Here is a 57,671-nt window from a genome sequence, read left to right on the forward strand (position 1 = left end):
GCAGCTGGCGACCGGGCGTCGCTTTGATCCCGTCGTGCCAGCGGCACCAGGCGCCGCACAGGATCTTCGTGACTTTCCAGCGGTGTTTCCCCAACTACCCAGCCGCCTCGACGTGTTGTTGGGTACTGCGGTCGAAAAGCACCCGCAAGAAGAAGATGCGTTTCTGCTCAATGTCTGGGCGCCAACTGGTGCTAGCGATCGGCCGGTTCTGTTTTTCATCCATGGTGGCGGCTTCATGTCGGGGGGCGGCGTTTTGCCGTGGTACGCCGGTCAACGCCTCGCCCTTGAAGGCGACATGGTCGTCGTGACGATGAATTATCGGCTAGGGCCCCTGGCCCATCTCATGATCGACTCGAGTGATGATGACGCCAACCGCGCCGTTGGTGATCTGCTCCAAGCGTTGACTTGGGTGCGGGAGAACATCGCGTCATTCGGCGGCGACCCCAAGAATATTACCGTTGCGGGGCAATCGGCGGGCGCGTTCTACAGTCAACTCCTCGCGGTGCTGCCGGAGTCTCGAGGCGCGATCCGACGACTGATCCTGATGAGCTGCCCGGGATTTGCGGCGTCGAGCCGACGCCGTACGGAGTCTCTCAGCACCGACATCATCCGTGATCTGAAAGATGAGGATCCGCGAACTGCGCCGATCGGGCACCTGCTGGCAAGCCACCTACGGGTGATCAAAAAGCGCGTCGAATTCGGGGTGGTCGGCGCGGGGCTGATGCCGACGGTTGATTGGCGGGTGCCTGGTTGGCTGGGCAGTCCGGCAAGAATTGCCAGTGCGATTGGTGTGTCAGATCTGCTGGTCACCTTGACCAGTGATGAGACCGCTGCGTACTTCTTCAATGCGCCCGAGCGAGACATCACCGATGAACAGGTGCGTCAATTGGGGTCCGGGCGATGCGTCGCCTATGACACGCCTTATAGCCAACTCATCGCTGTCACGACAGACTCCGTCTTCGGCGACCATGCGAGAGCCCTTGTTGCGGAGTCGCGCGAGCGAGGGATACGTGCTGACCTTCGAGAGTTCACGCTGCCCAGCAGAGTCGACGGGCTTGGTAGTTGCCACGGCCTCGACATGCCGTTCCTGTTTGGGAATCGCGCGGCGTGGGCCGGTGCGCAGATGCTCGACGGGATTGACGACGATCTCTTCGAAGCCGAAAGCGCCAAACTACGTTGCGAGGTGGCCGATTTCGTGCACCGAAGCTGAACCGTCATTGTCAATCGCCGAGCTTGTATACCGATCGACCGACGATGTGGGCAGTTCCCCCAACGGCGATGACCTGAGCTCGACTCCAGACCAACCGAGACCGACCACGCACGAGAGCGGAGATGCAGTGACCTCAACAACCGACACCTCGGTTTTCGCCAATCAGAAAACCAATGGTCCAGTAGAGCCGATCGAGTCGACAATCCAGCACGAGGACTACAGCACGAACTACCTCAAAGCCGGTTCTGGACCAGCGATCGTACTGCTGCACGGCTCAGGCCCCGGCGTATCCGCGCGAGCGAACTGGGCGCTCACCATGAAATCCGAGCTGGCTCAGCACTTCACGTTGATCGCGCCGGACATCGTCGGCTTCGGCGCAACCGAACAGCAACCCGAGATCGACTTCACGCACGACAACCGCGTCGAGCACGTCGCGTCTTTCTTGACCGCACTCGACCTCGCGCCGACGCGCCTCGTCGGCAACTCGATGGGCGGCGCCATTTCTCTCGGGATCGCCGCCAGGTACCCCGAACTCGTGAAGCGGATGGTCCTCATGGGTTCGGCCGGAGTGTCCTTTCCAGTCACCTCTGAGGTCGACCAGCTCTATGGCTATACCCCCAGCGAAGACAACATGCGCAGGATCTTCGAGCTGATGGCGTATGACCGATCTCTCATCACGCCTGAACTGGTAAAGGCACGCTACGAGGCGACTCTGGCGCCCGAGGTGGCGAGCAGATGGGCGCAGCTGTTTCCCGCACCTCGGCAGCGGCACATAGACGACTGCTCACTGCCGTTTGCGACCTTGGCGGGTATCAGCACGCCGACGTTGTTGATCCATGGGGTGTTTGATCGGGTGGTTCCGGTGGCGGCGACGTCGTTGCATTTGGTGGAGGTGCTGCCGAATGCCGATCTGGTCGTTTTGGGTCGGTGTGGGCATTGGGCACAGGTGGAGCGTGCCGAGGCGTTCCGCAACGAAGTGGCCCGGTTTTTCTCGCAGGAGGACTGATCACGATGATGGACGTCGATCTGACGTTGGAGCCGTATGTCAGCCGGGCCGAGCAGTTGTTCGCCGGTACGGAGATCGTTGAACGAACAACGGGCGGGGACGTGCTGACATGTTATGGCGATGTCATTGCCAGGGCTCGTCGGCTTGCCGCTGCGCTGCATGGCCTCGGGATCAATCCCGGTGATCGTGTGGCGACGCTGTGCTGGAACACCGTTGCGCACCTGGAATGTTACCTAGGCGTACCGACGGGTGGTTTCGTCTTGCACACGTTGAACTTTCGGCTGCCGGTCGCCGATCTGCGCTATGTCATCGGCCATGCCGATGATCAGGTGGTGATCGTCGACACCGATCAATTGGGGTTGCTCGATGAAGCGCTCGAAGGACTTTCCGGTGTTCGGCATGTGGTGGTGACCGGCCCGGTTCCGGTCGAGATTGGCGCCAACATCGTGCGCCGCGAGGTGCACTCCTACGCTGATCTGGTCGCCGGGGCGGACGATGACTATCAGTGGCCGCAACTGGTCGAGAAGCAGCCCGCGGGTTTGTGTTACACCTCGGCGACGACGGGCCGACCGAAAGGTGTTGTCTACAGCCATCGTTCGCAGGTATTGCATGCCACAACGATGTGTACTGCTGACGCGCTGGCGATTTCAGAGCGTGATGTCATATTGCCGATGACACCGTTCTTTCATGCCAATGCCTGGGGTCTGCCCTATGCAGCGCCCATGACCGGGGCACGGCTGGTCCTTGCCGGTGCCGGCCCGACGCCGGCCGACATCGCCGATCTGATCGAAGCTCACGGCGTTACCGTGGCCGCGGGCGTGCCGACGGTGTGGACCGGTGTGCTGGAAGCCCAGCGCGAGCGCGAACGCGACTTCACCAGCTTGAACCGAATCATGTCGGGGGGCTCGGCGATACCCGCAGCGCTCGCCGACGAGTTCGAAACTCGCTACGGCACTGTGTTTATTCAGGCATACGGGATGACCGAGGCGTCGCCGTGCACACATATCTGCCGACTTCCCGCGGCGATGAAAGATAGATCGAGAGACGAGCAACTCGCCGTTCGTTCGACACAGGGACGGGTGCTGCCCGGCCTGCAGATGCGGCTGGTCAATGATGCCGGCAAGGTCGTGCCGCCAGGCGCAGGGATCGGCGAGATCCAACTGCGGGGGCCGTGGATCGCCGATGAGTACTACCGCGACGAACTCAACAGCAAGGCGTTTCAAGATGGTTGGTACTCATCGGGCGACTTGGCAACGGTTGACCGTGACGGATTCGTCGCGCTGGTTGACCGAAAGAAGGATCTGATCAAGTCGGGCGGTGAGTGGATCAGCTCAGTCGAACTGGAAAATGCCCTGATGGGCCACGAAGCGGTGGCCGAGGCGGCAGTTGTCGCAGTGCCGCACGAGCGCTGGGTCGAACGACCACTCGCCTTCGTCGCAACGCGACCGGGTGCACATGTGACCGCTGACGAACTGAGAGACCGTCTGCGTGAACGGTTCCCAGCATTCTGGTTGCCCGATGCCGTGCGATTTGTCGATGAGATCCCGAAGACCGGCGCCGGCAAATTCGCCAAGCGGGTATTGCGAGAGCTGCTGCAGGCCGAGCGGGCCGATACCGATGGCGATCCGGTAGCCGCGCAGGAAGAGCAGCGACGGGGAAGCCCGGTATGAGCGCGCCGCGACAGAAGCTGCTTGTAGCTCGGGTCAGCCACGAAGCACAAGACGTAGTTTCCATCGAATTGCGCGAGCCACAGGGCGCCGAACTACCTCCCTGGCAGCCCGGCGCACACATTGACATGCACCTGCCTTCCGGGCTGGTCCGCCAGTACTCGTTGTGCTCTGATCCAGAAGATCGGACGCACTATAAGGTTGCGGTCCTACGCGCAACCGACAGCCGCGGCGGCTCGTCCGAGGTTCACAACACCGACCTCGAGGGCCGCATCCTCGAGATCAGTGGCCCCCGAAACCATTTCGCGCTCTGTGAAGCGGAGAACTATCTGCTCGTCGCCGGCGGCATCGGCGTTACGCCCATCCTGGCAATGGTGAGGGAACTGACGAAGCAAGGGCTGCGGTGGTCGATGATCTATGGCGGTCGCACCAGAACGAGCATGGCCTTCACGGCCGAGCTGGCCGAGCTCGATGGCGCTATCGACATCGTTCCGCACGACGAGCGAGGGCTGCCCGACCTTGACGCGGCGATCAGCGTTTGCCCGCCAGGTACCGCCGTGTACTGTTGCGGTCCCGAACCCATGCTGCAGGCTGTGCAGGCGTTGTGTGCCCAACACCTTCCGGCGGGGGCGTTACATGTCGAGCGGTTTACCGCTGCCGCGACCGCCAGTCGAGCACCGGCCACCCAGGATCACGAGTTCGAAGTCGAGCTCGCCCGCTCAGGAGAGGTACTGACCGTACCCGCAGACCGTACAGTGCTCGACGCCGTACTCGACGTGTTGCCGGGAACGCCGTACTCCTGTCGCGAAGGCTACTGCGGTACCTGTGAAACAGCCGTGCTGGAGGGCGTTCCAGAGCACCGCGACGACGTCTTGACCGAGGACGAGCAAGCAAACAATGACATCATGATGATCTGTGTCAGCCGTTCGAAGTCGCAGCGGCTCGTGCTGGATCTGTAACGAACTACGCTACGCAATACCAAATTCTTTGATCTTGCGGTAGATGGTTGCGCGTGACATCCCCAGCGCCTCGGCGGCATCGGTTTTGCTGCCCCTGTTCTCCTGCAGGCTGCGCACGATGGCGTCGCGTTCGAGCGCTTCGAGCTGGGTGAGCCTGCGCCGGGCCAGCGATCGGCACTCGGCAGGCAGCTTGTCCACCCCGATGGTTCCCGAGCGCTGTCGGGCAACTGTCTCGGCGAGGACTCTTCGGAGCTGTCCGACATTGCCCGGCCACGGCAGCTTGGCCAACTGCCGCATCGACTCCGGTCCGAGCCGTACGTCGGCGCCACGAGTCAGTTCCCGCAATAGCTGGGGCACGAGCTCGTCGAGATCCTCGATGCGGTGCCGCAGCGCGGGGACGGTGACGGTGTGGGTGAAGAATGGCAGCACCAGCATGTCCACCTGCGGGGATCGTGTCTCTGCGCCCATGGTGGCGGCGATCCACCCGTGCCCGGCCCGGGCCTGCAAGACGGCGGCGAGGGGCTCGAGTGCATCTTGGGGTAGTGCATCGACATTGGCGATCACGACGGCGAAGTCATCGCTGTCGCTCTCGGCCTCCACCTCGGCGATGAAATCCTCAGTGGTGCAGAACATCTCCCGACGTAGCACCCGAACGGCGCGTTCGGGACTCACATGCTGGGCGACCGCCTGGCCGAGCCTGGTGCGTCCTGATCCGCGTTCTCCCTCGATCACAACCCAGTCGCGGTCGCGATAGCACCTCTCCACTTGCTGACAGCTGCGCCGCCACGAACTGCTGCGGCCCGCGAGGCGCGGGATCGACTCGAGGGTGACGCCCCCGGCGGCGGCATGTTGGGCGGCGAGCTGCACGTGTATGTGAAACACTACGCTGCCGCCACGGTCGTGGGTCGAAATTTGTTCTGCGGCAGAAAGTTTCGCGGTGTTACCGCTCGGGAGGGTGGCGATGGCCGTGGCGCGCAGCGTGCTTTGCGTCATCTCTGCGGCGTGGTCGAGCAACGCGGCCTGGTCGCCGGCATCGAGCACCTGCCGCAGATACGGGTTCATCAGGACGACGTCGCCTCCGATGGCCAATACGCCTCCGGGGTAGCGGCGGCTCTGCGTGAGATAGGCGTCCAGCAGCGCGGTCTCACTTTCGTTCTTCAGCGTGCTGAGGCGGTCTTCGATCTGGCTTCCGGCGCTCTTGGCCAGCACGAACAGCAGGGGGTCGGATTGGCTCGCCCAGCAGGTCAGGTCGATGACACCGAGTACCCGCCGCGTGATCGGATCACGGATCGGAGAGCCCGCGCAGGCCAGTCTGCCCAACGTGCCGACATAGTGTTCGCTGCCCCTGATGAACGTCGGCCTGCCCGTCTCCACCGTGGTGCCAATCCCATTGGTACCGGCGAACTCCTCCGCATAGCTGTACCCGCGCGCCAGCCGCACCTCGTCGAGCGCGCTCAGGATCGTCGAATCTGCGGCGACGCGCTCGAGTACCAGCCCGTCCGCCGAGGTCAGGATGACGCTCACCGCTTGAGATGCCAGATCGGTGGCAATCCGGCGCAGCACGGGCGCCGCCGCGTGAACCAACGGTGTGTCCGTGTCTGGCTCGCGCACAAACGGCAGCTCCACCCGGTCGGGATGCACATGCAATGCCTTCGACCGCCGCCATGAATTCAGCACGCTGGCCGCAACACGGTCGCTGTCGAGTACCCCCGCGGTGAGGAACTGCTCACGGGCCTGTCGCATGCCCACTGCGGTTTCGGTGTCTTCCGCCATCTGGCTGTCACCTCGGTCCTGAACGGCTCTTCCGCAGGGTAAGCCCTCGCCGGGTGCCGTGCGTCTCAAATTGAGACGACGGGGCGACGCAGAGTCGCGTGTGACCTGCGTCTCAGACTGAGACGGTCACGTGTCCCGTCACAGGGTTGCATCTGTGTGCATCGTTCGCCGGCCGCCAGCTGACCGGCTCGTACACAGGAGGCGCACTTTGAGTAGGCAAAGCCTGACCAAGGCTCACGCGAAGATCACCGAACTGTCCTGGGACCCGACATTCGCGACGCCGGCGACCCGGTTCGGCACCGACTACACCTTCGAGAAAGCCCCGAAGAAGGATCCGCTCAAGCAGATCATGCGGTCCTACTTCCCGATGGAGGAGGAGAAGGACAACCGCGTCTACGGCGCCATGGACGGCGCCATCCGCGGCAACATGTTCCGCCAGGTGCAGCAGCGCTGGCTGGAATGGCAGAAGCTCTTCTTGTCGATCATCCCGTTCCCCGAGATCTCGGCCGCGCGCGCGATGCCGATGGCAATCGACGCCGTGCCGAATCCGGAGATCCACAACGGGCTCGCCGTCCAGATGATCGACGAGGTACGTCATTCGACCATCCAGATGAACCTCAAGAAGCTGTACATGAACAACTACATCGACCCGGCCGGCTTCGACATCACCGAGAAGGCATTCGCCAACAACTACGCCGGCACCATCGGTCGGCAGTTCGGCGAGGGGTTCATCACCGGCGACGCGATCACCGCGGCCAACATCTACCTGACCGTGGTCGCCGAAACCGCTTTCACGAATACGCTTTTCGTGGCCATGCCCGACGAGGCCGCGGCCAACGGGGATTACCTGCTGCCGACGGTGTTCCATTCGGTGCAGTCCGACGAGTCGCGCCACATCTCCAACGGCTACTCGATCCTGCTGATGGCACTGGCCGACGAGCGCAACCGGCCATTGCTGGAACGCGACCTGCGCTACGCGTGGTGGAACAACCACTGTGTGGTCGACGCCGCGATCGGCACCTTCATCGAGTACGGCACCAAGGACCGGCGCAAGGACCGGGAGAGCTACGCCGAAATGTGGCGCCGCTGGATCTACGACGACTACTACCGCAGCTACCTGCTGCCGCTGGAGAAGTACGGCCTGACCATCCCGCACGATCTGGTCGAGGAAGCCTGGAAGCGCATCGTTGACAAGCACTACGTGCACGAGGTGGCACGGTTCTTCGCCACCGGCTGGCCGGTCAACTACTGGCGTATCGACGCGATGACCGACAAGGACTTCGAGTGGTTCGAGGAGAAGTACCCCGGCTGGTACAACAAGTTCGGGCGCTGGTGGGAGGACTACAACCGGCTCGCCTACCCCGGCCGCAACAAGCCCATCGCCTTTGAAGAGGTCGGCTACCAGTACCCGCACCGCTGCTGGACCTGCATGGTGCCCGCGCTGATCCGCGAGGACATGGTCGTGGACAAGGTCGACGGCCAGTGGCGCACGTACTGCTCGGAGACCTGCCACTGGACCGACGCGGTCGCGTTCCGCGGCGAGTACGAGGGGCGACCGACCCCGAATATGGGCCGGCTCACCGGATTCCGGGAGTGGGAGACCCTGCACCACGGCAAGGATCTCGCCGACATCGTCTCGGATCTCGGTTATGTGCGTGACGACGGCAAGACGCTGATCGGCCAGCCGCATCTCGATCTCGATGATCCGAAGAAGATGTGGACCCTCGACGACGTCAGGGGCAACACGTTCAACAGCCCAAACGTGCTGCTGAACGAGATGTCGGACGCCGAACGTGAGGCGCACGTCACCGCGTACCGCGCAGGCGCCGTCCCCGCCTGACGTGCACCCGGTGGGTGGCGCCTTCCCCCCAGCGCCATCCACCGGTCACCAACGCCGAACCCCGAGGAGTTTCCGTGGCTGACACGCACCGCATCAACTTCGAGCCGGTTGACATCGAGATGGATGTCGGCGAGGACGAGAACATCCTGGACGCCGCGTTCCGGCAAGGCATCCATTTGATGCACGGCTGCCGCGAAGGCCGTTGCTCGGCTTGCAAGTCCTACGTCCTCGACGGCGATATCCAGATGGAGAACTACTCGACCTTCGCCTGCAACGACGCCGAGGTCGAAGAGGGCTACGTGCTGCTGTGCCGGTCGCATGCCTTCAGCGACTGCACGATCGAGCTGCTCAATTTCGACGAGGACGAACTGCTCGGCGGCGTGCCGATCCAGGAGGTACGAACCCGGGTGGTCGCATTGCAGCCGATGACGCGCGACATCGTGTCACTGAAGCTGACGGCGGTCGAACCGCAGACGTTCGAGTTCAAGCCCGGCCAGTACGCCGACATCCACATCCCCGGAGCCGATGAGCATAGGTCGTTCTCGATGGCGACCACGCAGTCCACGCCGGGCCAGGTGGAGTTCCTGATCAAGAAGTACCCGGGTGGCAAGTTCGCGGCGTTGCTGGACAACGGGATTGAGGTCGGCGACGAGATCTCGCTGACAGGGCCGTACGGCTCGTTCACCCTCAAGGAGGGCCACGTCTTACCCGTGGTGTGTATCGGTGGCGGAGCCGGGATGGCGCCGATTCTGGCGCTGCTGCGCCACATGAGCGAAACCGCCAATCCGCGCCCGGTCCGCTTCTACTACGGTGCCCGCACGGCGGCCGACCTCTTCTATCTCGACGAGATTGCCGAGATCGGCAAGGGCCTGGTCGATTTCGGCTTCATCGCCTGTCTGTCGGAGTCGATGGACGGCCCGGTTGCCGATTCGGTCCGCGTCGAGGAGGGCAACGTCACCGACGTCGTCACCAGAAACGAGCCCGGGATCGGCAAGACCGAGGTGTACATGTGCGGTCCGCCGCCCATGGTTGACGCGGCACTGGCCCTGCTCGACTCCCACAACGTTCCCAACGACCAGATCTTCTACGACAAGTTCACCAGCCCGGCCTTCGACTGAAACCGTTGCAGCCCAACAGAAAGAGAAACGCCGATGTCCGCACCCGCCAAGCAGCGCAGCTTCCCCAAGATCGAGTTCACCGACTCGGAGGCCGGTGCGCTGGAGTTCCCCAGCAGCAAGAGCCGCAAATTCAGCTACTACAAGCCGGCGAAACTGCGGTCGACGATGTACGAGGACGTCACCGTCGACGTGCAGCCCGACCCGGATCGCCATCTGGCCCAGGGCTGGATCTACGGCTTCGGCGACGGGCCCGGCGGCTACCCGCAAGACTGGACAGCCGCCAAATCCTCGAACTGGCACGCGTTCCTCGACCCGAACGAGGAGTGGGACCAGACCATCTACCGCAATAATTCCGCGGTGGTGCGTCAGGTCGACCTGTGCCTGCAGAATGCCAAGCGCGCCCGCGTCTATGACGGCTGGAATTCGGCATGGCTGAAGTTCCTCGAACACAACCTGGGTGCCTGGATGCACGCCGAAAACGGTCTGGCCCTGCACGTGTTCACCTCCATCCAGCGGTCCGGTCCGACGAACATGATCAACACCGCAGTTGCCGTCAACGCCGCCCATAAGATGCGCTTCGCTCAGGATCTGGCGTTGTTCAACCTCGACCTGTCCGAGGAGGCCGAAGGCTTCGACGGCAGTGCGCACATCGGGGTCTGGCAGTCCGCGGCCGAGTGGCAGCCGACCCGTGAGGTTGTCGAGCGGTTGACCGCCGTCGGTGACTGGTGCGAGCTGCTGTTCGCCACCAATATCGTCTTCGAACAGCTGGTGGGCTCATTGTTCCGCAGTGAGTTGGTGATGCAGATATCGGCCCGCAACGGCGACTACATCACTCCGACGATCGTTGGTACCGGTGAGCACGACTATGACCGCGATCTGGCATACACGCGAAACCTTTTCCGGCTCTTGACCCGTGACGAACAGCACGGCGAATCGAACAAGGAACTCTTCTCGACGTGGCTGGCCACCTGGGTCCCGCGGTGCCTGGACGCCGCCCGCGCGCTGCAGCCCCTGTGGTCACAGCCGGCTGAGAAGACCGTCACCTTCGCGTCCAGCCTCGGTGCCGCCGAGGGCAAGTTCATATCCCTGCTCGAATCGATCGAGCTCGACACTCCCAAGGAGCTGACGAAGTGACCATGCAATTCGGATCCGCCACCGAGTTTTCGAACAAGTGCGGTGTGACGCTGATGAACACGCCGATCGGACGCGTCGTCGCAGACGTGATGGGGGCGAAGGAAGGCGTCGAGCTCACCGAGTACCCGTCGATGATCCGGGTGGACGGTGAGCGAGTGCTCAACTTCGACTACGGCGAACTGACCGAAGCCCTCGGCGAGGGGTTCGACGGCTCGATTTTCGAGGAGATCAGCTCCACCCACTACGGGCGCATGGTGCACCTGGACGACAAGACCATGCTGTTCGCCAGTCCCGAGGACGCCGCCGAGTACATCGGCTTCGACCTCACCGCGAAATAACCTGAGTAGCAAGGATTCTCGATGTATACCAAAGACGGCAACTCCTATTTCATCGTCGACGGGCATGTACACATCTGGGACGGCCGCGCGTCGAACCACAAGAACGTGCACGGAAAGCAGTTCATCGACTGCTTCTACGACTACCACCGCAACTTGAGCCCCGAAGAGGAGCTGTGGGACTACGACACCTACACCTACTACGGCGGCGAGCGGTTGATGCGCGACCTGTTCGTCGAGGGCTATGTCGACCACGCCATCTTCCAGGCGACCCTGCTCAATGACTTCTACGTCAACGGTTTCGGCCAGACCGCGGAGGCGTTCGGGCTGGCGCAGCAACACCCGGACAAGCTGACCTACAACCACGCCTACGATCCACGCAACGGCGAGGCCGGCCTGGTTCAGCTGCGTCGCGACGCCGAGCGGATGGGTCTGCAAGGCGTCAAGCTCTACACCGCCGAATGGCACGGCGACTCACGCGGTTACAAGCTCGATGACCCGTGGTCCCGACGCTATCTCGAGGAGTGCATCGAGCTGGGAATCCGAAACATCCACGTGCACAAGGGCCCGACGATCCGGCCGCTGGACCGCGACGCGTTCGACGTCGCTGACGTCGACAAGGTCGCAACGGACTACTTGGAGTTGAACTTCATCGTCGAGCACGTCGGCCTGCCACGGCTTGAGGACTTCTGCTGGATCGCCACCCAGGAATCCAATGTCTACGGCGGATTGGCCGTGGCGATACCGTTCATCCACACGCGGCCACGATATTTCGCGCAGGTCATCGGTGAGTTGCTCTACTGGATCGGCGAGGACAAGATCCTGTTCGCCAGCGACTACGCGTTGTGGACGCCGAAGTGGTTGGTGGAGCGCTTCGTCGACTTCCAGATCCCCGAGGACATGACGGAGTACGCGCCGATCACCGTCGACCAGAAGCGCAAGATTCTCGGCCTCAACGCTGCCGCCCTCTACGACATCGACGTCCCCGCCGAACTGCAGCTGGACGAGCCGGCCGGGCAGCGTGGTGTCGAGGTGGCGGCGGGCGCGAAAGAAGTGGTGCCGCTGTGACTCTGACAGCCGTTTCCGTGCGGGCCGAGATCATGGCCGCACTGGACACCGTCACCGACCCCGAGCTGGACCAGCCGATCACGGAACTGGGCTTCGTGCGGTCGGTGGCCGTCGACGACGTCGGTGTGACCATTCACCTGCGACTGCCCACCGCATTCTGTTCGCCCAACTTCGCTTACCTGATGGCCTCGGACGCCCAGGACGCACTGCGGACGGTCGACGGGATCGGCGAGGTTCGGGTGATGCTCGACGACCACCACGACAGCGACAAGATCAACGCGGGGCTGGCAACAAACGCAGGCTATGTCGGGACATTCGGGTCGGAGGCCGACGACAGCCTCGACGAACTGCGGTTGACCTTCCTACGCAAGGCGCACACCGCGGCGATGGAACGGTGCGTCTCGGCGTTGATGCGGCAGACCGGCCTGGCCCCCGACAACCTTTACCGGCTTACGCTGCGTGACCTGCCCGAGGGCCGGGACAAGGCCGCGCTGCTGCGGCGGAGGTTCGCGCTCGGGCTGAGCGTGTGCCCCAACGGGCGGGTCGTGGTCGACGACGAGGGCCATCCGCTGCCGGTCGAGGCGGTGCCGATACGGCTGCGCTTCGCCAGGTCGGTCCGGATCTCGATGGAGGGCAACGCGCACTTCTGCCGTGGCTTGCTCGCCACCCGCTACAGCGACGGCGACCATGCCACAACCGAATTCACCAACACCAGAACGAGGAGCCCACGATGAAGGCCGTGCAGGTCGTCGGATACCACACCAAGCTGCAGCTCACCGACATCCCCGAACCCAAGGTCGAAGGACCCCTCGACGTCGTCGTCCGGATCGGCGGTGCCGGCGTTTGCCGGACCGACATCCACATTCTGGAAGGGCAGTGGGAGCAGAAGAGCGGCGTCGCTCTGCCCTACACGATCGGCCACGAGAACGCCGGATGGGTGCATGCCATCGGGGCTGCCGTGACCAATGTCGCGGTGGGGGACAAGGTGATTCTGCATCCGCTCATCACTTGCGGACTCTGCCGGGCATGCAGGTTCGGTGACGACGTGCACTGCGAGAACAGCCAGTTCCCCGGCATCGACACCAACGGCGGCTACGCGGAATACCTGCGCACGACCGCGCGCAGCGTCGTGAGGATCGACGATTCTCTCGAGCCGGCCGATGTCGCCGCGCTCGCGGACGCGGGCCTGACTGCATACCATGCGGCGGCCAAGGTTGCGCGCGTGACCCGCCCCGGCGATGTCTGCGTGGTGATCGGTGCCGGTGGTCTCGGTCACATCGGAATCCAAGTACTGAAGGCGATTTCGGCGGTGACGGTGGTCGTCGTTGACCGCAACGCCGACGCGGTGAACCTGGCCGAGGACATCGGTGCCGACAAAGGCATCGTCGCCGACGGCAGCCACGTACAACAGGTGCTCGACCTCACTGAAGGGCATGGTGCCGAGGCGGTCCTCGACTTCGTCGGCGAGGGTGGCGCCACCAACGAAGGTGTGGCCATGCTGCGCCGGGCCGGCAACTACTTCGTCGTCGGCTACGGGGAGAACATCGACGTCCCGACCATCGACATCATCTCCACCGAAATCAACTTCATCGGCAATCTCGTCGGCTCGTACAACGACCTGCAGGAGCTGATGGTGCTGGCGGCGCAGGGCAAGGTCGCGCTGCATACCAATAAATACCCGCTCGATGAATTCCAAAGAGCGATCGACGATCTCGATGCGGGCCGTGTGCGTGGCCGCGCGATCTTGGTCCCCTGAATCGGAAAGGAGCCACACCATGGCAAAGGAGCTGCGGTACAGCGCGGACGCGCGCACACGGTTGGAGCAGGGCGTCAACGCACTGGCCGACGCCGTGAAGGTGACACTGGGCCCCAAGGGCCGCAACGCCGTCCTGGAGAAGCTGACGGGACCTCCGACGATCACCAACGACGGTGTGACGATCGCCCGCGAAATCCAGCTGTCGGATCCGTTCGCCAACATGGGCGCTCAGCTCGTCAAGGAAGTCGCGATGAAGACCAACGGCGTCGTCGGCGACGGCACCACAACCGCTACCGTGCTTGCACAGGCGATGGTTCGAGAAGGGTTGCGTGCCGTCGACGCGGGGGCCAACCCGATGCGGGTCCGTCGCGGCATCGAACGCACCGTCCCCGTCGTCCTGCAGTCCCTGGCTGAGCACTCCGTTGCCCTCAGTGGGCGCGGCGATCTGCTGCGGATAGCGACGCTGGCAGCCAGCGACGACGAAACGATAGGCGAGATCATCGCCAGGGCCGTCGAGCATGTCGGCGAGGCCGGGGTGGTCACCACCGAGGAGAGCGAGGTGCTCGGGCTGACCGTCGACGTGGTCGACGGGATCGAGTTCGACCACGGCTACATCTCGGCGTACATGGTCACCAATCCCGAACGCATGGAAGCCGTGGTGGACAACCCGGTGATCCTGTTGACCAACAAGAAGATCACTGCGGTGCAGGAGATCATGCCGAGCATCGAGGTGGCCAAGCGCGCCGATCGGCCGCTGGTGGTACTCGCCGAGGACGTCGACGGCCCGGCGCTGCAGCTGCTGGTGGGCGGCAACATGCACAAGACCATGCTGTCGGTCGTGGTGCGTGCACCGGGCTTCGGTCACCGCCGCATCGCCGAGCTCGAGGACCTGGCGGTGGCATTGGGCGGCCATGTGATCGCCAAGGACACCGGTATCGAGCTGTCCGAGGTGACACTCGAGCATCTGGGATCCTGCGACCGCATCACCGTGACCGAGGACCAGACGACGATGGTCGGTGCGCGGGGTGAGCAGCGGCTGGTAAATGCTCGAGTGGCCCAGCTCGAGGCGCAGCGCGAACGGGCCCGTGTCGACGCCGACCGCGACAGTCTGGATCTGCGCATCGCCCGCCTCACGGGTCGGGTCGCGGTAATTCGCGTCGGCGGAGCGACCAGCGTGGAGCTCAAGGAACGCATGTTGCGGGTCGAGGATGCGCTGGCCGCGACGCGGGCGGCACTGGAGGCCGGGATCGTCTCGGGCGGCGGCACCGCACTGGCCCAGGCGCACCGTGCGCTTGCAGACCTGCAGCTGCCGGGCGACGAGGCGATCGGCACTCAGGTGGTGCGCCGTGCGCTGGCCGAGCCGCTGCGGTGGATCGCCCTGAACGCTGGCTTCGAGGCGGATGACGTCGTACAGATTGTGGAAGATCTGCCGCTCGGCCACGGATTCAACGCTCTTACAGGCGAATACGGTGACATGTTCGACGAAGGCGTGATCGACCCGCTGAAGGTGACCCGCGCCGCCCTGGAGAGCGCCGCATCCATCGCCGCGCTGCTGATCACCACCGAGACCGCAGTCGTCGAGCAGGTCGCCGGCCACCCCGGCGCCATCATCGCCCCCGGTTTCGGCGACCTCGCGGAGGGCATGGTCCGCCCATCGAACATCTACTGAAAGGCCCTCTGCTGATGATTTTCATCGTGGTGAAATTCGACGTCGCCCGTCGCCATCGCGAAGGGTGGATTTCCCTTACGAGGGAGTTCACCGACGCGACGCGGACCGAACCGGGAAACCTCTGGTTCGAGTGGTCACGCAGCATTGACAATCCGTCGGAATACGTTCTGGTGGAAGCATTTCGGGATCAGCAGGCCGGCGTCGAGCATGTCAACTCCCGGCACTTCCGCGACGGGCTGGCGGCAATGCGGCCGGCGTTGACCCGCACGCCGCAGATCATCCACACCGAGATCGATGCTGACGGCTGGTCGGCGATGGGTGAACTGCAGATCGATCAGGGGGTCCCGCAACGGTGACTGTGACGACCGGTAGGCCGCAGACGTCGCTGGATGAGCGCCAACCCATGCGGAAGAACGCCATGGGACTACGTCAACGTCGAGTCACGAGCAATAGGGTCGAGTCGATCGACCTATTCGACCGTGAGTTACTGAAATTCGTGCTCAACTGGGCGCCGTACGGAGGCCCCCCGGACGACGAGGTTCTGCCCAGGTTCGGAATCCACAGTGATCAACTCTGCCGGCGGGTGCAGGAAATCGTTCATGCCGGTCTCGCGCGAAATGTCCACATCCGTGACCGAATTCTGCTGATCCGAGCGTTGGCGACATCTCAGCCCAGTTCGTGAGTTGCCACGCTGCGCGGCAGCACACCGCAGGTTCTCAGGTGATGGTGAAGCCGCCGTCGACGGCGAGCGTCTGTCCGGTTATGTAGCTGCTGGCCGAACTGGCCAGAAACACGACGGCGGCGGCGATTTCATCGGGGACTCCGATTCTGCCGAGCGGTATTCGCCCGAGTTGCTGGTCTAGGTAGCCCGGCTTGTACTGGTCGGTCATCTCCGATACGAAGAACCCCGGTGCGAGCGCGTTGACGCGGATACCGCGCCTGCCGCTCCACTGCTGGGCGAGATCTCGGGTGAGCCCCACCAAGCCGGCCTTGCTTGCCGAGTACGCGGCCTGGGGAAGTCCCGCTGTGGTCAGGCCGAGCACACTGGAGACATTGATGATGCTGCTGCCGGGATCCATCACCTTGGCGCACGCCTGTGCCATCCAGTAGCAGCCGCCGAGATTCACCGCGATGACTTGCTCAAACTGTTCCACGGTTTCTCGAAGCGCTGGTACGGCGGTACCGATCCCGGCATTGTTGACGAGCACATCGACCCGGCCGAATTCCGCCATCGCGGTGTCGACCAGTTGTTGACAGTCGGCTTGCTGCGCGACATCGGTTGCGACGGCGAGCGCCTTACCGCCTGCGAGCTCCACCAGATTGGCCGTTTCACGCAGCTTATCGGCACGTCGCGCACCCAGCACCACGTCGGCGCCAGCCTCAGCCAAACCACGAGCGAACGCAATTCCCAGTCCGGACGAGGCACCCGTGACGATCGCCACCTGTCCATCGAGGTTGAACCCGTCCAGAATGTTGGGCATCGGTGTCTCCTCCAACTTCGACTAATGCTAATTAGCCGGGGAATCTAGTTATGGCATTGGATGTTGACGAAACACGGGTTCGCCTGGCTACTTAATGATAGCCGGATGACGCGGTGCCGCTGTCAGGTACCCCTGCCGAACAGTGGTGCGGGACTGCAACCCGACGCCCGGCACATAGGTCGCCGGCGAATTCGACGGAGCGGGGGATCAGGTTGCGCCAACCAACCGAAGTGCGAATTCGACGTATTGCCAGGCGATCTCATTCTCACTGAGCTCACCATCCTCGCGGAACCACGTCGCTACGCCCATTCCCAGATCGAGAATCGCATAGGAGGCCAAGCGGGGTGAGGTCACATGGAATTGGCCTGCGGCCACCCCGTCGTTGATCAGGGTGCGGAACTTCAGCTCGTACTCCGCTCGCTGGGCCAACACGGTAGAACGATGCGGTTCCATCAGACTTCGGATCTCCCGGTTGCCAACGAACGCCTCGAGCCGGTTTCGGGCGTGGTATCGGACGTGCGCCTCGACGGCCCTGCGTAGCCGCTCGGTCGTATCCTTCGTGCCGGCAATGGCCCGGGCATGCTCGGCAAGCAAGGCCTCCATCGTCTCTGTCATGATCCGAAGGAGGAGTTCCTGTTTGGACGTCACGTGCTTGTAGAGGCTTGGCCCTCGGATGCCGACCGCCGAGCCGATGTCGGTCATGGTCGTCGCCTCGTAGCCGTGCTGTGTGAACAGCTCTAAGGCGGCGCGGCGGATCTCGCCCGTGCGGGAGGTGGCGACCTCACTCATATCTCACTCCCTCGTCCGTGGCTAGGTCATGATAGCCGGACCGCCCTTCGGCGGCCGTCATGTGCAATTGACATCGTAGAGCCGCATGGAGTTTCATCAGGCTAATCACCATTAGCCGATTGGAGCTTCATGACGATCGATCTGGAACCGGAACCGCACGTCGCCGACCTTGCGCGTCGGACGGCAGACTTCGTGAGGGAAGTCGTCATTCCGGTCGAGGAAGCCACGCGTGGGGTGGCCCCGAGCGAGTCGGCGCGACGCGAACTGCAACAGGCCGCTAAGGACGCCGCGGTTTTCGCGCCGCACGTCAGCCCAGAATTCGGTGGCCGCGGCCTCGACATGAGATCGCGTGCTGCAGTATTCGAGGAGGCGGGTTATTCGTTGCTCGGACCACTGGCTCTCAACATCGCCGCCCCTGACGAGGGCAACATGCATCTGCTTGAGATCGTCGCGACGCCAGAGCAAAAGCAGCGCTATCTGGCGCCTTTGGCGGCAGGCGAGATCCGGTCGTGCTTCGCGATGACCGAGCCGGCGCCAGGCGCGGGATCCGATCCCTCGGCACTTCGCACCCGGGCCACCAGAACCGACGGAGGTTGGCGACTCGACGGACGAAAGTGGTTCATAACCGGTGCCGACGGAGCAGGTTTCGCCATCTGCATGGCCCGCACGTCAGGGGAGCCCGGCGACCCCGGCGGCGCGACGATGTTCCTCGTCGACGGCGACAATCCCGGCATGAAACTGGTCCGGCACATCGACACCCTGGACGAAAGCCTGTACGGCGGGCACCTCGAAGTGCTGTTTGAGAACTGCCTCGTGCCGGATGAAGCCGTGCTTGGCGAGGTCGACCAAGGCTTTCGTTACGCACAGGTCCGGCTCGGTCCGGCGCGGATGACGCACTGTATGCGCTGGCTGGGCATCGCCCGACGCGCTCAGGACATCGCGCTCGGAAGAGCCGCTGAAAGAGAGCTCTTCGGCTCAAGGCTCGGAGATCTGGGCATGGTGCAGCAGATGCTCTCCGACAACGAGATCGACATCGCCGCATCCCGCGGTCTCATCCTGCAGGCATGCTGGGAGCTGGACAACGGACAGCAGGCGTCGCAGGCGACTTCCATCGCGAAGACGTTCTGCGCCGAAGCGGTCTGGCGAATCGTCGACCGATCCCTCCAGATCTGCGGCTCGCTCGGAGTCTCCGGTGACGTGCTTCTCGGTCGCTTTCTGCGTGAGGTCCGCCCGTTTCGTATCTACGACGGCCCGTCCGAGGTGCATCGCTGGTCGATTGCTCGCCGGGCGCTGAAGCGCCACGAAGCAGGGACGCGGTGATGGAGGCCGCCGGGCTCGACCTCGTCGCGCTGCAGCGGTTCTTCGACCGTGCGGTCCCAGGCGCCGGTCGCATCCAGGCCGACCTTCTGCACGGAGGCCGTTCAAACCTCACCTACCGGATCACTGATGGTCAGTCCGTCTGGGTGCTACGCCGGCCGCCCCTTGGTGTGCTGACACCCTCGGCGCATGACATGGCACGGGAATACCGTGTGGCCGTAGCGTTACAGGGCACCAAAGTGCCTGTCGCCCGGCCGGTCATTCTGGAGGAGAGTCCCGACGTGCTCGGCGTTCCGTTCTCCGTCGTCGAGCACGTTGACGGCCGGGTCATCCGGAGTCGCGCCGAGCTGGACGCATTGACAGACGCGGAAATCGCCAGTTGCGCCTACGGTCTCATCGATGTACTCGCCCAGCTGCATGCGGTGGACGCCGCCGAGGTCGGACTCGAGGGATTCGGGCGACCTCAAGGCTATCTGTCCCGTCAGCTCCAACGCTGGCGTGATCAATGGATGCGTGTTGCCACCAGGGAACTCGACGACATCCATCGGCTTTATGAGCAGCTCTGCGAGGCATGCCCGGCGGAAAGCGGCGCATCAATCGTGCACGGTGACTTTCGTATCGACAATGCAATTCTGGATCCGGCGGATGCCGGCACAGTGCGAGCTGTGGTGGATTGGGAGATGGCTACGCTCGGTGACCCCCTGGCCGACCTCGGCTTGCATATTGCCTACTCCGATCCCGCTTTCGACCCGGTGCTCGGCGGCGCGGCGGCGTGCACCAGTCCGCGCCTCCCTACAGCCGATGCGCGCGTCGCGAGGTATGCCGCGACATCGGCGCGAGTGGTTGAGAACATCTCGTTCTACGTTGGGTTGGGGTATTTCAAGGCCAGCGTGATTGCCGAGGGCATCCACGCACGGCACACGCAAGGCATGACGATTGGAACCGGATTCGACAAGGTCGGCTTCGCGGTACCACAGCTGGCATCGGCCGGCCTGGTTGCTCTCCGCAAGACATAGTCCAGACGAACCGACAGACAAACTCTGGATGCCTAGGTCTGAGAGATCGGATTCCTGAATCCAGGATACATTGCATGGGAGATCTGCTACCGTCAGTCGTCGTATGGATCCTGGATTCATCTCCGGTGACCCGTTGGACAAGGAGACCTTGCATGCCCGAGACGCATTCCCCGAAACCGAGGGCCGGAACCGGCCTCGATCCCGACGCCGTGGCACAGAAGTACGCAGAAGAGCGGTCGAAGCGATTACGCCCGGAGGGGACTGCGCAGTACCGTCCGGTCGAGATCGGCTCGGCGCTCGAGGCAGACCCCTTCGTCAAGACCGTCGAGCCGCGTCAACCGGTCCAGTCGGAGGTGGAAGTCGCCATCGTCGGGGCGGGGTTCTCCGGGCTGCTGTCCGCCGTGCGGCTGAGCGAAGCCGGTGTCAAGGACTTCCTGATCGTCGACAAGGCCGCCGACTTCGGCGGCACGTGGTACTGGAACCGCTATCCGGGAGTCGCGTGTGATGTCGAGTCATATTGCTATCTCCCGATGCTCGAAGAGCTCGGCACTATGCCAAGCCAGCGCTATATCCGAGGCGACGAGATCTTCGAGTACGTGCGCCAGCTGGCGAAGCGCTTCGAGCTGTACGAACGGGCGTGCTTCCAGACCCAGGTGCAGGAGGTGTCCTGGGATGAGCGCGCGCTGCGCTGGATTATCACCACAAACCGGGACGACGTCATCCGAGCCCGGTATGTGATTCTCGGGACCGGTGGCCTTCTGCACAGGCCGAAGCTGCCCGAGATCCCTGGACTGGAGACCTTCGCGGGCAAGTGGTTTCACGCCAGCCGCTGGGACTTCGAGTACACCGGTGGGAGCATCGCCGGCAATCTGACCGGCCTGCGCGACAAGAAGGTGGCGATCCTCGGTACCGGCCCCACGGCGTTGCAGTGCATTCCTCATCTGGCTGAAGCCGCCGAGCATCTCTACGTCATTCAGCGGACGCCGACAATCATCGATTGGCGCGGAAACGGCCCGACTGACGCTGAATGGTTCGCCAGCCTCGAAGCCGGATGGCAACGCCGACGCAGTGAGAACTTCGAGGCGCTCCTGTTTGGTCTGCCGCAGCAGCAGAACTTGACCAACGATGCTTGGACAGTGATCTGGGGGGTTCCGCCGCTCGAGATTCCGGAGGACGGTTCTGCGCCCGACATGGAAGCCTTCATGAAACTGGTCGAGGAGAACGACCTGGCTCAGATGGAGCGCATTCGCGCTCGTGTCGACGCGATTGTCGAAGACCCACAGACTGCCGAGGCGCTCAAGCCCTGGTATGCCACTCACTGCAAGCGTCCGGGGTTCTCCGACAACTATCTTCAGGTGTTCAACCGGCCCAACGTCACCCTCGTTGACACGCAAGGCCGAGGGCCGGATGCGATCGATCCCAAGGGCATTGTGTTCGATGGCACCCTTCGCGAGGTGGACTGCATCATCTACGCCACCGGATTCGACGCCGCAGTGTCTCCCGGCAGATCCGGGGGATTCCGGGTCCTCGGCCGCAACGGCTTGGACCTCACGGAGCACTGGGCGGAACGGGTCAAGACACTTCACGGGATCTGTTCGCATAACTTCCCCAACCTCTTCATCGTCGGCGGGATCCGTCAGGCCGCAATCACGATCAGTCAGACCTTCACTTTCGACGAGCAAGCCAAGCATGTCGCCGGTGTGCTCAGCCGGCTCATCGACGACGGCGTCGTTTCGATGGAGATCACGGAGACGGCCGAACAGAACTGGGTTGAGGAAATGGACGCCCGGTCGATCTTCAATGAGGCTCAGGTCCACGCCTGTACCCCGGGGTACTTCAACAACGAAGGCAACTTTGAGCAAGGTCGCCCGATCTGGGCGGACGCCTACGGCGGCGGCCCCTTCGAGTACATCGAAGTCCTTTCCAAATGGCGAGACTCCAAGGCCTACGAAGAGGACGCGGTTCTCGTGCACTCGAAACCGACCAACTCCGCCAATGGGGACGGACTGGTCTGAGTGTCGACGCCACAACCGAACCCACTCCGACGTCCCGACCTCGGAACCATTGGCGTGTGGTGTCCACAACTTCGTACCCGTAGCCGACCGAAGTGCGAGGCGGTGGCTCGTGGCCTAGAGGAACTGGGATTCACCACCCTGTGGATTCCGGGTGGAACTGGAGGGGCGGTCTTCGAACATGTAACCAACGCGCTCCGGGCAACCCGGGCGGTGCCGATCGCAACCGGCGTCGTCAACATGCTGATGCACGAGCCCGAGGAGGCGGCGGATTGGTTTGCCGCGATGGAAGACGAGTTCCCTGGCCGCCTCATGCTTGGGGTCGGGGCCAGCCACGCTAAGCGGGCGGCCGCAGTGGGAAGGCCGTACCGACCTATGGCCACGACGCGGGACTACTTTCACCGGTTGGATTCGGCGAGCGCTCCAGTGCCACGCAGCCGCCGAATTCTTGGCGCCCTCGGGCCCCGGATGCTCGAACTCGCCCGGGAGAAGGCTGACGGGGCGCACACCTACGTCGTCGACCCGAGCCACACCCGCTTGGCTCGCACAGTCCTGGGGCCGGACCGGTTCCTTGCCCCCGTGGTCAAGGTAGTAAACGAATCGGACCCGGCGATGGCGAGCGCGGTGGCCAGGGAACATCTGGCGCCCTACCTGGCGCTGCCGAGCTATCGCCAAAACTTGCTCCGGATGGGCTACACCGAAGCGGATTTCGCTGATGGCGGCTCGGAGCGGCTCATCTATGAGCTCGTTGTCTTCGCTGACATGGCGGTAACGGTGGATCGAATCGCGGCCCACCTTGACGCTGGCGCCGATCATGTCTGTGTCCAGGTCGTCACCGCCGACCGCGAGGACGTGCCGTGGGGAACATGGCGGGATATCGCTTCCGTGGTCAAAGCCTCGTTCCCGACGATGACAGGACCACTGCCCTGAATCACCCTGTCTATTCGCACCGAGATACGTGCGCCATCGTGGGGATCGGCGCTACTGAGTTCTCATCACACTCGGGCCGCAGCGTGGCGTCTCTAGCCGCCGAAGCAAGTTTGGCGGCCATTCGTGATGCCGGCCTTTCCTGCGCTGATATCGACGGCGTTGTCCGCTCGGACTACGACTCGACTCACCACCAGGACATCGGCTATTGGTTGGGGCTGTCGAATCTGACCTTCTGGGGAATCACCGGGATGGCCGGATCGGCTCCGTGCGGCATGATCGGGCAGGCGGTGGCGGCCATCATGTCTGGGCAGGCAACCAATGTGTTGGTCTATCGTGCACTCAACGGTAGGTCAGGTCTGCGTTACGGCCGCGGCACAGATATCCAGCTTTCGGGTGAGTCCCGATACAAGGGCGGCTACGGCACGTACGACGAATATTTCTTCCCCTACGGCCTGATGGCGCCTGGTCAGTTGTACGCCATGATCGCCCGCAGGCACATGATCGAATACGGGACCAGTGCGGATGCGCTGTGCGACATCGCAACAACCATCCGCCGCCGCGCCAACGGCAATCCTGCTGCGCAGATGGCAGGCCGAACGCTTAGCGCGGAGGAGTACTACGCCGCTCGCATGATCGCGGATCCTCTGCGGCTGTACGACTATTGCCTGGAGAGCGACGGGGCCTGTGCGGTGGTCGTCACCTCGGCCGGTCGCGCCGCCGACGGCCCGCACCCGGTCGTCTTGATCCGAGCAGTCACACAGGCGACGACGCCAGAAGTGCAGCCCGGGAAGGTGTATCCCACACTTATGCGCCCTTCGATCACCACACAACCTTCGAAGCAGGCGGCTGAAGAGCTGTACCGCCGAGCGGGTCTCGGGCCCAAGGATGTCGACGTGGCGCAGCTCTTCGACGCCTTCACCATCATGGTGTTGATCCAGCTAGAAGACTACGGCTTCTGCCCCAAAGGGGAGGGAGGCGTGTTCGCCTCAAGCGGTGCCATCGACGTCGGTGGCGCACTGCCCATCAATACCGCGGGCGGGAATCTCTCTGAGGGCTACCTGCACGGCATGAATCACATTGCGGAAGGCGTCCGTCAGATGCGGGGGCAGTCCACCTCACAGGTCCGTGGAGCCGAAGTCTGCCTTGTCACGTCGGGTATTCCTACGATGACTAGTGCTCTGATGCTGCGAGCGGGATCGTGAATCCGTCGCTTGAACGCCCGTTGCCTGTGACCGACGATCACGAGACGGGTGGATTCTGGCAAGCCGCGACCGAGGAACGCCTCGTGGTGTGCACGTGTGTGACCTGCGGGGCGACCATCCATCTGCCGAAATCGTATTGCCATCAATGCGGGTCATGGGAGCTCACATGGCGTGACGTCCGTCCAACCGGCACCGCATACACCTGGACAGTGCTGCATCACTCGATTCATGAGGCGTTTCCCGCTCCGTGCACTGTGGTACTCGTGGCCCTCGACGATGATCCGACGGTCCGGCTCGTCGGATACCTTGCGGGAGAGGCAAATATCTACCCGGGGATGCCGCTGCGGGTCCGATTCGACCACGTCGAGCCTGGGGTGACGATCCCTCAGTGGGAGCCCGTTCATGCCGGCTGAAGCTTGGGTCAACATCGGGTGCTCACGGGTTCGGAACGCGGTTGGTATCCTGGATCCAGCACGGATGTGGTCGGCCCGTCGAGCGAGGCGAACAACTAGATTTCGGTCACCCGGGTGGCGATAGCGCCACTGGTTCTGCACTTGAAGGAGATCTGATGGGAAAGCTCGACGGCAAGGTCGCATTCATTACCGGCGCCGCCCGTGGGCAGGGACGCTCGCACGCGGTCCGACTCGCCGAGGAGGGCGCCGACATCATCGGTGTCGACATATGCGGGCAGGTCAGCACCGTCAGCTACCCGATGGCTACCCGCGACGATCTAGCCGAGACCGTGGCAATGGTCGAGAAGCTTGGTCGACGGATGGAGTCGGCGGTCGTCGACGTTCGCGACGCCGATGCACTCGCCGCTGCAGCGAAGGCGGGAATCCGGGCTCTCGGACGAGTCGACATCGTGCTCGCCAACGCCGGCATCATGTTTCAGGGTCTGGCCGAGGGCCGCGACCATGAGGCATTCCGAGACGCTGTGGACGTAATGCTCGTCGGAGTGTGGAACACCATCCAAGCGTGCCTGCCGACATTGCTCGAACAGGGCGAGGGCGGTTCGGTCGTCATCACCAGCTCGGTGAACGGCTTGAAAGGAATGGTCGCCGGCACCAACGGCGGAAACTTTGGTTATGCAGCGGCCAAGCACGGCGTTGTAGGTCTTATGCGGATGTACGCCAATTACCTGGCGCCGCAGAATATTCGGGTCAACACGGTGCATCCAACTGGCGTCGATACACCGATGCTGGTCGGCTTCGACCAGTCGGCGGCCGGCGCGAATCCAGCGTTCGCGGCCGGCCTGGGAAATCCAATGCCGGTCGCTCGGATCGAGGCGCGTGATGTCAGCAACGCAATCGCTTGGCTGGTCTCAGACGATGCACGCTACGTCACCGGCGTCGCGCTACCGGTGGATGCTGGCATGGTCAATAAATGAGCATCGCGCGCTGGAGCCGCGAGCATTGTTGAGCAGCGTTGCTTGATTGAATTGTGAATGCGGGCAACGCAGTTGGTAGTGCCCAGTTGGAAAGTGTGATCTAGGGGTCGACTCTTCTTGACGGAGGTTCGCCCGCGCCTCATTCAAGACCCGGCCTGCTGGATGCGTGACGGAGGTGCGCATCAGCGTCACGTCGCGCTTGATCCCATCGTCCCGATACTTGCGTAGGGCGGCCGAAAGATGTTGCGGACCAGGTCAATTAAGCATTATGGACCATTGCGCGAGTCCAGACGTCGTGAGCACCTCGGGCAGCCCTTGAGGATCTCGCCCACGACGAAGAACGCGTTCGCGGCGCCATGGATGCGCAGATCGCTGAACACGTTCGTTCGTCGAGGGCGGCGTCCGGCTCATCGACCGCCGGCCCAAGGGATCACAATCGGCGTGGCCTAGGTGCTGAGTTTGGTTGTCGATGATCTTGGGTAGCGGTACAGCTGGCGGGCGTTGTCTTCAACGATTTTTCGTGTTTCGTCGTCGGGTATGTTCGCGAATGCCTTTTCGGCGACGGTGCGGCTGTTGGGCCAGAATGAGTCGGAGTGTGGGTAGTCGCATTCCCACGTGAGCCTGTCGATGCCGATCTTGTGGCGGTTCTCGAGTCCGTACTCGTCCGTGATGAAACATCCCCACACGTGCCGGTTGAAGAGTTCGGACGGCCGGACCTCTTGGTTCACGTTCTGGTAGAAGCGGTGGCGTTCCCACGTCAGATCGGCGCGTTCGAGCAACCAGGGGAGCCATCCGATTCCGCCCTCGGCAATGGAGACCCGCAGGCGCGGGTGGCGGTGGAAGACCGGCGAGAACAGCAGGTCGCCGAGGGCAGACATGGAGTTGGTTCCCATGAGCGTGATCATGACGGCCATTGGGGCGTCGGGTGCGGTGAGTCGAACCTGACCCGAGGTGCCGAAGTGGAGGCAGACGACGACGTCGGTCTCCTCGAAAGCACTGAAGAGTCGGTCCCAGTGGTCGGTGTGGAACGACGGGTGCCCGAGGGGGACGGGGTTCTCAGGGAACGAGATCGCTCGTACCCCGCGGGCTGATAGGCGCTCCAGTTCTTGGATCGATGCGTCGACGTCCCAGTACGGCAAGATTCCGATCGGGATGAACCGGTCCGGGTAGGGGGTGACCCACTCCTCGTGGACATAGTCGTTCCAGATCTGGGTGCACAACAGCGCCAACTGCGGGTCGCTGACTGTCTGGAACATCGTTCCGGCGAACTTCGGGAACGACGGGAAGAGTAGCGCCGACTGCACGCCGTCGAGGTCCATGTCGTTCACTCGTGCGGCGGGTTCGTAGCATCCGGGGATCATGTCGTCGAACCGCAGCGGGTCTGTGCCCAAAAGCTCTCTGGGTTTGCCGGCAACCGCGTTGAGGCCAAGCTGCGCATGCACCTGGTCCTCCAGGAGCCACACCTGGCTGCCTTTGGGCACCTGGCGGCCGAAGCCGTACTGATCTTCTTCGGTGCCTGTGGCCTCCGCGATGCGGGGCCCGCGGTCTCGGTACTTGGCCGGTAGCCGATCCTGCCAAACGCCCGGCCGTTCGATCAGGTGGTCGTCCACCGAGACCAGTTGCATGTCTGCAGTCAGCGGCATAAGTCCTCCTCGTAAGTGTGTATCCAGGATACACAAGTGCGTAGGCGTCTGCTAGCTTGCCTGGTAGCGGGGATCCTGGATTCATCCGCCCCGCGGAACCGCCGACTAAGGAGACTTCATGCCGGAGACGCTGAAAACACCTGGAAAACTTGACGGTAAGGTCGCACTCGTCACCGGGGCCGGATCCGGTATCGGTGTCGGCATCGCCGAGGCCTTTTGCGCCGAAGGTGCCAAGGTGGTGCTTGTTGACATATCCGGCCAGCAGGAAGACGTCGCCAAACGACTCGGAGATAACTGTCTGGCGGTCCACGCCGACGTCTCTCGCGCGTCGGACGTCGAGGCGATGCTGAGGGCGGCGACATCGACGTTCGGACGGCTCGACATCCTTTGCAACAACGCCGGCATCGACGGGGAGACCGCTGCGATCGCCGACAGCTCGGAAGAGAACTACGACCGCGTAATGGCGGTAAATGCAAAAGGGGTTTATCTCGGCATGCGCTACGCCATCCCGATCATGCTCTCGGGGGGCGGCGGGTCGATCATCAATACGGCCTCGATCGCATCGATGGTGTCCGTCCCCATGATGGGCGCGTACGGCGCGTCGAAGGGGGCGGTGCTGATGCTGACCAAGTCGGCCGCCATCGAGTACGCCGCTCAGGGGATCCGTGTCAACTGCCTCTGCCCGGGCGTGATTCAGACGGCGCTCATCGACAACATTCCAGACGAACTTGTTGAAGGGGCGACGGCGATGACGCCGATGGGACGCGTTGGACGTCCCATCGAGATGGGTCGTGTCGCTGTGTTCTTGGCCTCGGATGATTCGTCCTACATCACGGGTGCCGCGATTCCTGTCGACGGCGGTTACACGTCGATCTGAGAGAGGTCTACGACCTGCCCCGCTCGAGTGATTGACACAGTGGTGCACGTCACTTAGTGTCTGATACTGCATCCAGGATGCACTAATGCGACCGCGTTCGTCACCGATCGGGTCTACCCCGAAACCCGAAAGAGGAGAGAGAGAACAATGAGAGTTCTCGTCGACGCGTCCCTGTGCCAAGGCCATGGTCGCTGTTATGCAGAGTCGCCCGACCTCTTTGATCCGGTCGACGACGACGGTCACGCCGAAGTGCGTGTCGAGAGACTGTCCCGCGACGACACCGCGCTCGTAGACGCTGCTGAGCGAGCGCGTGCTGAGTGCCCCGAACGAGCAATCACTCTCGAGAAGTGATTGGCGCACAGGGCCGTACGCGGGCCCCGTCAGCGCCACAGCAGTTCAATGCAGAACTGAGAGAAAGGTGTATTCACGATGAATGACCACGCCGGGAGACGCGAGATCGGGCTCGACGAGCTGTCCGAATATCCCACATTCGATCACTGTGCAATCAACCGCGACACTGACGTGTGGTACGCCGCCTTCGACCGTCTGCGGGCGCAATGTCCGATCGGGAAGAGCGACGAGCATGGCGGATTCTGGGTGGTGAACGGCTTCTCCGAGGCGTACGACGTCATCCATCGTCCGGAGACGTTCTCGAACTATCCGACATCGTTGCCGATGTTCCCGCAGGCGACTCGGATGATCCCCTTGGAGCTGGATCCGCCCGACCATCAGCGCTACCGCAAACTCGTCGCCGCTCCTTTTTCGCCTCGTCGAGCCCAGAGTTATGCAGACTCGATCCGGAGGTTTGTCAACGCCTTGATCGACACGTTTATCGAGGACGGTCGGTCCGACGTGTGCAAAACGATCGCGAATCCGTTGCCAACGCTGGTGGCCACCACTGCACTCGGCCTTCCCGCAGCCGACGCGGCAAAGTTCGATGAGTGGACGTACAAAATAGTTCACCTCGCGATCTCCGACTTCGAAGCCGGCGCCGAGGCGATGCTCGATCTGTATACCTACTTCTACGCTCTGCTCGAGGAACGTCGGGCGAACCCGGGGGAGGATCTGATGTCACTCCTGGTGAGTTCGGAGTTTGACGGTCATCGCCTCAGCGAAGAGGAGCTGATGGGCTTCTGCTTCGTGCTCGTCCTCGCCAGCATCGACACCACCCAGCGCGCTCTCGGCTCAATTCTCATGCACCTCGCTCGCGACCCGCAGCTCAGACAAGGGCTTGCTGCGGACCCAAGCAAAATCCCGTCAGCGGTCGAAGAGTTCCTGCGGCTGTACGCTCCGGTGAATCCAGCCCGCACCGCGACCCAGGACGCCGAGATTGGCGGGCAGCAGATCAAAGCTGGAGACCGCATCCTTCTCTTACTCGGCGCGGCCAATCGGGACGGGCGGGAGTTCGATCGCTCCGGAGAGTTCGATTCGGACCGAATCACCAACCGGCACCTCGCATTTGGCGCGTCTATCCACCGGTGTCTCGGTTCGCACATCGTCCGCGTCGAGCTGCGCGTCCTGATCGAGGAGCTCCTTCGGCGAATCCCAGACTTCGAGATCGAGGATGAAGCATTGGTCGAGTGGTCATCTGGGCAGGTGCAGGGGGTTACAAGATTGCCGGTCCGCTTTACTCCGGGCCAGCGCACGTCGACCGACGTGCTGGTGCTGCGTGACCTCCAGCGTTCGACGATGTCCTGAAAAAGTTGACCTACCAAAGAAAGGCGCTTTCCGTGGCTGTGTACAGCGACGCCGAAGTTCTCTACCGGTGCATCGGGCAGTTGTTCGACTGGGCGTTCGACGCCGAAGACCTTGGCAACAACCTGCGAGCTTCGGGCGTCGCCATCAGATTGCACCTGACGGATCCTGTCGCGACCGTTTCCCTTGACTTCGGCAACGGTGTCGTGGAATTCGGGGACGGCTCAAGTGTCGTGCCGCGCGTGGACCTGTACATGACGGCCGACACCGCGCACGAGTTCTGGCGCGGCGAGGTCAATGTTCCTCTGGCGGTGGCGAAAGGAACGATCAGGGCGGAGGGCTCGATGGCCACGGTTCTGATGTCGGCGCCGCTGATTGCGCCCCTGTCCGGCAAGTACCAGGAGATTCTGCGCGAAGCGGGCTTGCAAGAGGCATCGTTCGGGCGGTGATCACTCGGCGACATGGTGTCGGCTCTGCCGCCCGCCGGGGGCAACGACCGCTTATTCAGATCTCGACGAGAGACACGCATACAGGAGGACGTCGTGGACATTGGGATCATTCTGCTTTTTGACGGGCAGCCAGGAAACGCCCTTGAGGATTGTGCCGCCGCGGCGAAACGCTTAGAGGATATGGGCTTTTCGGCGCTGTGGCTTCCCGACCATGTTGTGCTGTTTGAGCAGTACGAGCCCGAGTATCCCTTCAGCGCCGACGGGCAGCCGCCATTCGCGCAACGCCAGGGTTGGTACGACCCGCTGTTCGGGCTCATGGCGGCCGCGAGCACGACGTCGCGTATCCGGCTTGGAACCAATATCCTTATCGTTACCGAGCGCAACCCTGTTCTTCTCGCTAAAGATGTTGTGGCAGTGGACCACTTCTCCGGTGGCCGGGTCGAACTAGGCCTCGGCGTCGGCTGGTGCAAGCGAGAGTTCGACGCTCTGGGAATCCCGTTCGAGCGGCGTGGCCGGCGGGCCGACGAGTACATCGAGGCGATGACGCGTCTGTGGCAGGACGAATTGGCCACGTACGACGGCGAGTTCGTGTCGTTCAGCGACGCAGTGGCACTGCCGAAGCCGATCCAGAAACCCCGTCCGCCGATCCTCGTGGGCGGGCAGAGCCGGATGGCACTGAAGCGGGCGGCGCGGCTGGGCGACGGCTGGATCAACATGCAGCTTCCCGTCGAGGATCTGCACATCGCGATGAAGCAACTCGACGTCGAATGTGAAGCCATAGGGCGCGATCCCGCCTCACTGCGCCGGATCCACTCCTTCATCTACAGCACGGCAGACATTTACAAGCAGTACCTGGAAGTCGCTTACGAGGGCGGCGCCGAGCTTTCCATTGCGCCGTGGGTGCCCGACCGTGACCCACAGGACGTCATTGAAGAGGTCGCCGAGCTCGGCGGACTCGTCTGAAGGAGGATGGGTGACACTGCAACAGTCCCTCACGGAGCAGAACCGGGCGATCGTGGAAGCAATGTACGCCGCGGTGATGGCCGGCGACGTCGATGGGCTCTTCGCCCACTTCAGCGATGACATCGTCGTTTCCGAGCCGCCATTCTTGCCATACGGAAAGGTATGTCACGGCAAGGAAGAGTTTCTTCACCTCTTCCCAATAGTCGGCAAGTATCTCGACGTGGCCCATGTGAAGGTGCATCACGTGATTGCTGACGGTGAGCGAGTAGTCGGTTGCATCGGGATTCCGGACCGTGCGAGCGGTGTTCTCACCCACATGCTGGAGCAGTTCACATTGCGCGACGGCAAGGTGACCGAGATCCAGCTCTTCTACTACGACGCCGGGACCATGACCGAACTTCCCAAGGAGGTATGAAGCAGTGGCCCTGCCTCACGTGATGGACGAGGTGGACCTGTCCGCGGCCTTCACTCCCGCGCTGTTGATCGACGGCAGGCTGGTTCCGGCGCGCTCGGGAAAGACTTGCGCGAATGTGGACCCCTATCGAGAGACCGAAATCGGTCAGGCACCTGACGCGGGACTCGAGGACGCGGACGCCGCAGTCACGGCGGCTCAACGAGCCTTTGAGAGCACCTCATGGTCCAGGGATCATGCCTTTCGCGCTCGGTGTCTCGCGCAGCTGCAGGACGCCATGCAGCGTCACATCGAGGAGCTACGAGCAATCCTGGTCGCCGAGGTCGGCTGCCCGGTCAAGATGACCAAGGCCGTTCAACTCGAGATGCCGGTTGCGGAACTTGCCGACTCCGTCAAGCTCGCCGAGAGCTACGCCTTTGAACGTGAGCTTGCGCCTCACCCGGCGATGGTCCCGCCCAACGCCCGGCTTCTGATCCGCGAGCCTTGGGGGGTCAATGCACTGATCACCCCGTACAACTATCCGATCCAGCAGCTCTGCTGCAAGGTCGGACCGTCGCTTGCCGCGGGCAACACGGTGGTGCTCAAGCCGTCGCCGCTGACGCCGTGGTCAGCCAACTTCGTCGGCAAGCTGGTCGCCGAGGAGACCGACATTCCGGCGGGCGTGCTCAACATCCTCACGAGCACCGACCCGATGGTCGGCCAGGCGCTTGTCGCCCACCCCTATGTGCAAATGATCCACTTCACCGGATCGACCCCGGTAGGCAAGCAGATCATGGCCGCCGCGGCTGAGGGTGTGAAGAAGGTCGCCCTTGAACTGGGCGGCAAGTCGGCGAACATCGTCCTCGACGATGCCGATGTGGAAGCGGCCGTGCGATTCAACGTGTCCCGCGTGAGCCGGCATTCCGGCCAGGCGTGCACCAACCTAACCCGCTTGTTACTGCCGAAGTCGCATTACGAGTCCGCCCTCGAGATCGCGGCCGACGCGGCGTCACAGGTCCCGTGGGGCGACCCCCGCGACCCGGATACGCACATGGGCCCGCAGATCAGTGATACCCACCAGCGCCGGGTCCTGCAGTACATCGAAAAGGGGCTGGCTGAGGGTGGCCGGCTGGTCGCCGGCGGCGGGGTGCCGCGGGACGCCAGAACCGGCTATTTCGTCGAGGCGACGGTGATAGCGGACGTACACCCGGAGGCAACAATCGCCCAGGAGGAGATTTTCGGCCCGGTACTTGCGGTGATCCCGTACGACACTGAAGACGAGGCTGTCGATATCGCCAACAACTCCGTGTTCGGACTGTCGGGCGCGGTGTGGTCGGGGTCGGACGCGCGGGCGCTCGCAGTGGCCAAGCGTGTTCGCACCGGAACAATGGACGTCAACGGCGCGACCTGGTTCGCGCCCGACAGTCCCTTTGGCGGGATGAAGCAGAGCGGTCTCGGGCGTGAGTGGGGAGTGGCCGGATTCGAGGAGTACCTCGACACCCGTGTCATCGGCCACCCAGGCTGACGACACCACGAATTCGCCCGGCATAGGGCGGCGCAGCGGCGATGACGCCGCATCCACCTACTTGATGGCGAGCGGGTTGAGCGGCGAGCCGACGCCTCCGGTGACCCGCAGCGGGGGAGCCACCAGCTGGAAGTCATAGACGCCATCCGCGGCACAGTCCGCGGCCAGCGCGGTCAAGTCCCAGTACTCGCCAAGGGTGAGACCCATGTCTCGCAAGCACAGGCAGTGCAGCGGCAGGAACATGCCCTCGACGCCGGACTCCAGGTCTTCGACGGCGATGTTGTCACTGGCGACAGCGGCCACCTCGAGGTCATGGAACCATAGCGCGCAGCGCCAGTTCAGCCCGGCCACTTCGGTGCCCGGCTCGCCGGTCTCCAGGAACCTGTTCCACCATCCGGTCCGAATCAGCACGATGTCGCCGCGTCCGATCGTGACACCTTGTGCCTGGGCTACTTCGTCGAGCTCTTCGGGTGTGACCTGCTTGCCGTGCTCCAGTGCAGTGCCACCTCCCCGGTGGCGGACCACGTCCAGCAGCACACCGCGCGAGACGATGCCCTTCCCGTCGACTTTGTCGATCCCGCAGTGGACCGCACCCTGACTGGTCACAGATTGAGCGGGAAATCCGTTGTAGAGCTGGTCGTCGTAGTAGGCGTGGGACAAAGCGTCCCACTGTGTACCGGCCTGCAGCGGCATCATGATGTAGTCGTCGTTGAACCGGAAGCGGCTGGCATCGAAGATGCCGGCCATCACCTGAGCGGACGGATTGGCCGTCCAGTTCCTTGCCTGGTCGGCAAAGTGGGTGGCGTCGCCGCCGTCGACAGTCATCAAGTGGACGGGGTTCGTGCGGAATTTGAATATGCCCTGGGGGCCGTCGGCGCCCAACGGGATACCGAGTGGGAAGACCGTGCCGGTGCGAACAAGTTCTGCCGAATCCCGAACCTTGTCGCTGGTTATGAAATTGAGCGTCCCCTGTTCATCCTCGGCGCCCCACCGACCCCAGTTCCGCACCTGGGCGGCGACGCGGTCGAAAGCAGCCATTCCATCCACTCGTATCCTCCGCCAGTAGCCGGTGCACCATCAACGAGAGCCAGCATAGGTGGCCTGCATCCAGGATACAATGTTCAGGCAGGCACCCGCGAAGGGTTGGCGACGCTAGCTGCCGCGCTTTCGGCCGCGGGCTTTCGGCGGCGGTGTGTCCCGCACTTCCGCCGCCTCGGCGACGATGCGTCGCCAGTCGTCGAAGTTGTCGACGAAGCGGAGGGTTCGGGTGATGTGCCGACGGGCGACCTTCTCCGCGGTCGAACCGCTGCCCTGCAGGACCGCCTCGAGAATCCCCGCATGACTCTCCTGCGACTCGTCGAGGAGCTCCTTATGGCTCTTCATCGCGCCGTTGGCGGGAAGCTGGACGTTCTCGGGACTGTCGAGGAACGGCAGCCGAAGCGCGGAGGAACTCGTGCGGACCAGCGGAATGAAGCTGTGCAGCTGGTTGTTGCCTGAGTGCTCCAGGAAGAACGAGTGGAACGCGGCATGGGCTTCCGTTCGACCCAGCGGATCATGCGGCTTCGAGGTCCGAGACATCTCGGCGAGGAGGCGCCGCGCCTCTGCCTCCTCGTCGGTGGAGAGGCCCCGGGCGGCGGTGAGGCGGGCGGCCAATCCGTCGACGACCTCCCGGATCTCGTACATATCACGCAGGTCGGCCGCGGTGAACGTCACGACCTCGACGGTCCGGTTGTTGTTCGACGTTTTCAGGAGTCCGTCGTTCTCCAGAATCCGGAACGCCTCGCGTAAGGGGGTGCGGCTGACGCCGAGCTGGGCCGCGAGGTCGATCTGGAGCAACTGTGTACCCGGAGGAAGTTCTCCGCGAATGATCTTCTCCCGGAGCGCTCGGACGACGTCGTCGACGAGGCGTGGCCGGCTGAGCACGGTCCAGTTTGTCTCCACGTGCCTGATCCTAACTGCCGGAGTTTCCAAAGGGCGCTATCCTGGGTGCGGAATTATGTATCCAGGATCCAGGAAAGGCGCCATATGGGGACCGACGACCAGTCGAGGAGCGGAACAGGCGAGAGCTCCGTGGCAGGCAAGTCTGACTGGGAAGATCAGGATCTGCTGACCCTCGACCTTGCCGCGGAACGACTCGACGAAGAGATCAAGGAAATTCAGCACCGAATCGCAGCGGCACGGGAGGGCGTTGACTGCGCCGAGAGCAAGCTCCGGGTTGAACAACTGATCCAGGCCCGGCAGCTACTGACCGAGCGGATGCAATGACTCAGGGCGTATTGGGCGGCGTGCGCGTCCTCGAGGTCGCCATGTACGCCTTTGGTCCTGCCGCGGGGGCCGTCCTGGCCGACTGGGGAGCCGACGTCATCAAGGTCGAGCATCCCGAGACAGGCGATCCCCTCCGCGGCCTGGCCGCCTACGGAGTGGCGCCCGGTGAAGGCGGGGTCAGCTACCTGTGGGAAGTGCTCAACAGGGGGAAGCGAAGCGTCGGTATCGACATTGCCCACCCCGACGGCCGGGAGCTGCTGCTGTCGCTCTGCGAGCAGGCCGATGTATTCGTGACGAACTTCCTTGCGCCAGCCCGGAAGCGACTCATGATTGACGTCGACGACGTGCTGGCCCGGAACCCGCGGATCATCTACGCACGCGGGACCGGGCACGGTCCGAAGGGCCCCGACGCCGACAAGGGTGGTTACGACGGAGTGTCGTTCTGGGCGCGCTCCGGTGTCAGCATCGCCGCCATGCCACCCGACGCCCGGTATCCCATCGGTTTGCCTGGCCCTGCCTACGGCGACATCCAGAGTGGCGTGCATATGGCCGGGGGGATCGCCGCTGCCCTTTTCCAACGCGAACGGACGGGTAAGGGTGCTGTTGTAGACGTGTCGTTACTGGGTTCCGGTTTGTGGGCCATGCAGCCGGCGATCGCCGGCGCCCACGCGTCGGGTCAGGAGCGTCTTGCACCGCTCGACCGCAGCCGTCCGCCCAATCCGCTATGGAACGTTTATCGCACGGGCGATCACAAATTCGTCACCCTGTCGATGCTCGACGCCGACCGCTATTGGCCGGGGTTCTGCGCTGCCGTCGGCCGATCTGACCTCGTCGAAGACGAGCGCTTCGCCGACAACAACGCCCGTTCGGCCAATATCGCAGAGTGTGTTGCCCTCGTGGATCAGATCTTTGCGCAACACACCCTCGCCGAATGCGCGAGGATGCTGGACGCCCAGGACGGACCGTGGTCGATCACTCAGACGCCCGGCGCCGTCCTCGCCGACGCTCAGGCCGTGGCGAATGACTATCTCCAGTGGGTGCGGTACGAGAACGGGGCAACGCTTCCGCTGATTCATGCCCCTGCCCAGATCGACGAGCAATCGGCCACCCTGCGGGCCGCGCCGGCGCACGCGGCCGACACCGACGGAGTCTTGACGGCCGCTGGGCTGAGCTGGGAAGAGATCGTCGGCCTGAAAGTGGCCGGTGCTATCGCCTGATTCCGCACGATCGACGCGGGGTTCATCCATGAGAGGTAGGGAAGCAATGCAGCTGAAGGTTGGGACGCGACTGAAGGGTCCGGCCGATGACACCCAGGTCATCGTGGTCAGAGCACCGGTCGAAGAAGTCGAAGTGTCGTGCGGTGGGCATGCTTTGGTCGCCCTCGAAGCCGACGTCGAGGGCAACCCGGCAGTGGAGCCTGGCCACGAAGGTCCGACGCTGCTCGGCAAACGGTATGTCGACAACGACCTTGGGCTTGAGTTGCTCGTCACCAAGCCTGGGAACGGTGCTCTGTATGTCAATGGCGCGGCGCTGGTCGTCAAGGAGGCCAAACCGCTCCCGTCGTCGGACTGATGACGGGAGCGCATGCCTCAGCCGAGGAGGGCGGCGGCGACGTTTTGCCGATGGTGGCCGGTGTCGCCCCAGGCTCGCTGAAGAGACCAGACGCGCTTGAGCCAGGTGTGAAGGTCGTGCTCGTAGGTGTAGCCGATCGCGCCGTGACCTTGGAGCGCAACCCTGGCGGCCAGGCCTGCCGCCTCGTTTGCGTACACCTTGGCGAACGAGGCGTCCCTGGCGAGCGTCGGCTGTTCGGTGGCGATGGACCACGCGGCGTAGTACACCGCCGGCCGGGCGTGCTCCAATGCGATGAGGGCGTTGGAGAGTTGGTGTTTCACCGCTTGGAACGACCCGACCGGCACTGAAAACTGCCGGCGTTGCGTCACGTAGTCGGCAGTCATCTCGATCATCCGTGCGGCCAATCCGCAAAGGACAGCGGCGGTCGCAGCAGCGCCGCGGGCGCGGAAGAGCACAGGATCGACACCGGGTAAGGGTGTGGCTCGGCACCACGCGAGCTGAGCCATCCGCCGGGAGGGGTCGACAGAACGGCGCGGACGAGCTTCGGTGATGTCGGTCCGCAGGACCGCACACACCGCGCCGCGGACCTCTACCAGGATGAGATCGGCCTCATCTCCATGGACGATAGCCGTCCGGTCCGAGGTCGCCGCGGTGGCGACGATCGCCCCGGAAGCTGCTTCGTCCAGCCAATTGGTCACTGAGCCTGAGGTTTTGGCGTCAGAAGCGGCGAGCGTCGGCACAGCCACGGCGGCATGCTCGACCAGCGGTTCGGCCACGGCCATGCGGCCGGACTCTTCCAGAATGAGGACCAAGTCCACTTCTTGGAGACCGAGCCCCCCGTTGGCCTCCGGGGCGAGCAGGCCAAGAACGCCCATGTCGGCAAGCTGTGACCAAAGCGACGGATCGAGGCTGTGATCGGCATCGCGCGCATCACGTAGCTCTTTGAGCCCCGCCGCCTTGACGAGAAGTTCCCGAGCGGCATCGCGGAAGGCGAATTGGTGGTCGGTGAAGGCAAAGTCCATGATCGCTAACTCCGCGGTAGGCCGAGCAGGCGCTCAGCGATGATGTTGCGCTGGATCTCGTTGGTACCCGCGTAGATTGGGCCGGCCAAGGCGAACTGATAGCCCGACATCCAGGGGCTCTCGAACTCTGCCTCGTCACCGAGGAGTCGCAGAGCCGTCTCGTGCAGACGGATATCCATCTCTGACCAGAACACTTTGTTGAGACTGGCCTCCAATCCCATCTTGTCCCCTCGGCTCAAGCGGGTGACGGTCATCCACGTCGTGAGTTCATAGGCGCGCGCGGCCATCCAGCCGTCCGCGACCTCGCCCCGCAGGTTGGGGTCGAGTGGCTGGCCCTCTGCGACCCGCTCCCGATACAAGGACACCAGCTTTGTCGTCACGGCGTTGAACCGTCCGGGGCTGCGAAGCGTGAGGCCGCGCTCCGACCCCGTAGTTGCCATCGCCACCGACCATCCGTTGTTCACTTCGCCCAGCACGTCGCGGTCGGGGACGAACACGTCGTCGAAGAACACCTCGGCGAAACCTTCGTCGCCGTCGAGTTTGCGCACCGGCCTGACGGTCACGCCGGGTTGGCGTAGGTCGACGAGCATGTAGGTGAGCCCACGATGGCGCTCGGCCGCCGGGTCGGTGCGGAAGAGGCCGAACAGGTGGGTGCAGACTGCGCCACGGGTTGTCCAGGTTTTCTGCCCGTTGAGCCGCCAGCCGCCGCCGGCGTCGTCGCGACTGGCCCGGCTGGTGAGTGAGGCCAAATCGCTTCCGCTGTTGGGCTCGGACCAGCCTTGACACCATAGGTCCTGGACGGAAGCCATCCGGGGGAGAATGCGATCTTTCTGCTCCTGAGTGCCGAACTCGAACAGGCTCGGGGCGAGCAGAAAGATGCCGTTCTGGGATGCGCGTTGCGGAAGGCCGGCTCGGAAGTACTCATCTTCGAAGATCAGCCATTCCCACAGGTTTGCGTCTCGGCCGCCGTATTCGCGGGGCCATGACACTACTGCCCAGCCCCCGTCGAAGAGTTTGCGTTCCCACTCGAGATGCGCGCCGACCCCGGCGATCGTGTCGCCCGACGGCATGGGGACGCTCGGCTTGTTGGTGGTCAGCCAGCGCCGCACCTCAGCGCGGAATTCCTCTTGAGCCGGTGTGGGGGATATGTCCATCAGGCCTCCGATCTTGCATCCAGGATACATTGATGCCTACAGTGATCCCGTGCACGCGACGAAGGACACCGTGGCGGCCGTCGCCGGATGGTTTACGACGGGCGAGTCCCCCCACCTGATCGGTTCCCGGTGCTCGGCGTGCGGCGTCGTAGCTTTCCCGCCGCGCCCGACGTGCCCAAATCCTGGATGCAGTGCGGAGAATCTGCACGCCGCTCCGTTAGCCCGCAGGGGGCGAGTCTGGTCTTACACCGACGCTCAATATCAACCGCCATCGCCATATGTCAGCCCGACCGATACCTACCGGCCGTTCGCCCTTGCGGCGGTGTTGCTCGATGAGGATCAACTGATCGTGCTCGGTCAATTGGTCGACGGATGCACGGTCGACGACTTGTACGTCGGTCAGCCCGTCGAGCTCGTTGTCGAGCCGTTGTTCGAGACCGACGACGCGGTTCATCTGATGTGGCGGTGGAGGCCTATGGAGGAGGAACCCGCCGATGCCTGAGAACGCCGTCGTTCTGGGCGTTGGGATGACTGCCTGGGGCAAATGGGGGCGCTCATTTGTTGATTACGGGGTTGCCGCGGCCCGAGAGGCGCTTGACGATGCCGGCCTGTCGTGGACCGACGTCGACATGATTGTCGGCGGTGAGACCGTGCGCAACGGTTATCCCGGCTACGTAGCCGGGTCAACCATGGCGGCGGCGTTGGGTTTCAACGGAGCGCAGGTCGCGACGGTGTACGGGGCGTGCGCGTCGGGCGCACTGGCGATCGCCTATGGCCGAGCGCAGATCATGGCCGGCCTGGCCGATGTCGTTCTGGTCGTCGGAGCGGACACCACGCCGAAAGGTTTCCTTGCTCCCAATCCAGGGGAACGGCCTGATGATCTCGATTGGCTGCGGTTCCGCCTCCTTGGCGCCACCAACCCGGCCTACTTCGGCTTGTACGCCCGGCGGCGTATGCATTGCTACGGCGCGACCCAGCGCGACTTCGCCAAGGTGAAAGTGAAGAACGCCCGCCATGGCCTGCAGAATCCCCGGGCGCGGTATCGCAAGGCGGTGACGGAGGACGAAGTGCTGGCGTCTCCGTTGGTGGCATCGCCGCTGCGCCTGCTCGACATCTGCGCCACCTCCGACGGCGCCGCCGCCGCCGTCTTGTGCTCGGCCGACTTCGCAACCCGCCAGTCGGTGAGTCCGCACGCCAGCGGTCGGGCGATGGTCCGGCTGGCAGCGGTATCCACGGTGACACCGACCTTTCCTGATACCGGTTTGGGGCTACCCGACATCGCCACCCATTCCACCGCGGTGGTCCCGCCGCCGCCCCGTTCGTTCCGCGACTCGATCGCCCACACCGCTTACGAACAGGCCGGCATCGCGCCGAAAGACGTTGATGTCGCCGAAGTTTACGATCTGTCCACTGCCTTGGAGTTGGACTGGTACGAGAACCTCGGCCTGTGCCCGGAGGGCGAAGCCGAGCAGCTCATCCGGCGTGGCGCGACGAGCCTGGGCGGCGATGCCGCGACCGTCAACCCGTCGGGGGGGCTGGCCAGCTTCGGCGAAGCGGTACCCGCGCAGGCGCTCGCACAGCTCTGCGAACTCGTGTGGCAGCTTCGGGGCGAGGCTCTCGGCCGGCAGCGCGAGGGCGCGACAGTCGGCATCGCGGCCAACCAAGGGCTGTTTGGCCATGGCTCCGCAATGATCGTTCTTCGGTGACCGGCCGATGAACCTCGCAATGTTGCTGGAGATGGCGGCAGAAGGAATGCGCGACCGAATCGCGATTGGTTCCCGCTCTGGCGGGGTGACCTACGGAGCTCTGCTTGACCAATCCCGCAGAGTGGCGTCTGTCGTGCGTGATGCCGACGGCGATCGACTCGTTTTTGTGGGCCAGAACTCGGCGCTATTGCCCGCATTGATTTTCGGAAGCGGGCTGGCCGGCGTGCCGTTTGTACCCGTCAATTACCGGCTGGCCGATGACCTCCTGAGGTCGCTGCTCGCCCGGACGGCGCCGGCCGTGGTGGTGGTAGACGACGTCGTGGTCGCCGACCGCGTATCCGGGGTCGAGGGGCTCACCGTCTTCACCCGGTCGGAATTTGAGATTCGGATGTCGGCGGCGCACCCTGTCGAGCCCGTACTTGTCGACCCCGACGCGATCGCGGTCCTGCTCTACACCAGCGGTACAACTGGACAACCGAAGGCAGCTGTCCTCCGGCACCGCCATCTTGCGTCCTACGTGATCTCCACGGTGGAGTGCATGGGTGCCGGTGAGGATGAAGCCGCATTGGTGAGCGTCCCGCCATATCACGTGGCGGGGATGGCGGCGGTCCTGACGTCGGTGTACAGCGGGCGGCGGGTGGTGTACCTACGGCAATTCGAGGCGCAGCGTTGGGTCGACGTCGCTCGCGACGAGGCTGTCACGAATGCGATGGTCGTTCCCACGATGCTCGGTCGGATCCTCGACGTGCTGGAGGCGCGTGGCGAAAAGCTTCCCGCCCTGGCCCACCTGGCCTACGGGGGTGGCCGGATGCCGATCACCGTGATCGAGCGCGCGTTGGAACTCCTGCCGGCGGTGGGGTTTGTGAATGCCTATGGCCTCACCGAGACGGCGTCGACGATCGCAACCCTTGGCCCGCAGGATCATCGAACCGCCGCCGAGAGCGAGAACCGGCGGGTAAGGGCCCGGCTTGGCTCCGTGGGCCGTCCTGTGCCCGCCGTCGAGGTCGAGATCCGAGGCCCAGACGGCACATCGCTTACCCCTGGGCAGCGAGGTGAGATCTACGTACGGGGTGAGCAGGTTTCGGGCGAATACCTCGGGCGGAGCCCTCTCGGAGCCGACGGGTGGTTCGCCACAAGAGATGCTGGATGGCTCGACGAGGGTGGTTTCCTGTTCGTCGAGGGCCGCCTCGACGACGTCATCGTTCGCGGTGCAGAGAACCTGTCACCAGGTGAGGTCGAGGACGTGTTGGCCGCGCATCCTGCCGTCGCCGAGGCGGGGGTGGTCGGCGTTCCTGACGACGAATGGGGGGAGTCCGTCGCCGCTGCGGTGGTCCTCAAGGCTGGAGCGGTCGCAACTGCCGAGGAGCTGCAGGGTTGGGTGCGTGCCCGACTCCGCTCCTCACGCACTCCCAACATTGTCGAGTTTCGAGACGCCTTGCCCTACAACGAGACGGGAAAGCTGCTGCGCCGCGTTCTGCGTCAACAACTGAGTGGTGCGAAGGGGGCTTCTATGGCCTAGGCGCTGTTGCCAATCACGTAGCCGGAGAACGGTTTCCGCGTTGGCCCTACCATCCGCCCGAGCCAGTGAGGGGAGTCCTTTGAATGGCGACGCCAGGTTGTCAGCACGCATCCTGCACCGTGATGGCCAGGAAGTTCGCTGATGGTTGCGAACCCCTGGGTTGATTGGCCGCTTGTCGGACGTGAGCCGGAACTTCGGGAATTCGCCCACCGGGTAGTTCACGCGAATGGGTCGTTGGTCTTGGCGGGTCCGGCGGGCGTTGGAAAGACGCGGCTCGCCGCCGAGCTGTGCGACAGGTGTGTACGGGCCGGGTTGGCAGCCGTGACCGTCACCGGCACGAGTTCGTCTGCAGACATTCCTTTCGGCGCTTTTGCTCCGCTCTTGCCTCCCCTCGACCGCGAACTCATCGGCCGGGTGGATGCCAGAGCGGACCTATTGCGTCGCACGGCGGCGACCTTGGTGGAGGAAGCGGCTCCGCGCCGGCTGGTTCTGGTCATCGACGATGCGCACGTACTTGACGGTGCCTCAGCCACTTTGGCCTACCAGATGGCGACCACCACAGCGGCCTCCGTGGTGGCCACGTTCCGCACGGGCGAGGCGTCGCCACCGCCCATCACCGGTCTGTGGAAGGACAACGTGGCGGTACGCCACGATGTCGCTGGGCTCACCGCTCACGGCGTCGGTGAATTGCTTTCGACGGTGCTGTCCGGCCCAGTGGATCCGACTGTCGTCGGCGACCTGCTCACGCGATCTGATGGCAACGTATTGTTCCTGCGCGAGTTGGTGATTGGCGCGCTGGACAGCGGTACGCTCCGCAACGATGGGGGCATCTGGCGGCTTCGCGGCCAGCTGGCTGTCTCAGATCGTCTGATCGAACTCGTCAGTTCCCGCCTCGGCGCGTTGACCTCAGACGAACTGGCCTTGCTAGAGCTTGTGGCGGTGGGCGAACCCCTCGGGGTCAACGAGCTGACGGCCTTGGGCGATGCAGCAGTGGCGGAAGGGCTTGAGCGCAAGCAGCTGCTCGTGAGCAAAGCTGAAGGGCAAGACTTGGCGATCAGATTCGCCCATCCGATCTACAGCGAGGTGATTCGAAACCAGACTCCCGCACTGCGACGCCGGGCGCTCGCACGGTCGCTGGCTGTCGCGGTGGAACAGGCGGAGTCAACCCGCCGCATCGACTTGCTGCGCGTCGCGGTGTGGCGACTCGAGGGCGGGGGCGGCACAGCAGAGCAAATGTTGACTGCGGCCGCGGAGGCCCGCTGGCGCTACGACTTTTCCCTGGCTGAGCGACTCGTGCGCATCGCGCAGGCGACCGGCGCCGGTCCTGACGCTGACCTACTGGCCGCTCAGCTTGCAAGTCTTCAGGGTCGGGGCGAAGTCGCGGAGAGCGAGTTTGCTTCGTTGGCCGAGGTGGCCGATGTTGACGCTCTGCGTGGGGCCGTCGCGATCAGCCGAATCGACAATCTCGCGTTCTATCTGGGGCGCACCGACGAAGGCATCATGGTGGCCCAAGAAGCTGAAGCGGCCCTGACTGATCGGGGCTGGCGCGATCAGATCAAGGCTCGACGGTCGGCCTTGGTGTTATCCACGAACGGTCCTCGGGCTGCCGCGCAGGTGGCAGCGCCGCTCCTGCAGGAGGCGAAGGGGGAAGCATTGGTTTGGGCGGCGCAAGTCGCCGCGTTCTCGCTGGGACGGCTGGGCAGGATCGCTGACGGCCTGGAGGCCACCTCCCGAGGTCATGCAGCCCACCTCATGGTCGAAAAGCCGTTGGACTGGTACCCGTGGACGCACCAGTTCTTTCGCTGCCAGCTGCTGGCATGGGGCGGTCAGTTTCACGACGCTGCGACCCTCGCCTCTGCACAGTATGAGAGAGCGCTGACCGAGCACTCGGGGGAAGCTCAGGCGTGGTTCGCGTGGCAGCAGGCCAGCATGGTTGGCGAACAAGGGGATGTTGGTTCGTCGGCACGACATGGCCGAGAGGCGGTCGCCCTGTTTCGAGACCTCGGTCGGCCGCAGTTCATGGCCTTTGCCTTGACCTATCTGGCACTGGCACTGGCGTTGAGTGGACACGGACAGGGGGCGACGTCGGCGCTTCGGAGACTTGATGAATTGGGCATGTCCGACGTCTGCATGGGAGTCGATCCTCATCAGGCCAGGGCCTGGGCCGCGGTGGCGCTCGGTGATTTGCCAAGGGCGCGAAGGCTTTTCCGGGAAGCTGCCTCGATCGCAAACGAGATCGGCGACGTCGTTGGACACGTTACGGCTTTACACGGCTTGGCGCGGCTCGGCCATGCGCGCGAAGTGCACACCGACATCAGCCGTGTGGCAGACCAGATGGAGGGTGACTTGGTCAGGGTCCGAGTCGCCCACGTAGGAGCGCTGGTGCGTGACGACGCTAGCCGGCTCAGCGACGTCGCGGACGCGTTCGAAACCATGGGTGCAAATCTGTTGGCCGCAGAGTCTGCCGCCGATGCCGCGGTCGCATTGCGCAAGTCGCGCGATCATCGTCGCATCACCGCCGCCGAACGACGTGCTCAGGTGTTGGCCGAGCGTTGTGAGGGTGCCGTTACGCCGGCCCTGACGAGGGTTACTTCTCCGGTTTCCCTGAGTCCTGCAGAACGTGACGCAGCGCTGCTCGCTGCGGCCGGCCGTTCAAACAAAGACATCGCGCGCGAACTGCATCTCTCGGTTCGGACGGTCGAGGGCAGGTTGCAACGCGCCTACGCCCGGCTCGGTGTGGGCAGCCGGCGCGAGTTGTCGGCGGCGCTCGAAAGCAACGGTGGGGGATGACCGCCGACACCGGTCCGACGATTTCTTCGACAGCGATCTGTTTCGTTGCTGACGTTGACGATTGCCGGGGCTAAGAACGAGGCATCGATGGGGGCGTTCTATAGGGTTGACGTCATGCTTCGTGATCCGGTTTCGGCCGACAAGTAGTCGGGCCAAGTGCGCATGGATGGCAAATCGGTCACGGTCGCCGGCGTGGGCGTGGATTGGCCGCTTGTCGGGCGGGAGGCCGAACTTCGCGAGTTTGTGGGTCGCGTGGTTCACGATCGCGGCTCTCTTGTTCTCGCCGGCCCGGCGGGGGTGGGTAAGACGCGGCTTGCCGCGGAGTTGTGTGAGCGGTGCAAGCGTGCCGGTTTGTTCGTCGTACGGGTGAACGGGACGAGCGCCTCGGCAAGCATTCCCTTCGGCGCGCTGGCGTCGTTGCTACCCCCTGTCGATCGCGAGCTGTCCGGTCGTGTCGATGCGAAGGCAGACCTGTTGCGGCGCACCGCCGCAACGTTGGTCGAAACGGCAGCTCCTCGGCGTCTGGTTCTGTTCGTCGATGATGCGCATCTCCTTGACGATGCCTCCGCCACACTGGTGCACCAGCTGGCGGCCACGACAGCTGCCTCCGTGGTGGCAACGGTGCGAACTGGGGAAGCCGCATCCGATCCCGTGATGGCTTTGTGGAAGAACAACCTGGCCGAACGGTGCGACGTCTCAGGGCTGAGTGCTCATGGGGTGGGCGAACTCCTGACCGCCGTATTGTCTGGTCCACTGGATCCCGGTGCCGTCGCCGAACTCGTCGAGCGGTCCCGCGGGAATCTCTTGTTTCTGCGCGAGCTGGTGATTGGCGCGCTGGACAGCGCAACACTCCGCAACGACGGGGGCATCTGGCGACTCAGCGGCTCGCTGGCCGTCTCAGACCGCCTCTCGGAATTGGTCAGCGCTCGGCTCGGCGCTTTGACCGGCGACGAACTTGCGATGCTGGAGCTCGTGGCGGTTGGCGAACCCCTCGGCGTGAACGAGCTGACGGCATTGGGTGACCCGTCGGTCGCAGAAGAGCTTGAACGCAAGAAGTTGCTGGTGAGCCACACTGAAGGGCAGCACTTGGCGATCAGGTTCGCGCACCCGATCTACGGCGAAGTGGTGCGAAACCAGACCCCAGCTTTGCGGCGCCGGGCCCTGGCCCGTTCGCTGGCCGATGCCCTCGAACAGGCAGAGGCGCTCCGTCCAGAGGATTTGCTTCGGGTTGCTGTCTGGCGCCTCGAGGGCGGGGGAGGTCCACCGGAGCAAATGCTGGCAGCCGCCGCCGTAGCGCGCTGGCACTACGACTTCGCACTTGCCGAGCGGCTGGTTCGCGTCGCGCAGGCGAGCGGCGCAGGCTTCCAAGCGGATCTGCTGGCCGCGCAGCTGGCAAGCCTGCAGGGCCGGAGTGACGACGCGGAGCGCGAATTTGCCGCACTGGCGGAACAGGCTGATGACGACGCAAAGCGCGGAGCCGTGGCGATCGCTCGTATCGACAACCTGGCGTTCTATCGAGGACGCAGCACCGAGGGAATCAAGGTTGCAGAGGAAGCGGAATCCTCACTCAAGGATCCAGGCTGGCGAGATCAGATTCAGGCAAGGCGGTCGGCTCTGGTCTTCTCGGTCAACGGCCCCAGAGCAGGAGCGGACGTCGCATCTCCGCTGCTGCGGCGTGCAGACGGAAAAGCACTGGTGTGGGCCGCACAGGTGGCCGCGTTCACCTTCGGCCGCCTCGGCCGAATCGAAGCCGGTCTAGACGCCACAGTCCGCGGCTACTCGGCCCACCTCAGGGTCGAGGAGCCACTGGACTGGTATCCGTGGACGCATCTGTTCTTCAGATGTCAGGTACTCGGATGGAGTGGTCGGTTTCAGGACGCGCACGAACTGGCCACCGAGCAGTACCAGCGGGCGCTGACCGAACATTCGGCCGAGGCCCAGGCCTGGTTCGCATGGCACTATGCCAGCGTCGTGGCCGAGCAGGGGAATGTGGCTTCTGCTGCGCAGCATGCCCGTGAAGCCGTCGCCTTGTTCCGCGAACTCGGCCGGCCGCAGTTCATGGCCTTTGCTCTGACGTACCTCGCGACAGCACTCGCGTTAAGCGGACAAGCAGAGGAAGCGAGTGAAGCCCTTCGGACGCTCGACGCGCTAGAAGTATCCGACTACTTCATGGGCGTCGATCCCATTCAGGCCCGAGCATGGACCGCGGTCGCGGCCGGCGACTTGCCCAAAGCTCGACAGTTCCTCGAGGAAGCAGCTGCGGTCGCGGAGGATATCGGCGACTTCGTCGGGCGCGCAGCCTCATTGCACGGTTTGGCGCGGCTCGGCCACGCCCGAGAAGTACAGGCGGAACTCAGTCGCGAGGCGGACCGCATCGAAGGTGATTTGGTACAGGCCAGGGCCGCGCACACGCGCGCGCTTGCACGCAATGCCGCGGATGAACTCAGCGACGTGGCCCGCGCCTTCGCCGCGATGGACGCCAACCTGTTAGCGGCAGAAGCGGCCGCGGACGCGGCCGTGGCCCTGCGAAAGTCCGGTGATCGTCGTAGTGTCACGGCCGCCGAGCAGGACGCGCGAATGCTCGCGGAACGATGTGAAGGCGCATCGACACCCGCACTGTCGAGGATCGACGCTCCAGCGCTGCTGAGCCCCGCTGAGCGTGACACGGCGCTGCTCGCTGCTGCTGGTCGCTCGAACAAGGAGATCGCCCAGGAACTGCACCTCTCGGTACGCACAGTGGAAGGCCGGCTTCAGCGGGCCTACACGAGGTTAGGTGTCGGCAGCCGGCGCGAGTTGGCAGAAGCACTCAACAAGATGCGTAAAGCCGAACACTAACGTTCGGGTGCTTGCTAGTTCGCCAAGAACATGGACTTCAATGTGAAGAACGACGCCAGTCCCTCCGGCCCGAGTTCACGCCCGAGACCGCTGGACTTGATACCGCCGAAGGGTGCGCCGTAGTCGAGGTTGTAGAAGTTGACGCCGACGGTGCCCGACTCGATCCGGCGAGCGATGTCCAATCCCTTCTCCACATCGGACGTCCAGATCGTGCCGCCAAGCCCGTATTCGGAGTCATTGGCAATCGACACGGCATCGTCCACGTCGCGGTAGGGGATCACCGCCAGAACCGGTCCGAAGATCTCCTCCTGGGCGATTCGCGCTTCGTTGCTGACTCCGCCGAACACGGTTGGTTGCACGAACCATCCTTTGTCGCGGTCGGGGCGACCACCTCCGGCGGCGAGTGTGGCGCCGCTTTCCTTGCCGAGCTGAATGTAGTTTTCCACGCGTTCGCGTTGTCGCCTGCTTACCAACGGGCCGACGTGCGTCTCGGGATCGAGCGGGTCGCCGACGGTGAGTCCGGAAGCCAGAGCAGCCACGGCGTCGACGACCTCATCATGACGCGCGTGCGGGACGAGGATACGAGTGGAGAGAAAACACGTCTGGCCATTGTTGAGCAGTGAACTCGTTGCCAGTCCCTGCACCACGGAGGGCAGGTCTGCGTCGTCAAGAACGATGGCCGCGGACTTGCCGCCAAGTTCCAGTGTCACCGGGCGGAGGAGCCTGCCGCAGATCTCACCGATCTTGCGCCCAGTCGGCGTCGACCCTGTGAAGCACACCTTGTCCACGCCGGGATGCGAGACCAGGAATGTTCCGATGTCCGGGCCTCCAGTGACGATATTGAGTACACCTGGCGGCAGGCCGGCGCGGTCAGCCGCTGCCGCCAGCTCGAACGCGTCAAGCATCGTCTCCGGGGAGGGTTTGAGCACCACGGTGCACCCGGCGGCCAGGGCCGGGGCAACCTTGAACATGGTGAGTACCTGGGGGAAGTTCCACGGCACGATCGCCCCAACGACACCGACCGGCTCTCGCCGGACGATGGTGGTGCCCATCCCGTCGTACCTTGATCGCTTTTCCTCGAGCGGCACCGTACGAATCAAGGATGTGTAGTACCGCAGGAGATTGACCACGCCCTCGCCCTCGGCCCAGTTCGCGATGCCGATCGGCATCCCATTCTGGACCGTTGTCAATGCAGCTCGGTCAGCCGAGTTCTTGTCGAGTTCGTCAGCGAACCGATCAAGCAGATCGGCGCGCTCGTCGTTCCCGAGGCCGGCCCACTCCGGCGCGTGCAGAGCCTCGCGCGCGGCCGAGACAGCAGCATCCACGTCCGCTAGCGCGGCAAGTGTCACTTTCGCGATTGGTGCCTCGTCGATCGGTGACACGACGGTGATCGCGTCGCCACTTGTGGAATTGCGCCACTCACCGCCGATGTAGAGCTGTTCGTAGAGGTCCGTCATTGCGTTGCGTTCCCGGCCTTAGAGCTTCACCGGTCGATGCAACGTGGTCTCGAGATCGGCTTCGTGCTTTTGGATGGCCTCGCGAACCTCGTCGGTGGAGGCGATGGCCTTCTCGTCGTCGTCGATGGCCAGGGCGGCCTTGACATCGCTGAGCGTCGCGGCCGCCGCAGCCGCGTCGTCGCGCCCCAGCCGACGTGTTACCAATTCCTTCACAGTGATGAGACCAGAAGCCATCTTGACGACGTGCTTGAACTTGGTATCCGGAATGTGCATGCTCTCGCAGAATTCGTCGTTGGTGAGATGCCGAAGTAGCCCATAGCTCATCACGAGCCTCTGCCGCCGCGTCATGGCTCCCAGCAGCCACACTGGAAAGGGCTGGTACCCATCGGTGTGTGTGGTGGAGTAGCCGATGAGCGAGTGCAGCAGGATCCGGCAGGCCTCGTCGGGGGCGCGTTCGACAGCGTGGACGATGTCGTTCTTGTAGAGCGAGTCCTTCACATCGATGTGGTTCAGCTCATCGGGAACACCCATGACGTAAGCGATGTAGCGCCACAGCGCAAAGATGTCTTCCTTCTCGCGGTCGGTGTAGCGGATGCCGAGCCGTTCGAGAGCGCTGACGAGGTTCGCACAGAAGACCTTGCTCGTGGTGAAGAAGAGGTCGGTGTTGGTGATGGGAAGTCCCCACTCGTTCCACTGCCATTTCGGTGATCTCGAGACGCCGAAACGGACGGCACAGTGAACGAGCCGGACGCGAACCGAGTACTTGAATCCGTCTCCGTAGCGGTGCATTCCGTCCGGGGTGGTCACCGCGGCGACCCACCGCAGCGTCTCGGACAGTCGGTCGCCGGCCCGTTCCTCTTCGATGAGCAGGCGGGTGAAGTTGAGCGCTTTGGTGCCACCGTAACTGCTGAACCCGTAGCCGATCGAGGAGTACGCCAGACAGATCGGAACGAAGCGCCCGGCGCGCCAGATGGCGACAGAGCCGCGCCTGAGCTGATCCCAGTCGACCCAATTGGGAACGGCGTCAACCTGTTCGAAGAATTCGACCAGCTCAGCGGGCGCGTCTGCGACAGAAGATATGCCTTGGTCGAGCGCCTGGTTGAGCATCTGGCGACCGCGGGTCTTCAGAGGTCGCAGCGCATTCCAGGCCGCATAACCGAGTTCGTCACCCAGCGTCATGTGGTTTACTACCGTCTGCACCAACTGCGGATCGAACCGTTGCTTCGCGAGGTCGAGGTCGACGACGCGACCAAGATTCTCGGCCGCGACCAAATCGGACGGGGTGTCAGCGGGCGTCGGCCAGCGTTGCGCGAGGCTTGCACCTGTTACGTGTTCCATCAGAGGCTTTCTCTCCAAGTCGTTCTCGTCACATCGGTTCATTCAGTAGACGCTCGTCACAAGTACTTGGTCTCGCGTAGTAACTACGCTTTCTCGCCTGTCACACCACACGCGTCGGCCGGACAGTGGCATGCCGCAACGGCTTCAGACGTGGTCAGCTTCCCGCAGGGGGTACCAGCATGGTCTGCCAGGTCTTTTCGATTGGCGCCGTGTGCGCGAGATCGGCTTGCGTGTACGCATGCCCGTCAGGTCCGACATAAGTGCCCGTGGCCGGGTCGTACTCTGCGACGGCCACCGGCGTCGGCGCCGGCGCCGGCGGTGCGGCTCCGACGGGCGGGGGCGAGCCCGGCGGCAGCTGCGGTATGTCCTGTCCGGACAGCGTTGCGTTCGGGTCGCCCTTCCATGCGTAACCGTCGTTGAGCGGCACGTATGGCTCGTCGCCCTCACAAAGCTTCACCGATGGTGCCCGCTTACCCGGAACGGTCTCACACGGCAGATTGCGGGCGCCGCGCACGTTGAACACAGAATCCTGCGGTGTGCGGCAATACAGGTCACCCGCGGGACGATCGGGATAGTCCTCGAACGCCGGGACGCGCCGCTGCTGGGCCGGCAGGAATCCGGTAGTGCACGGCGGCGGAAGGTTGATGTTGGTGTTGAAGCTCAGGTACGTGCCCTTGTAGTCCTGTTTGGTGTTCAGGTTGGCGAGGACGATCGCCTGAAGCTGAGATACTCCCTGCGGTAGCAGAACGAGTACCTGCTCGAGGTTCGGTTGATAGGTGACCGCGACCTGGCCGAGGCTCACCAGGTTGGCCAGCACGATCGGCAGGGTCGGCGCCAGACGTTCGAACAGCTGGCGCGTCTCGGCGGCGGCCGGCCCGCCCTCCTCAAGGAGCCCGGCGACGGATTTGTCCTCGGTCTGCAGCTGGGTGGTGACGGTCGCCAGGTGTGATGCCCACGCCTGGATCGAATCTGACGTCTGGGTTTGCGAGTCGACGACCGGCTGCCACTGGTCGATCAGGCTCGTCAGTGGGTCGAGGGATTTGCGCGCGTCGATCGCCAATGCGGTGGATCCCCGGACCACCCGAGATATTTCGGGACCCAGCCCGCCGACCGCGGTGTACGCCTCATCGATGGCGGTCTTGAGATTGTCGTGGGGGATGGCCTGCAGACCGGTGTTTACCGCCCCGAGCAAGCTGTTGATATCTGGTGGCACGAACGTGTTTTTCTGCGGGATCACGTCGCCGCTCTTCAACGGGGCAGATGTGCCGTCGCGCGGCAGTAGCTCGACGTACTGTTCGCCGATCGCCGACTGGCTGTGCACCTCGGCCCGCAGATCGGACGGGATGTCGACACCGGATCGCAGCGACAACACGGCCTCCACGCCGCCGCCATCCCTGAGATTCACCGACTCGACCCGTCCTACCTCGGTGCCGCGGTAAGTCACGTTTCCGGTGGGGTAGAGGCCACCGGCTTGCGCCAGCTCCAGCTTCACGGAGTACCGACCGACGTCAAACATCTTGGCCGGCAAGTTCATATAGCCGAAGACCATGACGGCACCGAAAACAAGTGCGATCACCGTGAAGATGGCCAGCTGAATCTTATTGCGCCTGTGCAGATGCATTGTTAAGGCCCTTGGTCCCAGCGGTAAGGAACGGTGAGTGGATTGCCCGCGGTATACGGGCTGGGGAACTGGCCGATGGTGCGACCCCACTGCATCTCGAGCTCGGTGAGATCTCCCTCCCACCGGGTGCCGGTGAATATGCCTGCGTCGATGCGGCTCAGCGTGAGGTCGACGACGGCGGTCATGTTCGCGTAGTCGCCGCGCATCCAGTTCTCCAGCGTTTCGTTGGGAAACGGAAAGGTCGCAAGCAAGCTGAGCGATCGCGTTAGGTTCGGTCCGGCGTTGGCAAGCGACTCCAGCACGGGCCCAACGGCTTTCAGTTCCTTCACCAAAGCTTCCTTGGTCTGCCTCGTCGAGTCGGCGGCCAGGGCGCTGAACTTGCCCACCTGATCGAGGGCTTCGGCGATGTTGTCGCGTTGGTCCTTGAGCACGGCGAGTGCGTCGGGGATCGTGCGCAGCGCGTTGTCGACGACGGGTTTCTTGTCGGCGAACTTTGCGACCAGATTGTTCAGGCTGTCGGTCGCCGCGATGATGTCGTCCGTCTGCTCATTGGTGTGGGAGATGAACTTGTCCAGCTCACCGATAAGGCTACGTAGGTCTTGTTCGCGGCCGCGGAACGCCGTGCTCAGCGCTTTGGTGATGTCCTGCAGCTGACCGATTCCGCCACCGTTGAGGACCATCGATATCGCCGCCAGCGTCTGCTCGGTGGTCGGGTAAGCGGCCGAGCTCGACAGTGGAATGAGTGAACCGTCGCCTAGCTTTCCCTGCGGCGCAATATCTTTCGGCGGCGCAAGCTCCACGTGCAACGAGCCCAACAGACTGGTTTGGCCGATCGTGGCCGTAGCATTGGCGGGCAGATCGACATCGGGATTGATACGCATCGTCAACAACGCGTGCCATCCCTGCCTTTCGATCTTGGTGACGGTGCCGACTGTCACGTCGGCGACCCGGACCCGCGAGTTCGGTTGAAGGTTGGTCGCGTTCGGCAGCTGCACCTGTATCTCAAACGAGCCCGGTCCGCCCCCCTCGGTACCGGGCAGCGGCAGTGAATTCAGACCGCGCCAGCCACAACCCGATGGGGCGGCGACGACGACCAGCGCCAGCAAGCCCGCCGCGAAACGAAACCGCTTGGTGCGCATCATGAGCCACCTCCCGCGGGCACCATGAGTCCGGACAAGCCCGCGTTCGGATCCGTCGCGACGGTCGGGGGTGCCGGCTCCTCGGCAGCGAGCGGCTCACCGGCCGGCGGCGGTGCAACGACGGCCGGTGCGGGTGGAACGTAATCAGGGCGCAGCCAGTCCTCGCTATAGGTGACCTCGTTGGGTCTGGCCTGCGCCCCGACGAACAGGTCCTCGCCCAGCGGCGGAAAGTTGTACTGGCGGTTCTTCATGATCGGTGCCAGATATTGCACACACAACTTCGCCGACTGCTCGGCGCCCATGCGAGAAGCCGCTTCGACGGCACCGCAGATGAAACTGATCGGATCGGCGAAATTGTTGATCGCCAGGGCGCCGGTCAGCGACCCATTGGCCGGTTCGTAGATGTTGTTGAAGTTTGCGAGCGTCGTCGGGGCGATGTGTAGCGTCTGTTTGATGTCGTCCAGGCTGTCGACCAGCGCCGTGGTGATCGACGCGAGTGTGTCAGAGGTGGTCCCAACGGCTTCTCGATTGTCAGCGACGAAGCTTCGCACGTCTCCCGCCAGGGCGTAGAGGTCCTGGGCCGCCTGCCCGACCTCGTTCGGGTCGTCGGCCAGCAGGCCGCTCACCGAGGCCAGGTTGCGGTTCAGCTGTCCCAACAGATCCGCATTGTCGTGTAGCGCCGACACGAGGGTCGACAGATTTCGCAGTGTGGAGAAGATGTCGTCGCTGTGGTCGCCGAGCGTGGAGAAGGTCGCCGACAGTTTGATCAGGGCGTCGCGGATGCTGGCGCCTTGACCGCGCAGGTTATCCGCGGCGGTGTTGATGAACGCGCCCAATGCACTGACCCCACCCGGTTGGCTCGGCTGCAGTGTGCGGGTGAGCTTTTCGAGCTGTACGCGGAAGTCGTCCCAACTCACCGGCACCGCCGTGCGGTCTTGTGGGATGACCGCATCACCCCTCATCACCGGTCCACCGGTGTATGCCGGCGTCAGCTGGATGGCTCGTCCCGTGACCAGCTGCGGTGACAGTATCGCGGCCCTGGCGTCGGCGGGCACCGCGTACTTGGCGTCGATCCAAAAGGTGATCTTGGCCCGTTCGGGCTCCGGCACGATCTTGTCGACCTTGCCCACCGGCACGCCGAGGATGAGCACGTCGTCGCCGGCGAAGATGCCATTGCTGTTCTCGAAGTACGCCGTCAGCACGGTCCTGCTCATCGCACCGCTGGCGCGCAGGGCAACGACCAGCCCTGCGATCAACACCACGACGAGCGTGACGGCCAGGCCGGCTCTGGCTTTTCCTGTGCTCATTGGCCAACCCCCGTCTGGGCTTGTGGCACTTCCCCGGGCGCCGGGTGGTAGACCGGCGCGGGCGTGGGCTCAGGTGTCGATTGCATCCCCGGCGGAGGTGGTGCCGGCGGTCCTGGCGGTGGACCACCGGGCGGAGGGGCCGGCAATGGCTCGCGGTAGGGATACCGCGGATCCCCCGGTTTACCGGTTATCGCGTCGGGCAGTGTGAGATGCGGTTCGCCGCCCTGGCCGGTACGCGGGTAGGGCACAGGCAGCGCTGGGGTTCCGGGCTGGCCCGACGGGGGATCGGTGCGCTGCGACGGCGCCAACGTGGCAGGGTCGAGGCCGAGGTCGGAGAACGCGGCGTCGACGAATGGCTGCACGAACTGCCCCGGGAAGAGGTTGGCCACGTACGCCTTGAAAAACGGCCCGGAGGACACTGATTCGCCGAGCGACATCGCATAGTTGTTGAGCAGTTTCACCGCCTTCTGCACACGCTCCTTACGGTTGTTGATGATGGCCAACGCGCCGTTGAACTTGTCGAGCATCGGGCGCAGCTGTTGGCGGTTCTCTGCGATAAAGCCCCGCAACTGTCGAGACACTTCGGTGATATTGCCGGAGATCCGATCCAAAGCGTCGCTCTGGCTACGCAATTCGGCCAGAAGGGCGTTGGTATCGGCAACCAGGCTGACCACCTGGTCGCTGCGGTTGGCGAGCACTGTTGTCGCCTTCTTGGCGTTGGCCAACAGATTTCGCAATTGGGTGTCTCGCCGGTTGAGGCTGTCGGCCAACCTTGCGACGCCCTCAACGGCGATCTTTACATCCGGCGGTGTGTCGGAGAACGTTTGCGACATCGTGGCCAGCGCATCCGACAACTGGTTGGTGTCAAGACCGCTGATCGTGGTCGCGAGGTCTCCGAGGGCGTCGGGCAGCTGGTAGGGCGAGGTCGTCCGTTCGAGCGGGATCGTCTCGGACAGTTCCCCGTCACCCCGAGGCGTGACCTGCAGGATCTTGGTTCCGAGGAGGCTCTTGGTCTTGATCGCCGCCTCAGTCCGCTCGCCAAGGTGGACGTTGTTGTCGACGGTGAACGTCACCAGCACGCGCGCGCCATCCAGTGCGATGCTGGAGACCTTTCCCACCGCGAAGCCGGAGACTCGCACGCTGGAGCCCGAATACAGGCCACCGGTATCGGCGAAGTAAGCCGAATACGTCGCGGCATTGTTGAAGACAGGCAGCTTGTCGTAATTGAGTGCGGCCGTGGTGATCCCTGCTACCAGCGCCACGCCGACGACACCGATGACGATGGGACTGCGCTCGGAGAACGATTTCATTTTGGCGCGCACCGCCCTGTTGACTGCCCGGCGAGTTTTGCGTACACCGGCTGGCCGCCCTTTCCATTGAGCTTCAGCACCAGATCGCAGAGATAGAAGTCGAAGAAATCGCCGTAGATCCCCTGCCTTGCTAGTGCCTGGTATTTGTCCGGCAGCGTGTTGATCAGCTTGTCCACATAGTCGTGATCGGCCACGACGATCCCTGCGGCCCGGTCAGTTTGGTGAATTACGCTCTGCAACGGTGGCCGGGCCTGCGCCATCAGATCAGCGATCGATCCGGCGGCAGCATCGGCGTAGGCCACCGCGTTGGTGATGTCGGTCTTGCGGGCCGCCAAGCCGTGCACCAGCTCTGAGAGCGACGTCACGGCCTTGTCGAACCGGTCGCTCTGATCGCCGAGCGAGCCGAGGACCGCGTTGAGGTTGGTGATGACCTGGCCGATCAGCTGGTCGCGGTCGGCCAGTGTGCTGGTAAGCGCGGCAGTCTGGGTGAGGAATGAGCCGATCGTGGCGCCCTGCCCCTGGAATACCTGAATGAGCTGGCCGCTCAACGCGTTCACCTGGTCTGGGTCAAGGGCCTTGAACAACGGGCGGAACCCGCCGATCAGCGCGTCGAGGTCCAGTGCGGGTTGGGTTCTGGCCAACGGAATGGTGTGGCCGGGTTTGAGGGGCTCGACAGCGCCAGGGCCCTCCTGCAGCTCGAGATAGCGGCCACCGATGAGGTTGTCGTAGCGGATCGCAGCCGTGGTGCCCTCAGTGAGGATCACCGAGTTGTCCGTGGTGAATTCGACCTGCGCAGTCGCATCGCGATTGATCGAGATGCTTTGCACCTGACCGGCTTCCACGCCCGCGATCCGGACGAAGTCGCCCTTTTTCAGCCCGCTGATGTCGCTGAACTCGGCCTTGTAGGCCTTACCTTCCCCGAACCGCAACTGCGCGAAGATCGCCAGCAACGCGAAAACCCCAAGTGCGCAGACTGTCAGGAAGACGGCGACGCGTACCGAAGTAGCGACAAGGCCTTTTCTCACTGCTTCATTCCTGTCGACGCTTGAGCGGTCATGGTGGCGGCAACGGTGTCGGTGTCAGTACCGCGGGCGCTGGTGGCACGAACGGTTCGGCACCCGGGGGCGGGTGGTTCGGATCGGGCGGAGGCTGATCCGAACGCGGTGGAGCTGTCGGCAGGCCCGGCCACAACGGCGTTCCGTCGTCGGCGTACAGGTCAGCACCGTAGGGTGGAGCACCGGGGTGGGGGATCGGCCCGGGCGCCGGTCCACCGAACAGGTTGCGGATGCTCGGCGCTTGGGGCACCGCGCGGGTCACCGGGAAATAGTTGGCCCAACCGGGGAAACCGATGCCCGGGTTGGGCCGGATGTCCAGCCCCGTGCCCCAGCCGGTGTTGGTGACCAGTGCGCGCACCGGGAAGTTCT

The 57,671-nt window shown here is 63.8% G+C and carries 51 protein-coding genes (1 of these 51 running past the window's edge); 35 read left to right on the top strand and 16 right to left on the bottom strand.

The genetic code is table 11. The features are described 5' to 3' along the window. The first annotated feature begins 118 nt into the window (after nucleotides 1-118). From VJV41_RS24135 to VJV41_RS24150, 4 genes are all read left to right on the top strand, one after another. Nucleotides 119-1,210, top strand: coding sequence for a carboxylesterase family protein (locus VJV41_RS24135; protein WP_325337987.1), 1,092 nt, complete (start codon nucleotides 119-121; stop codon nucleotides 1,208-1,210). 127 nt (nucleotides 1,211-1,337) lie between these two features. Beyond that, nucleotides 1,338-2,216 (top strand): alpha/beta hydrolase, encoded by an 879-nt coding sequence (locus VJV41_RS24140; RefSeq protein WP_325337989.1) that lies wholly within the window; start codon nucleotides 1,338-1,340, stop codon nucleotides 2,214-2,216. 5 nt (nucleotides 2,217-2,221) lie between these two features. After that, nucleotides 2,222-3,886: a long-chain-fatty-acid--CoA ligase gene (locus VJV41_RS24145; protein WP_325337991.1), complete on the top strand. Its 1,665-nt coding sequence runs from the start codon at nucleotides 2,222-2,224 to the stop codon at nucleotides 3,884-3,886. Next, entirely contained in the window at nucleotides 3,883-4,842 is a 960-nt protein-coding gene (locus VJV41_RS24150) for a PDR/VanB family oxidoreductase (protein ID WP_325337993.1), read from the top strand. The genes VJV41_RS24145 and VJV41_RS24150 overlap by 4 nt, the downstream gene beginning before the upstream one ends. 9 nt (nucleotides 4,843-4,851) lie before the next feature. Here the strand turns inward: VJV41_RS24150 and VJV41_RS24155 are convergent, their stop codons facing one another. Continuing rightward, nucleotides 4,852-6,615, bottom strand: coding sequence for a sigma-54-dependent Fis family transcriptional regulator (locus VJV41_RS24155; protein WP_325337995.1), 1,764 nt, complete (start codon nucleotides 6,613-6,615; stop codon nucleotides 4,852-4,854). Between the two features lie 208 nt (nucleotides 6,616-6,823). On the opposite strand from VJV41_RS24155, the gene VJV41_RS24160 reads away from it, so the two are divergent. The 9 genes from VJV41_RS24160 (at nucleotide 6,824) to VJV41_RS24200 (ending at nucleotide 15,891) form a co-directional block, all read left to right on the top strand. Then, a complete protein-coding gene (locus VJV41_RS24160) occupies nucleotides 6,824-8,455 on the top strand; it encodes an aromatic/alkene/methane monooxygenase hydroxylase/oxygenase subunit alpha (protein ID WP_325337996.1) in 1,632 nt (543 codons plus the stop codon). 74 nt (nucleotides 8,456-8,529) lie between these two features. Next, on the top strand, nucleotides 8,530-9,573 hold the full coding sequence (locus VJV41_RS24165; RefSeq protein WP_325337998.1) for an FAD-binding oxidoreductase: 1,044 nt from the start codon (nucleotides 8,530-8,532) through the stop codon (nucleotides 9,571-9,573). 33 nt (nucleotides 9,574-9,606) lie between these two features. Next, nucleotides 9,607-10,707, top strand: coding sequence for an aromatic/alkene monooxygenase hydroxylase subunit beta (locus tag VJV41_RS24170; RefSeq protein WP_325338000.1), 1,101 nt, complete (start codon nucleotides 9,607-9,609; stop codon nucleotides 10,705-10,707). Continuing rightward, complete coding sequence (gene mimD, locus VJV41_RS24175; protein ID WP_325338002.1) at nucleotides 10,704-11,045, top strand: propane 2-monooxygenase effector subunit MimD; 342 nt, start codon at nucleotides 10,704-10,706, stop codon at nucleotides 11,043-11,045. The genes VJV41_RS24170 and mimD overlap by 4 nt, the downstream gene beginning before the upstream one ends. Before the next feature lie 21 nt (nucleotides 11,046-11,066). Further along, on the top strand, nucleotides 11,067-12,110 hold the full coding sequence (locus VJV41_RS24180) for an amidohydrolase family protein (RefSeq protein ID WP_325338004.1): 1,044 nt from the start codon (nucleotides 11,067-11,069) through the stop codon (nucleotides 12,108-12,110). A 32-nt stretch (nucleotides 12,111-12,142) separates the two neighbouring features. Next, on the top strand, nucleotides 12,143-12,844 hold the full coding sequence (locus tag VJV41_RS24185) for an iron-sulfur cluster assembly protein (RefSeq protein WP_325338087.1): 702 nt from the start codon (nucleotides 12,143-12,145) through the stop codon (nucleotides 12,842-12,844). Further along, nucleotides 12,841-13,866, top strand: a complete 1,026-nt coding sequence (locus VJV41_RS24190) for an NAD(P)-dependent alcohol dehydrogenase (protein ID WP_325338006.1) — start codon at nucleotides 12,841-12,843, stop codon at nucleotides 13,864-13,866. Before VJV41_RS24185 ends, VJV41_RS24190 begins: the two co-directional genes overlap by 4 nt. A 19-nt stretch (nucleotides 13,867-13,885) precedes the next feature. Next, nucleotides 13,886-15,535, top strand: a complete 1,650-nt coding sequence (gene groL, locus VJV41_RS24195) for a chaperonin GroEL (RefSeq protein ID WP_325338008.1) — start codon at nucleotides 13,886-13,888, stop codon at nucleotides 15,533-15,535. 14 nt (nucleotides 15,536-15,549) lie between these two features. Beyond that, nucleotides 15,550-15,891 carry a putative quinol monooxygenase gene (locus VJV41_RS24200; protein ID WP_325338010.1) on the top strand — a complete coding sequence of 114 codons (342 nt, stop codon included), beginning with the start codon at nucleotides 15,550-15,552 and terminating at the stop codon, nucleotides 15,889-15,891. A 360-nt stretch (nucleotides 15,892-16,251) separates the two neighbouring features. Here the strand turns inward: VJV41_RS24200 and VJV41_RS24205 are convergent, their stop codons facing one another. Further along, nucleotides 16,252-17,016, bottom strand: coding sequence for a 3-oxoacyl-ACP reductase family protein (locus VJV41_RS24205; RefSeq protein WP_325338012.1), 765 nt, complete (start codon nucleotides 17,014-17,016; stop codon nucleotides 16,252-16,254). A gap of 207 nt (nucleotides 17,017-17,223) precedes the next feature. Then, nucleotides 17,224-17,805, bottom strand: a complete 582-nt coding sequence (locus VJV41_RS24210; protein ID WP_325338014.1) for a TetR/AcrR family transcriptional regulator — start codon at nucleotides 17,803-17,805, stop codon at nucleotides 17,224-17,226. 129 nt (nucleotides 17,806-17,934) lie between these two features. Between VJV41_RS24210 and VJV41_RS24215 the strand changes: the two genes are divergently transcribed. The 7 genes from VJV41_RS24215 (at nucleotide 17,935) to VJV41_RS24245 (ending at nucleotide 25,669) form a co-directional block, all read left to right on the top strand. Then, the gene (locus VJV41_RS24215) at nucleotides 17,935-19,125 is read left to right on the top strand and encodes an acyl-CoA dehydrogenase family protein (protein WP_325338016.1); all 1,191 of its coding nucleotides are present in this window, start codon (nucleotides 17,935-17,937) and stop codon (nucleotides 19,123-19,125) included. Further along, complete coding sequence (locus VJV41_RS24220) at nucleotides 19,125-20,138, top strand: phosphotransferase family protein (protein ID WP_325338089.1); 1,014 nt, start codon at nucleotides 19,125-19,127, stop codon at nucleotides 20,136-20,138. The genes VJV41_RS24215 and VJV41_RS24220 overlap by 1 nt, the downstream gene beginning before the upstream one ends. Nucleotides 20,139-20,290: 152 nt before the next feature. Then, nucleotides 20,291-22,153, top strand: a complete 1,863-nt coding sequence (locus VJV41_RS24225) for an NAD(P)/FAD-dependent oxidoreductase (protein ID WP_325338018.1) — start codon at nucleotides 20,291-20,293, stop codon at nucleotides 22,151-22,153. Beyond that, entirely contained in the window at nucleotides 22,154-23,080 is a 927-nt protein-coding gene (locus tag VJV41_RS24230) for a TIGR03620 family F420-dependent LLM class oxidoreductase (RefSeq protein WP_325338020.1), read from the top strand. It begins immediately after the preceding gene. Nucleotides 23,081-23,163: 83 nt separating this feature from the next. Next, complete coding sequence (locus VJV41_RS24235) at nucleotides 23,164-24,282, top strand: thiolase C-terminal domain-containing protein (protein ID WP_325338022.1); 1,119 nt, start codon at nucleotides 23,164-23,166, stop codon at nucleotides 24,280-24,282. After that, nucleotides 24,279-24,695, top strand: coding sequence for a Zn-ribbon domain-containing OB-fold protein (locus tag VJV41_RS24240; RefSeq protein ID WP_325338024.1), 417 nt, complete (start codon nucleotides 24,279-24,281; stop codon nucleotides 24,693-24,695). Before VJV41_RS24235 ends, VJV41_RS24240 begins: the two co-directional genes overlap by 4 nt. Before the next feature lie 155 nt (nucleotides 24,696-24,850). Beyond that, nucleotides 24,851-25,669 (top strand): mycofactocin-coupled SDR family oxidoreductase, encoded by an 819-nt coding sequence (locus VJV41_RS24245; protein WP_325338026.1) that lies wholly within the window; start codon nucleotides 24,851-24,853, stop codon nucleotides 25,667-25,669. 446 nt (nucleotides 25,670-26,115) lie between these two features. On the opposite strand, the gene VJV41_RS24250 is transcribed toward VJV41_RS24245, so the two are convergent. Then, a complete protein-coding gene (locus VJV41_RS24250; protein ID WP_325338028.1) occupies nucleotides 26,116-27,312 on the bottom strand; it encodes an amidohydrolase family protein in 1,197 nt (398 codons plus the stop codon). A 118-nt stretch (nucleotides 27,313-27,430) separates the two neighbouring features. On the opposite strand from VJV41_RS24250, the gene VJV41_RS24255 reads away from it, so the two are divergent. From VJV41_RS24255 to VJV41_RS24285, 7 genes are all read left to right on the top strand, one after another. Continuing rightward, on the top strand, nucleotides 27,431-28,189 hold the full coding sequence (locus VJV41_RS24255) for an SDR family oxidoreductase (protein ID WP_325338030.1): 759 nt from the start codon (nucleotides 27,431-27,433) through the stop codon (nucleotides 28,187-28,189). 147 nt (nucleotides 28,190-28,336) lie between these two features. After that, the gene (locus tag VJV41_RS24260) at nucleotides 28,337-28,540 is read left to right on the top strand and encodes a ferredoxin (RefSeq protein WP_325338032.1); all 204 of its coding nucleotides are present in this window, start codon (nucleotides 28,337-28,339) and stop codon (nucleotides 28,538-28,540) included. Between the two features lie 78 nt (nucleotides 28,541-28,618). Beyond that, the gene (locus VJV41_RS24265; RefSeq protein ID WP_325338034.1) at nucleotides 28,619-29,887 is read left to right on the top strand and encodes a cytochrome P450; all 1,269 of its coding nucleotides are present in this window, start codon (nucleotides 28,619-28,621) and stop codon (nucleotides 29,885-29,887) included. Nucleotides 29,888-29,919: 32 nt separating this feature from the next. Further along, nucleotides 29,920-30,333, top strand: a complete 414-nt coding sequence (locus tag VJV41_RS24270) for a sterol carrier protein (protein WP_325338036.1) — start codon at nucleotides 29,920-29,922, stop codon at nucleotides 30,331-30,333. A 93-nt stretch (nucleotides 30,334-30,426) separates the two neighbouring features. Then, a complete protein-coding gene (locus tag VJV41_RS24275) occupies nucleotides 30,427-31,296 on the top strand; it encodes an LLM class F420-dependent oxidoreductase (RefSeq protein ID WP_325338038.1) in 870 nt (289 codons plus the stop codon). 10 nt (nucleotides 31,297-31,306) lie between these two features. After that, on the top strand, nucleotides 31,307-31,711 hold the full coding sequence (locus VJV41_RS24280) for a nuclear transport factor 2 family protein (protein WP_325338040.1): 405 nt from the start codon (nucleotides 31,307-31,309) through the stop codon (nucleotides 31,709-31,711). Between the two features lie 31 nt (nucleotides 31,712-31,742). Continuing rightward, nucleotides 31,743-33,212 (top strand): aldehyde dehydrogenase family protein, encoded by a 1,470-nt coding sequence (locus VJV41_RS24285; protein ID WP_414685049.1) that lies wholly within the window; start codon nucleotides 31,743-31,745, stop codon nucleotides 33,210-33,212. Nucleotides 33,213-33,269: 57 nt separating this feature from the next. Here VJV41_RS24285 and VJV41_RS24290 read toward each other — a convergent pair whose 3' ends face one another. Together VJV41_RS24290 and VJV41_RS24295 are read right to left on the bottom strand one after the other, a co-directional pair. Beyond that, on the bottom strand, nucleotides 33,270-34,250 hold the full coding sequence (locus tag VJV41_RS24290; RefSeq protein WP_325338042.1) for a cyclase family protein: 981 nt from the start codon (nucleotides 34,248-34,250) through the stop codon (nucleotides 33,270-33,272). Nucleotides 34,251-34,364: 114 nt separating this feature from the next. Beyond that, entirely contained in the window at nucleotides 34,365-35,153 is a 789-nt protein-coding gene (locus tag VJV41_RS24295) for a GntR family transcriptional regulator (RefSeq protein WP_325338044.1), read from the bottom strand. Nucleotides 35,154-35,237: 84 nt separating this feature from the next. On the opposite strand from VJV41_RS24295, the gene VJV41_RS24300 reads away from it, so the two are divergent. From VJV41_RS24300 to VJV41_RS24310, 3 genes are read left to right on the top strand one after another with little or no spacing between them, the layout of a single operon-like run. After that, nucleotides 35,238-35,477 carry a hypothetical protein gene (locus tag VJV41_RS24300; protein ID WP_325338046.1) on the top strand — a complete coding sequence of 80 codons (240 nt, stop codon included), beginning with the start codon at nucleotides 35,238-35,240 and terminating at the stop codon, nucleotides 35,475-35,477. Further along, nucleotides 35,474-36,694 carry a CoA transferase gene (locus VJV41_RS24305; protein ID WP_325338048.1) on the top strand — a complete coding sequence of 407 codons (1,221 nt, stop codon included), beginning with the start codon at nucleotides 35,474-35,476 and terminating at the stop codon, nucleotides 36,692-36,694. The genes VJV41_RS24300 and VJV41_RS24305 overlap by 4 nt, the downstream gene beginning before the upstream one ends. A gap of 46 nt (nucleotides 36,695-36,740) precedes the next feature. Further along, entirely contained in the window at nucleotides 36,741-37,049 is a 309-nt protein-coding gene (locus tag VJV41_RS24310; RefSeq protein ID WP_325338050.1) for a hypothetical protein, read from the top strand. Nucleotides 37,050-37,066: 17 nt separating this feature from the next. On the opposite strand, the gene VJV41_RS24315 is transcribed toward VJV41_RS24310, so the two are convergent. Both VJV41_RS24315 and VJV41_RS24320 read right to left on the bottom strand, forming a co-directional pair. Then, nucleotides 37,067-38,071, bottom strand: a complete 1,005-nt coding sequence (locus VJV41_RS24315; protein ID WP_325338051.1) for an acyl-CoA dehydrogenase family protein — start codon at nucleotides 38,069-38,071, stop codon at nucleotides 37,067-37,069. A gap of 5 nt (nucleotides 38,072-38,076) precedes the next feature. Continuing rightward, nucleotides 38,077-39,225, bottom strand: coding sequence for an acyl-CoA dehydrogenase family protein (locus VJV41_RS24320; RefSeq protein ID WP_325338053.1), 1,149 nt, complete (start codon nucleotides 39,223-39,225; stop codon nucleotides 38,077-38,079). Nucleotides 39,226-39,274: 49 nt separating this feature from the next. Here VJV41_RS24320 and VJV41_RS24325 point away from each other — a divergent pair, with 49 nt between their 5' ends. From VJV41_RS24325 to VJV41_RS24345, 5 genes are all read left to right on the top strand, one after another. After that, complete coding sequence (locus VJV41_RS24325) at nucleotides 39,275-39,727, top strand: Zn-ribbon domain-containing OB-fold protein (RefSeq protein ID WP_325338055.1); 453 nt, start codon at nucleotides 39,275-39,277, stop codon at nucleotides 39,725-39,727. Next, nucleotides 39,720-40,931 (top strand): lipid-transfer protein, encoded by a 1,212-nt coding sequence (locus VJV41_RS24330; RefSeq protein WP_325338057.1) that lies wholly within the window; start codon nucleotides 39,720-39,722, stop codon nucleotides 40,929-40,931. Before VJV41_RS24325 ends, VJV41_RS24330 begins: the two co-directional genes overlap by 8 nt. A 7-nt stretch (nucleotides 40,932-40,938) precedes the next feature. Beyond that, nucleotides 40,939-42,450, top strand: a complete 1,512-nt coding sequence (locus VJV41_RS24335) for a class I adenylate-forming enzyme family protein (protein ID WP_325338059.1) — start codon at nucleotides 40,939-40,941, stop codon at nucleotides 42,448-42,450. Nucleotides 42,451-42,591: 141 nt separating this feature from the next. Next, nucleotides 42,592-45,240, top strand: coding sequence for an AAA family ATPase (locus VJV41_RS24340; protein ID WP_325338061.1), 2,649 nt, complete (start codon nucleotides 42,592-42,594; stop codon nucleotides 45,238-45,240). A 162-nt stretch (nucleotides 45,241-45,402) separates the two neighbouring features. Next, a complete protein-coding gene (locus VJV41_RS24345; RefSeq protein ID WP_325338063.1) occupies nucleotides 45,403-48,075 on the top strand; it encodes an AAA family ATPase in 2,673 nt (890 codons plus the stop codon). A 14-nt stretch (nucleotides 48,076-48,089) separates the two neighbouring features. Here the strand turns inward: VJV41_RS24345 and VJV41_RS24350 are convergent, their stop codons facing one another. The 8 genes from VJV41_RS24350 to VJV41_RS24385 form a co-directional block, all read right to left on the bottom strand. Beyond that, the gene (locus VJV41_RS24350; protein ID WP_325338065.1) at nucleotides 48,090-49,532 is read right to left on the bottom strand and encodes an aldehyde dehydrogenase; all 1,443 of its coding nucleotides are present in this window, start codon (nucleotides 49,530-49,532) and stop codon (nucleotides 48,090-48,092) included. A gap of 18 nt (nucleotides 49,533-49,550) precedes the next feature. Beyond that, nucleotides 49,551-50,870, bottom strand: a complete 1,320-nt coding sequence (locus VJV41_RS24355; RefSeq protein ID WP_325338067.1) for an oxygenase MpaB family protein — start codon at nucleotides 50,868-50,870, stop codon at nucleotides 49,551-49,553. 154 nt (nucleotides 50,871-51,024) lie between these two features. Next, complete coding sequence (locus tag VJV41_RS24360) at nucleotides 51,025-52,491, bottom strand: MlaD family protein (protein WP_325338069.1); 1,467 nt, start codon at nucleotides 52,489-52,491, stop codon at nucleotides 51,025-51,027. Nucleotides 52,492-52,493: 2 nt separating this feature from the next. Continuing rightward, the gene (locus tag VJV41_RS24365) at nucleotides 52,494-53,633 is read right to left on the bottom strand and encodes a virulence factor Mce family protein (protein WP_325338071.1); all 1,140 of its coding nucleotides are present in this window, start codon (nucleotides 53,631-53,633) and stop codon (nucleotides 52,494-52,496) included. Next, nucleotides 53,630-54,937, bottom strand: coding sequence for an MCE family protein (locus tag VJV41_RS24370; protein ID WP_325338073.1), 1,308 nt, complete (start codon nucleotides 54,935-54,937; stop codon nucleotides 53,630-53,632). Before VJV41_RS24370 ends, VJV41_RS24365 begins: the two co-directional genes overlap by 4 nt. Beyond that, nucleotides 54,934-56,247, bottom strand: coding sequence for an MCE family protein (locus VJV41_RS24375; protein ID WP_325338075.1), 1,314 nt, complete (start codon nucleotides 56,245-56,247; stop codon nucleotides 54,934-54,936). Before VJV41_RS24375 ends, VJV41_RS24370 begins: the two co-directional genes overlap by 4 nt. Continuing rightward, entirely contained in the window at nucleotides 56,244-57,272 is a 1,029-nt protein-coding gene (locus tag VJV41_RS24380) for a virulence factor Mce family protein (protein WP_325338077.1), read from the bottom strand. Before VJV41_RS24380 ends, VJV41_RS24375 begins: the two co-directional genes overlap by 4 nt. Nucleotides 57,273-57,300: 28 nt before the next feature. Beyond that, nucleotides 57,301-57,671, bottom strand: partial view of an MCE family protein gene (locus VJV41_RS24385; RefSeq protein WP_325338079.1) — the final stretch only. The gene runs 1,066 nt beyond the window's last position; only the last 371 of its 1,437 coding nucleotides appear in the window; the start codon falls outside the window, past its right edge; it ends in the stop codon at nucleotides 57,301-57,303.

The organism is Mycobacterium sp. (assembly GCF_035274705.1).
Lineage (GTDB): Bacteria > Actinomycetota > Actinomycetes > Mycobacteriales > Mycobacteriaceae > Mycobacterium.

Bases quoted from the DNA above. Each gene is read 5' to 3' on its own strand.
- VJV41_RS24145 (WP_325337991.1), top strand. From the start codon at position 2,222: ATGATGGACGTCGATCTGACGTTGGAGCCGTATGTCAGCCGGGCCGAG.
- VJV41_RS24150 (WP_325337993.1), top strand. From the start codon at position 3,883: ATGAGCGCGCCGCGACAGAAGCTGCTTGTAGCTCGGGTCAGCCACGAA.
- VJV41_RS24155 (WP_325337995.1), bottom strand. From the start codon at position 6,615: ATGGCGGAAGACACCGAAACCGCAGTGGGCATGCGACAGGCCCGTGAG.
- VJV41_RS24170 (WP_325338000.1), top strand. From the start codon at position 9,607: ATGTCCGCACCCGCCAAGCAGCGCAGCTTCCCCAAGATCGAGTTCACC.
- VJV41_RS24180 (WP_325338004.1), top strand. From the start codon at position 11,067: ATGTATACCAAAGACGGCAACTCCTATTTCATCGTCGACGGGCATGTA.
- VJV41_RS24185 (WP_325338087.1), top strand. From the start codon at position 12,143: ATGGCCGCACTGGACACCGTCACCGACCCCGAGCTGGACCAGCCGATC.
- VJV41_RS24190 (WP_325338006.1), top strand. From the start codon at position 12,841: ATGAAGGCCGTGCAGGTCGTCGGATACCACACCAAGCTGCAGCTCACC.
- groL (WP_325338008.1), top strand. From the start codon at position 13,886: ATGGCAAAGGAGCTGCGGTACAGCGCGGACGCGCGCACACGGTTGGAG.
- VJV41_RS24200 (WP_325338010.1), top strand. From the start codon at position 15,550: ATGATTTTCATCGTGGTGAAATTCGACGTCGCCCGTCGCCATCGCGAA.
- VJV41_RS24205 (WP_325338012.1), bottom strand. From the start codon at position 17,016: ATGCCCAACATTCTGGACGGGTTCAACCTCGATGGACAGGTGGCGATC.
- VJV41_RS24210 (WP_325338014.1), bottom strand. From the start codon at position 17,805: ATGAGTGAGGTCGCCACCTCCCGCACGGGCGAGATCCGCCGCGCCGCC.
- VJV41_RS24215 (WP_325338016.1), top strand. From the start codon at position 17,935: ATGACGATCGATCTGGAACCGGAACCGCACGTCGCCGACCTTGCGCGT.
- VJV41_RS24220 (WP_325338089.1), top strand. From the start codon at position 19,125: ATGGAGGCCGCCGGGCTCGACCTCGTCGCGCTGCAGCGGTTCTTCGAC.
- VJV41_RS24225 (WP_325338018.1), top strand. From the start codon at position 20,291: ATGCCCGAGACGCATTCCCCGAAACCGAGGGCCGGAACCGGCCTCGAT.
- VJV41_RS24245 (WP_325338026.1), top strand. From the start codon at position 24,851: ATGGGAAAGCTCGACGGCAAGGTCGCATTCATTACCGGCGCCGCCCGT.
- VJV41_RS24250 (WP_325338028.1), bottom strand. From the start codon at position 27,312: ATGCCGCTGACTGCAGACATGCAACTGGTCTCGGTGGACGACCACCTG.
- VJV41_RS24255 (WP_325338030.1), top strand. From the start codon at position 27,431: ATGCCGGAGACGCTGAAAACACCTGGAAAACTTGACGGTAAGGTCGCA.
- VJV41_RS24260 (WP_325338032.1), top strand. From the start codon at position 28,337: ATGAGAGTTCTCGTCGACGCGTCCCTGTGCCAAGGCCATGGTCGCTGT.
- VJV41_RS24265 (WP_325338034.1), top strand. From the start codon at position 28,619: ATGAATGACCACGCCGGGAGACGCGAGATCGGGCTCGACGAGCTGTCC.
- VJV41_RS24290 (WP_325338042.1), bottom strand. From the start codon at position 34,250: ATGGCTGCTTTCGACCGCGTCGCCGCCCAGGTGCGGAACTGGGGTCGG.
- VJV41_RS24300 (WP_325338046.1), top strand. From the start codon at position 35,238: ATGGGGACCGACGACCAGTCGAGGAGCGGAACAGGCGAGAGCTCCGTG.
- VJV41_RS24305 (WP_325338048.1), top strand. From the start codon at position 35,474: ATGACTCAGGGCGTATTGGGCGGCGTGCGCGTCCTCGAGGTCGCCATG.
- VJV41_RS24310 (WP_325338050.1), top strand. From the start codon at position 36,741: ATGCAGCTGAAGGTTGGGACGCGACTGAAGGGTCCGGCCGATGACACC.
- VJV41_RS24315 (WP_325338051.1), bottom strand. From the start codon at position 38,071: ATGGACTTTGCCTTCACCGACCACCAATTCGCCTTCCGCGATGCCGCT.
- VJV41_RS24320 (WP_325338053.1), bottom strand. From the start codon at position 39,225: ATGGACATATCCCCCACACCGGCTCAAGAGGAATTCCGCGCTGAGGTG.
- VJV41_RS24330 (WP_325338057.1), top strand. From the start codon at position 39,720: ATGCCTGAGAACGCCGTCGTTCTGGGCGTTGGGATGACTGCCTGGGGC.
- VJV41_RS24335 (WP_325338059.1), top strand. From the start codon at position 40,939: ATGAACCTCGCAATGTTGCTGGAGATGGCGGCAGAAGGAATGCGCGAC.
- VJV41_RS24340 (WP_325338061.1), top strand. From the start codon at position 42,592: ATGGTTGCGAACCCCTGGGTTGATTGGCCGCTTGTCGGACGTGAGCCG.
- VJV41_RS24345 (WP_325338063.1), top strand. From the start codon at position 45,403: ATGGATGGCAAATCGGTCACGGTCGCCGGCGTGGGCGTGGATTGGCCG.
- VJV41_RS24350 (WP_325338065.1), bottom strand. From the start codon at position 49,532: ATGACGGACCTCTACGAACAGCTCTACATCGGCGGTGAGTGGCGCAAT.
- VJV41_RS24355 (WP_325338067.1), bottom strand. From the start codon at position 50,870: ATGGAACACGTAACAGGTGCAAGCCTCGCGCAACGCTGGCCGACGCCC.
- VJV41_RS24360 (WP_325338069.1), bottom strand. From the start codon at position 52,491: ATGCATCTGCACAGGCGCAATAAGATTCAGCTGGCCATCTTCACGGTG.
- VJV41_RS24365 (WP_325338071.1), bottom strand. From the start codon at position 53,633: ATGATGCGCACCAAGCGGTTTCGTTTCGCGGCGGGCTTGCTGGCGCTG.
- VJV41_RS24370 (WP_325338073.1), bottom strand. From the start codon at position 54,937: ATGAGCACAGGAAAAGCCAGAGCCGGCCTGGCCGTCACGCTCGTCGTG.
- VJV41_RS24375 (WP_325338075.1), bottom strand. From the start codon at position 56,247: ATGAAATCGTTCTCCGAGCGCAGTCCCATCGTCATCGGTGTCGTCGGC.